The sequence below is a fragment of the Rhodococcus sp. BP-241 genome, from assembly GCF_019836145.1.
GTDB lineage: Bacteria > Actinomycetota > Actinomycetes > Mycobacteriales > Mycobacteriaceae > Rhodococcoides.
In genome coordinates this window covers 56,632-110,261 of sequence record NZ_JABUEI010000013.1, presented here as the reverse complement: position 1 = coordinate 110,261, position 53,630 = coordinate 56,632, and the positions used below count along the sequence as shown (strand labels likewise).

The following is a 53,630-nucleotide window of genomic DNA, read 5'->3' as shown; positions in this document are numbered from 1 at the left end:
TCGACGCGGAATCCTGGCCCTCGATCGTGTGCCCTGTGTGCCACCGGGGTGTGCTGGTTATCCCGAAGAAGGTCGATCGCCACGGTCGGCTTCGAGATGACGTGAGGTACGACCATCCGGAGGACTTCGACTATCCACATGTGAACCACGCCGAAATTGTTGGAACGTTTTCAGCTGTTCTGTCGTGCAACGTCTCTGGGTGCAGAGGAGTTGTCTACGCGGTCGGTGACATGGAGGTCGAGGTTCGGCCCCCCCGAGTTGTACGACCAGGGAAACGACTACGTGGACATTCTCGCGGTTCGCAACTTCTTTCCGCCGGTGGAGGTGTTCGATCATCACGAGGAGTTTCCCGCCTCGGTGGATCGTGAGCTGCGGCGCGTGGATGCGTTGCTGTGGTCGGATCGTGCCGCAGCGATGACGGCGTTGCGTAAGGGTGTCGAGGAGTTGATGAACGAACAGGAGATTCCGACACGTGGAGACACCGGTAAGAAGGGTCGACTCTCGCTCGATGCCCGGTTGACGAAGTTCGGGAAGACGCATCCGGAGTTGAGCGAATTGCTGCTGGCGACGAAGTGGATGGGAAACGTCGCGACGCACGAGGATGACGTGACGTTCCAAGAGATCATCGATGCGATCGAGCATGTCGAGTTGACGCTCACGGATCTTTACAGGCCGAGTAAGTCTGCTGCACTGGAGCGTGCGCGGTCCATCAACGCTGCGAAGGGTCGACCGAGCGTGTGATTCAGCGGTGCCCCGCCGTCGTCAGTTCTGCTCGTCAGCATGTGTTGACGGGTTGTCGGTGGTGGGTCTGAGGTAGCCGCGGGTGTGCCAGCGGTGGGCGGCTTGTTTGCTCATGCCGAGGAGTTCACCGATTCGGGTCCAGGACATGGGTGGGTCTTGTTCTCGGAGTCGGGTGACGATGTCGTGGCGTTGCCGAAGGAGTCCTTGTGAGATGTGGGCGTTGACGGCGAGTGCGTCCTCGTCGGTGATGGTGTTGCCGGACAACGCGTTTTGTGCGCTTTCGGTCATCATGGCGGCTCGGTCGTCGCCTCGTTCGGTCATGCGGCGAGCTGCGGCGGCGAGTTCGTGGGCGTCGCTGTAGCTGCTGTATTCCTGGAACAGTTCGCGTTGGTCGAGGTACCGGTCGAAGGCCATTCCGTCAGCGTATGTTGACGGTTGCTAGTCGTCAACAGATATTGACGCGCAACGGGGGCGTCTGTGTCGGCCGTGCGCCCGGAGGGCGGATGCCGCTGTGAGGCGCGGAGCGCCTGGGAACAGGCGGCGCGAGCGGAGCGAGCTCAATGCCCTTCGGTGTTCGCTGGGACGAGGCCGGCGCGGAGGATGCGGAAGGGGTAGGCGCCGGGTGCGTCTGCGTGGGTTTCGCTGGGGGTGATGGTGGCGTGGGTGTCGTCGAGTTCGGTGATCTCGAAGGTGGTGACGCCGTGGGCGTGGAGTTTGACGCGGTCGCCTGTTTGCACAGCCGGTGATCGTATCGGCGGGGACCGACAGGTCTTCGTCCACAAGTCCGTTCCCGGTGCGCGGTCAGGGCCGGCGGGTGTCGGGTCGGTGGCCGGGTCTGCTGCTGAGGTCGAAGTTCCCAGTGTGGGGGCTGGCTGCAGGCCGGGTGGCGAGCGCGGCGGCGACTTGCTTTTCGAGGCGGGGGTTGGGTCGGTCGGGGCAGTAGGTGGCGGCGTCGCAGGAGCTGGCGATGCGCATGACGGCGGGGTCGGGTTTGTGGGCTTCGCCGGTGTCTGCGGTGCGCCGCTCGGCGTCGGCGGCGGCGTGTTCACGCAGGCGGCGGGCGTTCTCTGCCCAGTCGACGCGGGTCATGGCGCTCCCCGGTGTTGTTCTGTGGTGGTGATGCGGGGCCGAGTGCTTCCCGGGTCGAACCGTTGGTTAGACCGCCACTCAGCCCCGCTTCGTCAGGTTATCAATGATCGAACAGGTGTTCTAGTCTGGGTCGGCCGCTTCAGGGAGCCTGGCCAGGTCGATGGATTGGTACCAGTCGCGGAGTCGCCCGGGGGCGACGGTGAGGTGGCGGTGCGCGCGTAGGACGTCGGTGACGTGGTCGTGCGCGGCGCGCAGATCGGGATCCTCGGGGTCGTGGCCGTCGCCGGCGATGACGAGGCCGGCGCGGTCGTCGTCACGGTTCATGACGGGTTGGACGCACCGGACGGCGCGGTGGTTCCGCCGGCACACCGCGCGCCGACACACCGGCCCGGTCGCGGTACCGGATGGTGTGGTTGTGGGACGGTGAGCAGGCATTTGTCGACCGTTTCACCGAGGAAAGACGGGTACACCGCACCGTGGCCAAGAATCTGATCGTCGAGCTGACCGATGACATCGACGGGAGCATCATCGCCGACGGCGCCGGGGAGTTGATCGAGTTCTCCGTCGACGGCGTCGATTACGCGATCGACCTGAAGGACAAGAACGCGAAAGAGTTCCGGAAGACGCTCGGCTACTACATCGAGCACGCGGCGAAGGTCGGCGGCCGTAAGCGCGGTGGGCACACCTCTGCTGTCCGCGCCGCCGCTGAGGCCGCCTCGAAGAAGTCTTCGAAGCGTGATCCGGAGCAGACGCGGGCGATTCGTGAGTGGGCCAACGGCAACGGGTACGAGGTCAGTGCCCGGGGCCGGATTCCGGCTGCGGTCGTAGAGGCGTTCGACGCCGTTCACTGACTGGCCTGCCCTCGCCGCGCGGCACCTGATCTCCTGGGCCGCGTGGCGGACTGGTGCACCGCCGGTGGCCGGCGCTTCTCGGGGGAGCGCGAGGGGGCGTCCCCCTCGCCCGGCCGGGGACCGTCAGGACCGGACATCACTGCGAAACCCGCTTATCCGCGAACCCACATTCCTAGGAGCTACTTCATGGCACGTAAGACTCGTCGCTCGTACACCCTCGTCAACTTCCTGGTCGACGTCATTCTTTTCTGCCTCACAGCTGGGCTCTGGCTCATCTGGATCTTTGTTCGCGAAATGCGCCGCTGACCCTCCTGAACACACCCACTGTGGGCGGTGCGGGTGCCCCGAGTTGTGGGGCACCCGCACCGGTCACCGGGTCATTCGCCGCTTGTGGCGGTGACTTCGGTGTAGGCGTCCTCGGCGGTGTTCTCGCCGGTGACGACCTTCTCGACCGGGCCGGTGGTGTAGCCGTGCTCGGTCAGGAACGCCAGGTACCGGGCGGCTCCCCTGGGGAGGCCGTCGCGGGTCCACCGGGTCTGCGGGCTGGCTCGCCACCACGACTTGTCGGAACCGGCCATGCGGGCTTCGAGTGCGGCCAGCACCAGCGCCAGCATGAGCACCTGGGCGCGGGCGTCGGTGGCCTTGTCGATCAGGTCGGCGATTCCGGTGAGCGGGTCGGCACCGGGCACCACCTCGCGCAGCACCTCCCCGGCCTTGCCTTCGGTGAGCAGATCGGGTGACCCGGCGAGGGTCGCGGCGACCCATCCGGCGCTGCCCTTCGGCGCGGTCTTGCGCGTCAGGAGCGCCTTGATGTGCTCGCGGCGCAGCGTGGTCTCGGCGAGACCTGCGGCGTTGAGCGCCTTCACCCTGCGACGCTCGGCCTTGTCGGCGTCGGCTGCTTCGGCGGCGCGGCGTGCCGCGTCGTCGGGGTTGACCCCGGCGGCGGCGCGTTCGTGGGCCACGGGGGTTGCCTGCGGCACCTGGTAGCCGTGCTGCTCGGCGTCGTCGGCGCTGATCCAGTACGACGTCTCCCATGCCCACCCTTCGGTGACGGTCTTCCGGTGGCGCTTGCCCTCTGCGGGTGTGTCGTCGGGGCCGTCGGCGTCCCAGTCGACGCTGTCCTCGTCGACCTGCTCGCCGGTCTCGGCGTCGATCCATGCCTCGACGTGGTCGGCCCACACCGACCACCGGTCGGGGTGCTCGGCCACCTCGACCGGCTCCCCGTCGGCGGTGCGGATCTCGGCGGCGTAGTGCCACACGTCCTCCCCTGCCTCGGGGTCGGTGGTGAGCACCGGGTGACCGGCCTCCCCGAACGGCACCAGCGTTTTGGCCCGGTCGCGTGCGTTCTTGCGGTCCTCGGTGAGCCTGCGTGCCAGGTGCGGGAAGTTGTACGGGCGGTTCTCGGCGGCGTCGAGGAGCTGCGCGACGGCGTCGTCGTCGCCCATCTTCTCGAACGCGGCGATGATCGACGCCTGCTCGAGGTCGAGTTGCCCGGTGTCCAGTGCCGCCCGCGCGGCGTCGGAGCCGCCGACCCGACCGGCGACCTTCGCAGCCTTCTGCGTGACCGAGAGGGCTTGGGCGACCTCTTTGACGGACACGCCGAGGTCGAGCAACTGGGCGACGCCTGCGGCGCGCTGGCCGTCGGTGAGGTCTGCGCGCTGGTCGTTGGAGACGATCTGCTCCACGATGCGGGTGGTGTCGGCGGCGACCTGGTCCCCGTCCTGGGTGCGGATGAGCACCGGGACGACGGGGGTGTCGGTGGCGATCGCGGCGAGGGTGCGCCGTTGCCCGTCTATGACGGCGAGGGTGCCGTCGCCCCGGCGCACGGTCAGGATCGGGTGCAGGACTCCGTGCTCGCGGATGGAGGCGACGAAGTCGGGGGTCCGGTCCAGGTCGACGGTGTCGCGGACGTTGTCGGCGACGTCGAGGGTGGTGGGGTCCACCTGGGCGAACACCGTTCCCAGCGCACCGGGATTGGTATGCTCGGTGGCGGGTTCGGTTGTCGCGGTGGTGGTGTCGATGGTTGCGGTCATGATGGTGTCTCTCCTTGATATGGTTTTCGGTGAGACACCGGGCAGTTAGGCGCTGTCCGGTGTTTTTCTGTTCTGGTGGTGCTGGTCGGGTGGTGTGGTCCCCGGCTCCGCGCGACGGCGGTGGTCATGCGGTGCCCTGCGCCGTTCCGGCTGCTTCGGCGTCGTCGATCTGAGCCTCGGTGGCTCCGGCTTCGCGTGCGGTGCACGCCCAGTAGGCGGCGCGTTCGCGGTGCGCGGCCTCGGTGGACGCTTCGGGGTTCGCCGCTGCCTTCTCCGCACGTGCGGTGTAGGCGGTGATCTGGGTGAGCGCGTGGGTGCGGATGGTCAGCACCGCCTCCCCCACTGCCCCCATGGTTGCGGTCTGAAAACTGGTGGTGACGCTCATCGGTGCGCTCCCTCGACTGCGGTGACCTGGCCTTCTGCCCTGCCACGTTCTTTCGCCGTCATCTGGCGTGGCGCAGAGGAGGCGGCGCACGGGAACGGCGTCCTGCAGCCGATACGAAAAGTTCTCAGCCGGAGGCGTTCTGAGAAGTTTTCGGACCCCGCAGGGGCCGGAGCGCAGCGGAGGTCGGGTGTTGGTGAGACGGGCACGGGTGACGCAGCATCGGAGTAGCCAGATGTGTCGAAAGAACGACGCTTTTCACTCCGACGGAGCGCAGCGGAGTTCCGATCAGGGCACGCCCGCAGCTACGCCCGGCCCGCTGGGCCGGCCATCGCACCCGTGACCGCCGGCCGCCGAACCGTGCGGGTAGCGACATCGGCATCCGCGTCGTCTGCGGACACGAAAGAGGCCCGCACCCTGGGGTGCGGGCCTCTTTGTTGCGTGTCTGTGCGCTGGTCAGGACTGTTCGGGCGGCACTGTGGTCGGCTTGCCTGCTGCGGCGTCACGGATCCACTGCGGCACTTCGCGCCCACTGCGTTCGCGCATCGCGATCGACGCGCGCGCGGCGGCGGCGGCGACGCGGGGTCGCGGTGTCTTGTCGACTGCGCGTGATTCGGTGGTGGTCATCGCGGGTCCTCCTGCTCGTTCTGGTTGTCAGTGTCCTCTGTGTCGGCGAGTTCCGCCACCGTCGACCGAATCGCTCGGTCTGCTACAGCGACCAGAACTGCCTCCTCTGTCTTGGTGATGAGAGGTGAATCGGTGACGGTCGCGTAGACGTCCCAGCCGAGTTCGGCCTCGTCGTCGTCCTTGCTGAGGGTGTGGTCCAGGCACCAGGTGATGCGGTCCCATGCTTGGGCGCGTTTGTCGGCGACGGTGCGTTGTCGGATGGTGAGGGCGACCCCGACGACGGCGAGGACGCCGACGATCAGGGTCACCCATGCTTGTGCTGGCACGTGGGTTCCTTCCGGTGGTGGGTGGTGCTGGTCAGGCGGCAGCGGTGTCGCCGCTGTCGGTGTCGCTGTCGACCTGCGGGTCGAGGGCGTCGGCGAGTTCGTGGACGGCGGCGAGGACGGCGCGGGCGGTGTCGGTGACGGTGTCGAGATTGCCGTCAGCCCATCCGGCGACGTAGCCGACGCTGTAGGCGGCGGTGTCGAGTCCGAGGATCCCCGCGAGAACGTACGCGACGGATTCGGCTTCGACCTCCATCCGGCCTCGGTGCAGGTCGCGCCGGTCTTCGGCGGCGACGGTGTCGGCGGTGTGCATGAGGGCGTGGGCTGCTTCGTGGATCATCGTCTTCGCTGCCTGCGCGGGTGCGAGGCGGGCGTCGACGACGATACGGCGGGTCCCGTCGACGGTGGTGTACCCGTTGGTCTCCCCGTCGATGAGGTCGCGGGTGACGGTCCAGCCGCGCGAGGTCATGAGGGCGTGGACACGGTCGTAGATGGCGGCGGGGTCGTCGCCGGTGAGGCGGTGGGCGATCTGCTCGGCCTGGGGGTGGCCGTCGATCGGGTCGGTCTGGTCGTGGGCGAAAACGGACAGGATCGGGAAGGTGGGGACCTTGCGGGTGGTCTCGTCGCCGGTGGCCTGGTCGGTCTCGGTGACGGTGCGGCTGCTGTAGCCGTAGATGCGGATCGCTTTCTCACCCTTGCGGACTTGCCGTCCCTGGGCCTGCCATGCCCGGAATCCGGCGACCTGCGTCGCGCTGGGGCGCTGGGGCGCTGGGGCGCTGAGCGAGGATCAGCATGACGTTGTTGAACAAGGGTGCGGAATCGCATCAGCTGCACGATCCGGTGGGTGCAGGAATCGAGTCCGAGTGAGACGGCACACCTTCCCACGGCTGACCGAGGGGCGTATGGTCAGATCTGAATACCCCCTGGGGGTATGTAACGGAAACCGGACACGGCGGGTAGCCGACAGCAGAGATGCGGTAGGGCCACGGCACTTCCGGGCACGCCGACCGGTACAAGGCATTGCACAGCAACACTTTCGAGATCGAGGAATTGACATGATCGAGTCATCACCGGCCACCGTTCGGACGGACACTTCGCACGATCAGGACCATCACGGCATGGCCGGCGGCCACGGCGGCCACGGCGATCATGCGGCCCAGTTCCGGAGATTGTTCTGGGTGATGGTCGTTCTGGCTGTTCCGGTGATCGCGGCGTCGGACATGTTCGCGATGATCCTCGGGTACTCGTTGCCGGAATACTCATGGATCGGGTGGGTGTCCCCAGTGTTGGGCACGGTCATGTTCGTGTGGGGCGGCTCCCCGTTCCTCACCGGCGCGCTCGGCGAGATCCGCAGCCGCGCACCGGGAATGATGCTTCTCATCGCGTTGGCCATCACCGTCGCCTTCGTCTCCTCCCTCGGCGCGAGCGTCGGTCTGCTCGATCACCAGCTGGACTTCTGGTGGGAGCTGGCACTGCTGATCGTCATCATGCTGCTGGGGCACTGGATCGAGATGCGCTCACTCGCGCAGACGACGTCGGCCCTGGACTCTCTGGCCGCACTGCTGCCCGACACGGCCGAGCGCGTCGACGCCGACGGTGAGGTCAACACGGTCGATCCCGGATCGTTGGCGGTCGGCGATGTAGTGATCGTGCGCCCCGGCGGTCGGATCCCTGCCGACGGTGTCGTCGTCTCCGGGGCCGCGAGCATGGACGAGTCGATGATCACCGGCGAATCCCGGACGGTCCGCCGCAGCGAGAGCGAGACCGTCGTCGCCGGCACCGTCGCCACCGACTCTGGCCTGCGCGTGCGTGTGTCCGCCATTGGCGAGGACACCACCCTCGCCGGGATCCGCCGACTGGTCAGCGACGCGCAGAACTCGACGTCGCGAGCACAGCGCATCGCAGACATCGCCGCGGCGTGGCTGTTCTGGTTCGCCCTCGGCGCCGCCGTTCTCACCGCGGCCGCCTGGACCCTCCTCGGCTCCCCCGACGACGCGGTCGTCCGCACGATCACCGTCCTGGTCATCGCCTGCCCCCACGCACTGGGCCTGGCAATCCCGCTGGTGGTGTCCATCGCGACCGAACGCGCCGCCCGCGGCGGCGTCCTGATCAAGGACCGCCTCGCACTCGAATCCATGCGCACCGTCGACACCGTGCTGTTCGACAAGACCGGCACCCTCACCCGCGGCGAACCCGCCGTCACCGACGTCGAGGCCGTGGACGGGCGCACCGCCGAGGAGGTTCTGGCGCTGGCCGCTGCCGCGGAAGCGGATTCCGAGCACCCGTTGGCCCGCGCGATCGTCGCCGCTGCCGAGGGCCGCCGGCTCGATATCCCGTCCGCACAGGACTTCCGATCCTCCCCTGCGGTCGGGGTGTCCGCGGTCGTCGACGGCGCCGCCGTACGGGTGGGTGGTCCGGCGATGCTCGAGCAGGAGAACCGCTCCGAGCTCGGTGTGGCCGATCGGTGGCGGCAGGACGGGGCGATCATCCTGCATGTCGTCGCCGACGGCGCCGTGATCGGAGCACTGAAACTGGCCGACGAGATCCGGCCCGAGTCCCGCGCCGCAGTGGCCGACCTGCACGCCCGTGGGATACAGGTGGTCATGATCACCGGCGACGCCGACGCGGTCGCCGCCTCGGTCGCCGGCGAGCTGGGTATCGACCGCTACTTCGCCGGGGTGCGCCCCGAGGACAAAGCGCAGCGGGTGGCGGACCTGCAGGACGAGGGCAGGAAGGTCGCGATGGTCGGTGACGGTGTCAACGACGCCCCCGCCCTCGCCCGCGCCGACATCGGCATCGCCATCGGAGCCGGCACGGATGTCGCGATCGCCTCGGCCGGAGTCATTCTCGCCAGTGACGACCCCCGCTCGGTGCTGTCGGTCGTCGACCTCTCCCGCGCCGCGTACCGGAAGATGAAGCAAAACCTCTGGTGGGCCGCCGGATACAACCTGCTCTCCGTGCCGCTGGCCGCCGGCGTGCTCGCTCCGATCGGGTTCGTGCTGCCGATGTCGGTGGGAGCGATTCTGATGTCTCTGTCGACGATCATCGTCGCCGCCAACGCCCAACTGCTGCGGCGCCTGGACCTCCTCCCCGGCGCGGGCACCCCCCAGTTCTGACCGGCGCCCTCTGACAGAGCTCCTCGCACCTGTTCCCGAAGGCGCTTCACTACCCACGTCGCTCCACGTGGCATCTGGAAGGCCCGGCAACCGCGGGGCGCTACCCTCGACTCATGTCGGTCACGACCAGCCTCGCGCGGCGGGCGCTCGTCGTCCTGGTCATCGTGGTCGCGGCCATCTGCGCACTGGGTCCGCAACATCCGTCGGCCATGTCGTCGGCCGCCTCGGCGGGTGTTTCCCCCGAGACGCCCTCGACCGCGGGCACACCGGCCGAGCTGACGGTCGTGGCCGTCGGAACACAAACGACCGTCAGCGCGGCCCACTGCGTCACCGCCTGCGGCGACACGACCTGTGGCAACGCCCATGCGTGCATGGAAGCGGTCACGCTCGCCGATAACGCCCCGGTTCCTCTGGCGCGAACGGGCGTCGAGCTCATCGCACAGACGGGCCGACACCCCACGCCCGGGCACCCCGTCCCAGCCGAGTCCAGTTCGCCGCCCTGGACGGTGCTGTCGTTGACCCAGCTCACGGTACGCAGGGTCTGACAGGCCGCTGGGGCCGCGATGTCGAGCCCCCTCCCTGACACACACCTCGCGCATGCCGGTTGCGGGCTCCCCCGCACCTGGCCCTGCGTCCTCACCGCACCACCACTCCCTCTCGCCCCACCGCTTTCGCACGCGCGGCGACAGGCCCCTCACGAAAGGCTCGACATGGACATGGACATGGGCTCGACCCTGCCCACATGGATGACTCCGCTGGCATGGGTGGTCCTCACCCTCGCCCTCATCTCGTCGGCCGTCATCGCCGACGATATCTACCGCCGCGGACACCGCCACCACACCGTTGCCACCGAACTGGTGTGGATCGCCTCCGGCCTCTACCTCGGGCCGTTCGCCCTGCTTGCCTACCGCCGTCACGGCCGCGATGGCGTCGTCTCGGACGCGAGGACCGCCGTGCAGGCGCCCCCTGGTGTATCCGCAGGACTGCCCGGCGGTGGCGCGTCCGCCGCCGCGCACCTCATCGGGGTGCCGCTGGTCATCGCCTCCGGGCTCACCATCGCCGGAATCGACCTCTGGGTGATGATCATCGTCATCGCGCTGCTGGCCACGGCCATGCTGTTCGCGTACGAACGCTCGGCCGTCACACCGACGGTCGGTGCCCGTGACACGCGTCGGCCGTCCGTCGCGGCTGCGCTCGGGGCCGCCGCGGTGACCGTGCTGGCGTTCGACCTCGGAATGGGTGGCTGGATGTTGTTGCTGCATTTCACCGAGACGATGCCACCGGCCACCGACGCTGCATTCTGGCTGCTCATGCAAGTGGGCATCGTCCTAGGTGTGATCACGGGCTACCCCGCCGTCCGACTACTCCGCGATCACCGCAACTCCCCCGCCTGAGACGGACAGCGGTCCGCATCCCTCGACACGGGACCACCGGTAGACACGCTGCCACCGGGGCAACAAGCCCCCGCTAGGGGACTACCGCGGCGCTCACCCGAATCCGCCGTCGGACCAGAGTGTCGGCCGCAGAATGCGGGACCGGCACCGACGACCGCGCGAGTGACGGTGCCTTCGACTCCCCCGACACGACGCAACCCCGCACCGAATCGGTGCGGGGTTGCGTCGTTCGCCCGAGCAGAACCCGCGGCAGCGGGTCCGGCCGGGTTCTCGGTCAGCCCAGGAGCTGCTGCATACGCGAGATCTCGGCGTTCTGCGTCTCGACGATGGTGCGGGCCATCGCGACCGCGTCCGCGTTGGAGCCGTCGGCGATCTCCTTCTCCGCCATCGCGACCGCGCCCTGGTGGTGGGCGATCATCATCGTCAGCCACTGCCGGTCGAAGTCAGCACCCGACGCGGCCATCAGCGAGTCCATGTCCTGTGCGGTCATCATCCCGCTGCCCGATCCGTGATCCATACCCTCCATCGAGCTCGCGTCCGACGACGGCGCCGGCTGACCCCACTGCGCCAACCACGACGTCAACTGCTCCATCTCGGGTTTCTGGGCGGCGGCGATCTCCCCTGCCAGGGCGACGATCTCCGGGTTCGTCGTCCGCCCGTCGACCATGGTCGCCATCTCGACGGCCTGCGCGTGATGGGGATACATCATCGACGCGAACATGACATCGGCGTCGGTGAAGTTCGCTGCGGGATCCGCGGACTGCGCCGACGAGGACCCCATCGAGGTGGACGAGCCCATCGAGTGGCCCTCCATCGACGTGCCCGATCCGTCGTCGCTACACCCCGCGAGGAGGGTGATGCCTACCGCCGCGGCGGCGAGGACAGTGGTTGTTCTTCTGTTGATGCGCATGGAAGTACTCCTGAGGTGTGTCGAACGAAAGACGAGGTGGATCTGCGTGCGATCCGCCGGAGCACCCGGGCCCCGGACTCCCCGTCACACCCGAAGAAATACCGACTTGTCCAGCGAGTACACCGCCCACGGGGGCGCACGGCCCGCTCGGGACGCGATCGCGACAACACGGCCGGACGCGTTGTCGAGTACTGGCATGAGTTCGGCAGTCCCGGTCGGCACCGGCATCGCAGGGAAGGACGTCACCGTCCCGATGCACGGATGCACCATGTCGTGACCGCTCGGACACGACACGTGCGCTGCCGACGTCTCGACGTCGACGGTGTGTGTGTCAGCAGAGTGGTGGACGACCACGCTGTTCGGCTGCCCTGGTGCGGGCATCGCGTCATGGGCCGCGGCGGTGGGGACGGGCAGGGTCGTGTGCATCAGCACCACACCGAGCGCGATCAACACCGTCCACAGCATCGAGAGCGCAGACGATCGCCGCCGAACACCCTCAGACATCTCGCCACCGTACCAAGAGATACCCCCTACGGGTATCACCGTGTGGTCCGACCGCAGATGCCGCAACGCGGCGCCACCACGTGATCGCACGCGGCCCGTTCCCGCGAGGGGCACAATCGTCCCCATGAAGGTGGAGATCCTGTACTTCGACGAGTGCCCGAACTGGCAGGACGCGGCAAACCGAGTTCACACGGCGGCGACCGCGATCGGACTCCCGGACATCGAGATCGAGTACCGGCTGATCACATCGGACGCCGAGGCCGCTGCTTCTGCGTTCGCGGGCTCGCCCACCATCCTCGTCGACGGCGTCGATGCCTTCGGCGATGCGGTCCAACTCACCGAACTCGCGTGCCGCATCTACCGCACCGGTGCCGGTACGGCTGGTCTTCCGACCGTCGATCAACTGGTCACGTCCCTTCGCAAGAGGGTTACGCAGCCGCCGGCCTGACCCAACGACTGTCGGCCCGTCACTCTGGCGGGCAGATCCGGGGGTGCGGTGTCAGCCCGTTCGTCGCGCAGGTCTTCGGCGTTAGAGTTGCTCATGGGCATGTCGAGAGTGGTCCCCGCGCTGCCGGTACGACACATCGAGTCCGCTGTCGCGTTCTATGCCCGCTCGTTCGGCTTCACGACCCGGTACTCGGATCCGAGTTTCGCCAAGCTCACCCGTGACGACGTCGAGATCCACCTCTGGGCCGCCGACGACGACAGCTGGACCACCCGCACCGACCCTGCGCCGTGGCCGGTGTGCAGTGGAGCCGAGACGTTCCTCGCGGGCACTGCCAGTTGCCGCATCGCCGTGGACGAGATCGACGACCTGTACACCGAGTTGTCCGGAGCGGGCGTTCTTCACCGCGCAGACGTGGGCCGCCCCGTCACGACGGACTGGGGATCGATGGAGTTCGCCACCGTCGACACCGACGGCAACCTGATCACCTTCCATACCGAGACCGACGCGAGGCACGAGCCCGGTGCCACCGGCGACAACGCCTCCTGACCCGGCAACACCGACGCTCCGACGCTCCGATCGGGGTCGTTCACGCGGTATTCTTTTGACGCCTGATTCGCCGACCATCAATATAGACGCATGTCGAAACACACCGCCCCCATCGTGGCGTCGGACAGCGAGTGCTGCTCCCCGCTGGTTCGCGAACCTCTGACCACCGACTGGGCCGGTGATCTGGCGCGGATGTTCAAGGCACTCGGCGATCCCGTCCGTCTGCGCCTGCTGAGCCTGGTGGCCAGTCACGAGAGCGGCGAGGCGTGCGTCTGCGACATCTCCGGGTCCTTCGACCTGTCGCAACCGACGATCTCCCACCACCTCAAAGTCCTGCGCGAAGCCGGCCTGCTCGACTGCGAGCGCCGCGGAACATGGGTCTACTACTGGGTCATTCCCGCTGCGTTGCAGCAGTTGTCGTCGGTTCTCGCCGCAACGGATCCGACCGCCGGAGACGCGAATCCCGTCGGTGTTGCGTTGGTGAGCGCATGAGCACCGCGGCGAACACCACCGACCACCCCGCCGTCGTCGGCAAGCTCTCCACCCTCGACCGCTTCCTCCCGGTGTGGATCGGCGTAGCGATGGTCGTCGGGCTGCTGCTTGGACGCATGATCCCCGGGATGAACGACGCGCTGTCGTCCATCTCCGTGGACGGCGTGTCCCTCCCCATCGCGATCGGCCTGCTGATCATGATGTACCCGGTGCTGGCGAAGGTCCGTTACGACCGGCTCGACACGGTCACCGGCGACAAGAAGCTGCTACTGGGTTCCCTTGCCCTGAACTGGATCCTGGGCCCCGCACTGATGTTCGCGCTCGCCTGGCTGTTCCTCCCCGACCTGCCCGAATACCGGACCGGGCTGATCATCGTCGGACTCGCCCGGTGCATCGCGATGGTCATCATCTGGAACGACCTCGCCTGCGGCGACCGCGAGGCCGCAGCCGTCCTCGTGGCCATCAACTCGGTGTTCCAGGTGATCATGTTCGCCGTCCTCGGCTGGTTCTACCTCTCCGTGCTTCCTGGCTGGCTCGGCCTCGACCAGACCACCATCGAGGCATCACCGTGGCAGATCGCGAAGTCGGTCCTGATCTTCCTGGGCATTCCGTTGATCGCCGGATTCGCCTCGCGGTACTTCGGGGAACGCGCCAAGGGACGCGAGTGGTACGAGACCTCGTTCATCCCGAAGATCGGGCCGTGGGCGCTCTACGGACTGCTGTTCACGATCGTCGTCCTGTTCGCCCTGCAGGGCGACCGCATCACCTCCCAGCCCCTCGACGTCGTCCGCATCGCGCTGCCGCTGCTGGTGTACTTCGCGGTGATGTGGGGCGGCGGATACGCCCTCGGCGCAGCGATGGGACTGGGCTACGAACGCACGACCACCCTGGCGTTCACCGCGGCGGGCAACAACTTCGAACTCGCCATCGCCGTCGCGATCGCCACCTACGGAGCCACCTCCGGCCAAGCCCTCGCCGGCGTCGTCGGACCGCTGATCGAGGTCCCCGTCCTGGTGGGCCTGGTCTACGTCTCGCTCGCTCTCCGCAAGCGCTTCACTTCCTCGCCGTCCGCGACCGCGCCGGTTCCCCAGAGCAAGGAATCGTGATGTCCGAGCACCGCGCACAACCGGAACTGCTCATGCCGCAGGCGGTCCTGACCCGCACCGCGCAGACACTGTCGGCGAAGTACGCCGGCATCTTCTCCCCGCAGACGGTGGAGCGGTACGTCTTCGAGTCCTACACCGCACTGCGCCGCACCTCGAAGATCCACACCCACTTGACCACCCTCGCAGGGCGGTTCGCCGCCGACCGGCTCACCGCACTCGCGCAGTCGACCGGCGACGCCCCGAAGGAAGTGCCGGAAGTGCTGTTCATCTGTGTGCACAACGCGGGCCGCTCGCAGATGGCGGCGGCACTGCTGACCCACCACGGCGCCGGGCGCGTCCATGTCCGCTCCGCCGGGTCCGCGCCCACCTACGCGATCAACCCGGTCGTGGCCGAGGCGATGGACGAGCTGGGCATCGACCTGGGCGATGCGTATCCGAAGCCGCTCACCGACGACGTCGTCGCCGCCGCGGACGTCGTGGTGTCGATGGGCTGCGGCGACGCCTGTGCCGTCTACCCCGGAAAGCGGTACCTGGACTGGGATCTCGACGACCCCGACGGCAAGAACATCGACGAGGTGCGCCGCATCCGCGACGACCTCGACACCCGCATCACCACGCTCCTCGCCGAGCTGAGCGCCCCCGCACACGCCTGACCATCCCCCGCCCTTGAACACCCGAAAGGTGCACTCTCCCATGTCCGACACACCCAGTGTGCTGTTCGTCTGCGTCCACAACGCGGGCCGGTCGCAGATGGCCGCCGGCTTCCTCACCCACCTCGGCGGCGGCGCCGTCGAGGTCCGCTCCGCCGGCAGTGCCCCCGCCGAGACCATCAACTCCGCCGCCGTCGAGGCGATGGCCGAGATCGGCATCGACATCTCCGACCAGTCCCCGAAGATCCTCACTCCCGACGCCGTGGAGACCTCCGACGTGGTGATCACCATGGGCTGCGGCGACGCCTGCCCGGTCTTCCCGGGCGTCAGCTATCGGGACTGGGCGCTGCCCGACCCCGCCGGCAAGGGCCTCGAGGCGGTGCGCCCGATCCGCGACCAGATCAAGGCCCGTGTGGAGGACCTCCTGGTCGAACTCGTGCCCGCAGAAGCGGACGCAGCGCGATGAGCGCCCCGAGTGTGCTGTTCGTGTGCGTGAAGAACGGCGGCAAGTCGCAGATGGCAGCAGGCCTGATGCGCAGGGCCGCCGGCGACGATGTCGAGGTGCACTCCGCCGGCACCGCCCCCGGCAGCTCCGTCAACGCCCTGTCGGCGCAGACGCTGCTCGAGGTCGGGGTGGACCTGTCCGGGGAACACCCCAAGCCGATCGATCCGGAGTTGCTGGCGCGGATGGACTACGTGATCACCCTCGGCAGCGAGGCGACCGTCGACCCGGTCGACGGACCGACCTACCTGAACTGGGACACCGACGAGCCCTCCGCGCGGGGCATCGAGGGCATCGAGCGGATGCGTCTGGTGGGCGACGACATCGCCGCTCGCGTCGACGAACTCGCTGCCCGCCTGCGGGACTGACGCCATCACCGCACTGCACACCGACGGCACGAACCCGATGACCACCACCGATGTTCGGGTGGTGGTCATCGGCGGCGGTCAGGCAGGCCTCGCCGCCGGGTACTACCTCCGCCGAGCGGGCCTCGAGTATGTAATTCTCGACGACCAGCCGGCCGCTGGTGGGTCCTGGCGGGAGTACTGGCCGTCATTGCACCTGTTCTCCCCCGCCGCGCACTCCCGGTTGCCCGGGTGGCCGATGCCCCCGTCTGCACAGGAGTTCCCGCCCGGATCACACGTCGTCGACTACCTCAGCGCGTACGAACAACGGTATGAGCTGCCGGTGCAGCGACCCGTCACCGTGACCGCGGTGCGCCGCAACGGTTTCAGGTACTCGGTCGAGACCACCGCGGGATCCTGGTCAGCGGAGGCGGTCATCAACGCGACCGGCACCTGGTCTCGGCCGTTCTGGCCCACCTACCCCGGCATGCGGACTTTCCTGGGCCGTCAGATCCACACCGCGCAGTACGACGGACCCGGCACCTTCACCGGGCAACGGGTCGCGGTGGTCGGGGGCGGCAACTCCGCCGCGCAGATCCTCTCCGAGATCTCCACCGTCGCCGACACCCTGTGGTTCACCACCAGGCCCCCGCGGTTCCTGCCCGACGACGTCGACGGTCGTGTGTTGTTCGACGTCGCCACCCGCCGCGCCCGCGCACTCGCCGCCGGCGACGATGACACCGGCGGTGTGGCCGGTCTCGGCGACGTCGTCATGGTGCCGTCGGTGCGGGACGCCCGCGATCGCGGCGCCCTACAGGCGCATCCGATGTTCGCCGCACTCACGGCCGAGGGTGTCGTCACCGACGACGGCGGCGCCGAACGGGTCGATGCGGTGGTGTGGTGCACCGGATTCCGGCCGGCGCTGCGGCATCTCCAGCCGTTGCACCTGCCCACCACTGACGGCGGCATCGCGATGGACGGTCTGCACGCCGCCGGCGAACCCACCATGGTCTTTCTCGGCTACGGCGACTGGACCGGGCCCGCGTCGGCAACGCTCATCGGTGTCGGCAGCACAGCACGCCACGCGGTGGAGCACCTCACCGCGACCCTGACGGGCTGATCGGACGACCACGGCGGGGTGGTTCCGTGCGATGGGGGTGAGCCGACGCGGGCGGGCGTCAGCAGCAGGATGTGGCCGTCGACGTCGAGCCGGAAGTGACGCTGGGTGCGGGCGCCGGGATCGGGTGCGATCCGAAGGTGTCGGAGTCCGCGAGAACGGTGTAGACCTCCCAGCGCTCCCCACCGGGACCGGTCACCCACACCTTGTCCTGGGTGGCGAAGCAGCAGGTCGTGCCGATCTCCTCGTCGGTGAACAGCCCTTCGCCGGTCAGGCGGGCGATCTCCTCGTGCACCCGGCTCGACGAGTCGACCTCGACGCCGAGGTGGTTGATGGTGCCGCCCTTGCCGGGGTTCTCGATCAGCACCAGCTTCAAGGGCGGTTCGGTGATGGCGAAGTTGGCGTAGCCGGGCTTGACCTTCGCCGGCGCCACGCCGAAGAGCTTGCTGTAGAACGTGATCGCGGTGTCGATGTCGTCGACGTTGAGGGCGAGCTGAGCGCGAGACATGGCAAACCTCCGAGGTTGCGATATATGTCGAATCAGAGACCACCACAGGGTGCGCCACGTATTCGACATATGTCAAGAACGTTGTAGAGTCGGGTGCGTGCCCAAGACGCTGCCGATCATCGATACCACCACCCCGGTGTGCTGCGCCCCCGTCTCCGCAGCACCGATGGACGAGCATGCCGCGCTCGAGGTGGCCGTGCGGCTCAAGGCGCTCGCGGACCCGATGCGAATCCGCTTGATGTCGTTGCTGCTCACCGATACTGCCGGCGCTGTGTGCACATGCGACCTCGCCGACGCGCTCGGTCTCGCCGAATCCACTGTCAGCCACCACCTCGGACAGCTCCGCAAGGCCGGCATGGTGGTCTCCCAGCGGCGGGGCATGAACGTGTACTACTCCGCGCGCCCGGAGGCACTCGACGCGCTCCGAGTAGTCCTCGACCCCGCGTGCTGCCGCTGACCCGTCGTGCCGTCGACTCGGCCGACTTGCCTTCGAGCTGACTCGAACCTTTAGTGTGCGGTCATGGCCGCTCTGCTGATCTCGCAACTATCCTCGGCGACGGGAGTGCCGGCGACGACGCTGCGCTTCTACGAGAGCGAGGGTCTGCTCCCGGCGGACCGGGCCCCGAACGGGTACCGAATCTACGACGAGCGAGCCCAGCAGCGGTTGGCGTTCATCACCGCCGCGAAGAGCCTGAATCTGACTCTGCCGCAGATCAAGACGATCCTGCGGGTGTGGGAGAACGACTCCTGCGCCGCGGTGAAGTCCGGGCTGCGGCCAGCCCTGCGTGAGCACATCGCCCGAGCGGAGGAGTCGATCGCGCAGCTGACGGTACTGCGGGACGCGCTGACCGGCGCGCTGGTCCGTCTCGACGACACTCCCGATGCGTCGACGCCGTGCAACCCACAGTGCAGCTGGTTGGCATCGACGATCACCACACCCGGGCACGTGTCATGACCGGATCGCGGCGGACCTCGGTGGTGCAGTGGTGGGACACCCACCAGATCGGCTTGTACCTCCTCGCTCTCGCCGTCGGTGCCGCAGTGGGCCTCGCTGTTCCCGCCTCGGCGCCGACGTTCGAGCACGCCATCAACCCGGTGCTGATCGTGCTGCTCTACGCCACGTTCCTCGCCGTGCCGTTCGCCGCGATCGGCCGCTCCCTGCGGGATGCCCGATTCACCACCGCGGTCATCGTCCTGAACTTCGTGGTCGTCCCGATCGTGGTGTTCGCTCTGACGCGCATCGTCGCCGCCAATGAGGCGGTCCTGGTCGGGGTTGTGCTGGTGCTGCTCGCCCCGTGCATCGACTACGTCATCGTCTTCAGCGGCCTGGCCGGCGCCGCATCGGAACGCCTGCTGGCCGGGGCGCCGTTGTTGATGCTGCTGCAGATCGCGCTGCTGCCGTTGTGGCTGTGGTTGTTCGTCGGGTCCGACACGGTGTCGATCATCGACATCGCACCCTTCGTCGAAGCGTTCGTCCTGCTCATCGTCATCTCGCTGGCGCTGGCGGCGGCGACGCAGTGGTGGGCGCGGCGCCGACCCGCGGGCGAGCGGCTGATGGAGGTGATGGCGGCGGCGATGGTGCCGGTGATGATGGTGACGCTCGCCGTCGTCGTCGCCTCCCAGATCGACGCCGTCCGCAGCCGCGTCGATCAACTCGCGGCGGCCGCCGCCATCTTCGTGGTGTTCCTGATCGTGATGGCGTTCATCGGTGTCGGCGCCGGGAGAGTGTTCGGGCAGGACGTGCCGGCGACGCGGGCGCTGGTGTTCTCCGGCGCCACCCGCAACTCGCTGGTCGTGCTGCCCCTCGCCCTGGCGCTGCCGCCGGCGTTGAGCCTGGCCGCGGTGGTGGTCGTGACGCAGACCCTGGTGGAGCTGATCGGCATGGTGCTCTACGTCCGCTACGTGCCGCGCCTGGTTCCGGACGCGGTCCCGGACGACAGCACCGCCGCACCGGGGCCCTCGGCGCCGTGACGTACGTGATCGCCGAACCGTGCATCGACGTCACCGACAAGGCATGCATCGAAGAATGCCCCGTCGACTGCATCTACGAAGGCCGACGGATGCTCTACATCCACCCGGACGAGTGCGTCGACTGCGGTGCGTGCGAACCGGTCTGCCCCGTCGAGGCCATCTTCTACGAAGACGACCTCCCCGCCGAGTGGGCCCACTACGTCACCGTCAACGCCGACTTCTTCGACGATCTCGGCTCGCCCGGTGGAGCCGCGAAACTCGGCCCGACGGGCCACGACCACCCCACTGTGGTGGCGTACTCGCGGTGAGAACGGCCATCGGGAGCGTCGGTGACCGTCCCGCACTTCGTCGAACAGCATGGTCGACCTGCAGCAGGGTCGCCGCGCTCATGCTCGTTTGTCGGTGTTCCGGCGGGGTGCTGGTGCGCTGCGGGGGGCTGATCGTGTGGCCGAACGTTCTCGATCCACCGCCTCGATGTCAGCGTTGATCGTTCGACGTAGTTGTCTCAGTGCGAACGCCGACAGCGGCAGACTCGTCGCCAGCGCGATGAGCAGGACGAGCACGACAGGGAGATCGAGACCTGTCAGGGCATCGACGACGACGATTACTCCCGCCGCGACGGCGACGAGAGCCAGACGTGCAGCGTTGTAGGCCAGCACGTGCCGGACGAGCCGGCCTTTCGCTGTCGCGGGTGTCCGGATGAGTGGCATCGTCGTCCTGTCGTCCTGTCGTCCTGTCGGTCATCGGTTGGCGCTTGTCGTCGGCCCGGCCGGCCGACGAGGCGACGTGGTCGCAGGCGTGAGCGGCACTGCGACGTGAGTCAGTCGTGGGGTGCCGCCGGCGGTACCTGCTTGGTTGCTGCGTCCGCGTCCGCGTCCGAGCGTGCCGCGAGTTCGGCGAGATAAGTGTTGTACTGCGCCATCTGGCGCGATTCCGTGTCGGTTCCGAGGGTGTCCGACGGCGCCAGTCTCACGCGCGGCGGGAGCACGTCTATCGGGATCTCCGTGACTGCCGACGCCGGGGGCGGCTCGGTGGTCGTCGTGCTGGTGGAGTCCTCGAGGTGCACGAAGCGGCGGTAGGCGAAGACGACGAACGCGGCGAACAGCGGCCACTGGAAGGTGTAGCCGAGGTTCTGTCCGGTGCCCCCGGTGGAGGTGAACCGGTCCCATTGCCAGTACCCGAGGATCAGGCACACCGTGAACGCCGCGGCGACGAGGACGACGAGGGCGGGGCGTCTCATCGTGGGTTGCGGTGCTCCGTCGTGGCCGGGCGCCGACGCGGCTGTCTCGTGTGGTGCGGAGTTCTGCGCGCGCCCCGGTTCGGCCGGATTCGTGTTCGGTGCGGTGGAGGGGCGGCGGCGGAAGGTGTCAGTGAGCATGATCTTCCGGACCGTTCTGTCGTGGGTGTGTGGTGGTCGTGGGCTCGGGGAGAATCCGGTCGGCGAGGGTGTCGAATTCCGGTCCCCACCCGGCGTGGTCGGTGCGGGCCAGTCCGGCCATCTGCACCTCGGCGTGCCCGGTGCCGGTGGGGCGGATGCGAACGAAGACTCGTCGGCGCCGGATGGTGAGGGAGACGACGAGTCCGAGCATCATGGTGGTGGCGAAGACGAGGACCCATTTCTGGGTGGGGTCGTATCCGACTTGGAGGTTGGCGAACTCTTTTGCGCCGTCGAATCGGACGGTGGTGCCGTCGTCGAGGGTGGCGAACTGGCCGGGGCGCAGGTTGACTCGGTCCTGTTTGACCAGGCGCCCCTGTTCGATCATCGAGGTGCCCAGCGCGAAGATGGACTGGGGGATCCCGGTGTCGAGTCCGGCGTCGCCGCGGTAGATGTCGATGGCCACTGCGGGGTCGGTCATCTCGGGGAATCGGGAGCTCAGGAGGGCGCCGTTGAATTCCGCGGTGGGTGCGAAGAGCCCTTCGATGGCGATCTGGTTGCGGCGCCGCTCGTCCGGGTCGGTGTAGGAGCCGCCGGGTGGGTCGATGCGTAGGGCGCCGCTGCTGAGGAATGTGGTGGCGTCGTCGGGCCGGAATTGTATTGTCTCGGTGCGGGTCTGGCCGTCGGGGAAGGTGACGGTGAAGGTGGGTGCGTAGCCGTGTCCGGTGAGGTACACCCGCTGGTTTCCCAGTCGCAGAGGTGAATTGACTTTCAGTTGGTAGTCGCTCCAGGTGCCGGTTGTCAGGTCGGAGCCGCTCTGGTAGGAGATGTCGGAGGTGAACATCTCGGCCTGCCCGTTCGGCAGGTAGTCGGCGGTGAAGTTCTTCACGCGCACGCAGAACGGGTCCAGGCCGGTTCCGTCGACGGCGCTGCCCGCGCGGAAGGAGTCGTAGACGGCGGGTGAGGTGTTGCAGAACCCGGGTCCGTTGTCGGCGACGACGATCACCGATCCTTCGTAGCCGACGATCTTGCCGATCGCGACGGCGGCGAGGACCCCGACCAGGGAGAAGTGGAAGATCAGGTTGCCGGCTTCGCGGGTGTAACCCTTCTCGGCCGAGACGGTGACGGCGCCGTCGGGCTCGGTCCTGGTCTCGGTCCGCCACCGCGGCAGGTGCGTGCGGATCTCGTCGGCGATCTCTCTGGGCCCGCCGCCGGCGCGGGCACCGCCGCGGTGCAGGGTCAGACGACCGAGGTTGCGCGGCACCGCGACCGGTCGGGCTCGCAGTGCGCGGGCATGGTCGACCACCCGCGGGAGCAGGCAGCCGATGAGGGAGACGAACAGCAGGGTGTAGATGGCGGTGAACCAGGCGCTCGAGAAGACGTCGAACACCCCGAGTGCGTCGAGGGCGGGGCCGATCGCCGGTCGGGACGCGATGTAGTCGGCCACCGCCTGACTGTTGAGGTCTCGCTGCGGGAACAGTGCCCCGGGGATCGCTGCGAGCGCGAGCAGGAACAGCAGGATCAGGGCGGTGCGCATCGACGTCAGGCGCCGCCAGGTGTTGCGGACGGTCGCGGCGGCGCTGCGTGCGGTGGTGGGCCGCGCATCCGGGCGGTTCTGTACGGGCGTCGTCATGTGCCGGCCACCTGCGCGGGTGCACCGGCGGGGTTCGGTGTTCCACGTCGGGTTCGCCGCGCCGCGATGGACGCGGCGATCAGCGCCAGGACGGCCGCTGCGGTGGCGGCGCCTTCGGGTGCGCTGCCCAGTCTGGTCGCGAGAGTCAGCTCGTCGCCGAGGGGCAGGGTCGCCACGAGGGCGGCGGGGGTGAACAGGTCGGTGCGTTGGGTGACCTCGCCGGTGGGGTCGATGATCGCGCTGACACCGCTGGTGGCCGAGACGACCACACTGCGTCCGTGTTCGACCGCGCGCACCCGCGACATCGCCAGTTGTTGGTAGGTCATCTCGGTGCGCCCGAAGGTGGCGTTGTTGGTCGGGACCGCGATGAGCTGGGCGCCGGTGCGGACGGCATCGGTGACGAGCGCATCGAACGCCACCTCGTAACAGGTGGCGACCGCGACACGCAGACCGGCGATCTCGACGACACCGTCACCGTTGCCGGGGACGAAGTTGCCGGCGCGGGCGGCCGACGGGACCAGGGCGGTGACGAGCGGGCGCAGCGGGAGGTACTCACCGAACGGCACGAGCTGGCGCTTGTCGTGGGTGTCCGCCGGTCCGGTCACCGGGTCCCACACCATCGAGGTGTTCGTGGTGGTGCCGTCGCCGCGCCGCAGGACGGCGCCGACCAGGATCGGGACACCCACCGCGCGGGCCGCGCCGGTGATGGCCGCGGCGGCGTCCGGGTTGCGCAGCGGGTCGATGTCCGAGGAATTCTCGGGCCAGATGACCAGGCTCGGGCGCAGCGCCCTGCCCGCGTCGATGTCCGCGGCGAGCTCCAGCGTCCGCGCCACGTGATTGTCGAGCACGGCGCGGCGCTGGGCGTTGAAGTCCAGTCCGGCCCGAGGGACGTTGCCCTGCACCAGCGCGAGAGTCACTTCGCGACGATCGGCGGGAGCCGACTGCGGTGTCGTGGCCGTTGCCGCGGCCGCGGTGAGGGCGAGCACGAGTGCCATCGCGCCGAGTGGGCCGATGAGCTGCGCGACGCGGCGCCGACCCATCACCTCGGCGGCGGCGGCGGTCGTCGCCGCGCCGACGAGGGCGACGACGAAGCCGATGCCCGGAGCGCCCACCCACGCCGCCAGCGGCAACAGGGGACCTTCCGCCTGTCCGAATGCGGTGCGGCCCCAGGGTAAACCGCCGAACGGGACGCGGGATCGGACCGCCTCGGCGCCGACCCAGGCGCACGCGATCCACAGTGGCGCCGCGGGTAGTCGCCACAGCGCGGCCGCTGCTGCACCGAAGAGCGCGACGAAGCCTGCCTGGATGACGGCGAGCGCCAACCACGGTGCGGCGCCGACGTATTCACCCACCCACGGCAGCAGCGGAACGAAGAAGGCTGCGCCGGCCACGGCGCCGTAGGCTGCGCCCGCTCGGACGCCGACTCCGCGCAGGACCGCGGTCAGGATCGCGAGGGCGATGACGGCGAGGAACCACCAGTCGCGCGGCGGGAACCCGGCCCACAGCAGTCCCCCGGACAGGGCTGCTCCGCCGCCGCGGACGAGCAGGGCGCGCAGTGCGCGTGCGCGCAGATCCCCGGGGCGGGCTCCGCTGCGGGCGGGGTCGCCCGCAGCGAGGGTCTCTGTCGTCATGCACTCCCCCGGTCACATCCGTGGACACAGGACGACACCCGCCCCTCAATTACTACGATACATAGTATTTTCGGGTCGGCGGCCTGCGCCTCACGGAACGGGACACACGGTCGACCACAGGCGCGTCGGTGCACCTGCTGCCCTGGTGTGAGAGCGGCGTGATGCGTCCCTGGTCACCAGGACAGTTCGGAGCACCGCCCTTGTCCCTGGACCGGCTCGACCTGGATGGTCGCGTGTTCGAGACCGTAGCGGTCGGCGAGGATCTCCCGCGCCCGGGCCAGCACCGCGGCCGGCTCGACCCCGTCGTGCACCGCCATGTGCGTCGAGGCCACCTCCATGCCCGAGGTGAGGGTCCACACGTGCAGGTCGTGGACGTCCTGGACTCCGTCCACTGCGGCCAGCGCCGCCGTCACCTCGTCGATGTCGAGCCGTGCGGGTGCGTGTTGCAGCAGGATCCGCAGGGCACTGCGCCCGAGGGAGTAGGCGCGGGGCAGCACGAACAGGCCGATGGCGACGCCGATGACCGGGTCGGCGTATCGCCAGCCGAACAGCACGGTGACCAGGCCGCTGATCAGGACTCCGACGGATCCGAGCATGTCGGCCATCACCTCGAGGTACGCGCCGCGCACGTTCAGGCTTTCTTTCGCGCCGCTGCGCAGCAGGAGGAAGGCGGCGATGTTCATCAGCAGTCCGAACGTCGCGACGGCCATCACCGGTACACCCGCCACCTCGGGGGGATCGGAGATGCGCTGGGCCGCTTCGTAGAGAATCCATCCCGCCACGGCGAAGAGCAGGATCGCGTTGAACAACGCCGCGAACACCTCGGCGCGGTAGAGCCCGAAGGTGCGGTCCGAACGCGCCGATCCTCGTCGGGCCAGGGAGATCGCGACCACGGCCATCAGGATGCCGAAGACGTCGGTGAACACGTGCGCCGAATCGGACAGCAACGCGAGCGACGAGGTGGACAGCCCGACCACCACCTGCGTGATCAGCGTGGCGCATCCCAGCCCGACCGCGATCCACAACCGCGTGAGGTGAGCGCCGGAGGCGCTCACCGGATCCTTGTCGCCTACACCGTGTCCGTGTCCGTGTCCCACAGCTCCTCCTTCGTCGACCCTGGTCGGCCGTCCGGACAACATATGCACGGATGCGCATGTATGCAAGGGCCTGCGGGCGGGAGGGCCGCACCTCCACAACAACTATGCTCCGTAGTAGAACAGGGTTCTCGTCGCGGTGTCTCGGTCCCGGGCGCCTGGGACGGGCCACCGAGAAGGGGTGCAGACCGATGCCGACCGACACCGCCCGCAGAGGCGCCGCGCAGGGGCGCCAACTGGTCGCCGCAGCACTGACCGCGGCCCCGGTGATAGCGGGCGTTCTGGCCGCTGCCCTGGCGAGTCGCTCCACGTCGCAGGCGTTGTCCTTGCTGGGGTTGCCCGACCCGGGACTGCTCACCACGCTCGGCATCCCGGCGCTGACCGCCGCCGGAGAGGTCTGCGCCGCCATCGCCGTCGGGTCGTTGCTGCTGTCCGCGTTCGTCCTCCCGCCGCAGCGAACAGGTGTCCTCGACCTCGACGGCTACCTCGCGGCGCGGACGGCGGCGGCGGCGATGTCGGCGTGGGCCGTGTGCGCCGCGCTGCTGGTGCCGCTGACGTTGTCCGATGCCTCGGGTCGACCGATCTCCGAGGTCGCGGCGCAACCTGCTCTGTTCGCCGCCGCGGTGGCGGACGTGGACACTGCCGCGGCGTGGGCGGCGACCGCGGTACTGGCCGCCGTCGTCGCCGTGATCTGCCGGTCCGCCCTCACCCACGCAGTGATGCCCGCACTGTTCGCGGGCGCGGTGCTCACGCTCATGCCCCGCGCGGTGTCCGGGCACTCCTCCACCGGCGGCGATCACGACATCGCCACCGATTCGCTGATCCTGCACATCGCGGCGGCGGCGGTGTGGATCGGCGGACTGCTCGCACTGCTCGCCCACGCCGGTCGCCGGGGCGACGACGTGGCGCGGGCGACGCAGCGGTACTCGCATTTCGCGACGGTCGCCTTCGCCGTCATCGCCGTCTCCGGTGTCGTCAATGCCGCGGTGCGCGTACCGGTGACGGCGTTGTGGGGATCGACCTACGGAATCCTGGTTCTCGGCAAGGCGGCGGCGCTGATCGCGCTCGGCGTCTTCGGGTGGCGCCAGCGACGCCACCTGATCGGCGCACTCTCGCGGCCGTCCGACACGGTCGACCGTCGCCGGGCGTTCCTGCGCCTGTCGGTCGTCGAGACGCTCGTCCTCCTGGCCACGGTGGCCCTGGCCGTCGCACTGGGCCGGACGCCGCCGCCGGCGCCGGAGGACGAGGGCCTGCCACAGGCCCACGAGGAAGTGCTGGGCTTCGCCCTCGACGGACCCCTCACGGTGGCCCGCGCGGTGTTCGACTGGCGCATCGACCTGCTGTTCGGCTCGGCCGCGGTCCTGGCCGTCGTGATCTACCTCCTCGCCGCCCGCCGCCGACGCCGCCTGGGCCTGCACTGGCGCCGACGGTGGACCGCCAGCTGGATCGCCGGCGCCGCAGTCATGCTGCTCGCCACGTCCTCCGGCGTCGGGCTCTACGCCCCCGCCGTGTTCAGCGCCCACATCGCGAGCATCGTCGCCACCACGATCCTGGCCCCGATGCTCCTGGTCCTGGGGCGCCCGATCACCCTCGTGGCCTCCGTGACACCGACCGCTGCGCCGCAGGACGGGGCACTGGGGTGGCGACACTTCCTGCTGTCGATGTTCCGCAGTCGGATCACCCGGTTCGCCTCCTCGCCGTGGGTGTCGGCCACCGTGCTGCTGGTGAGCCTGTTCGTGATCTACCGCGGCGGTCTCTTCGATGCGGCCGCGGACTCCCACGTCGCCGGCATCATCGTCCGCGCCTGGCTGCTGGTCTGGGGACTGGCGTTCTTCTGGTCGACGATCGGCCTCGATCCCGTCCCCCGCCGAGTCGGCGGCCCCACGCGTCTCCTTGCCACCTTCCTGCTCCTGGGCGGTTTCGCGTCCTTCGTCGTCGCCCTGATCGACACCGACACCGCCGTCGCCGCGGCGTACTACGAGAACCTCCGGCTGGAGTGGAACACCGACCTGCTCGCCGATCAGCGCCGGGCGGGCAATCTCGCCTGGGCACTGGGCGAGCTCCCGTTGCTGCTCGCCGCCGTCCTCGCCGCCGTGCGGTGGTCGGCGTCGGATCGGCGGACCGACGACGACGACGAGGATCGCGAACTCGCGGCGTACAACGAGATGCTCGGCGCCCTGCCGACGAACGGCGGTCACGGACGCGTCGAGACCGACGGGCGCAGTGGCGAACGCGTGGAGACCGTCGGGCGTGGTCGGCGGGGAACCGCGGCGGCGGGCGCTCCCGAGGACGACTGACCGGCGGCGCCCGACTCGGGAGCGATGGAAAAACTATGCTGAATAGTTGTACTGTGGCCTGACCGTCACCGTTTCGTTACCGAATCACGAGACCCGCACCCCTGAGGATCACGATCTTGGCTCGTCACCGTAAACCCGATCTGCTCGACGAGACGTGGCCCTCCGTACCGACCCGCGGCCCCGGCTGGGGAGCCCCGATCCCGCCCGTGCGAGGCCACGAACTCGTGCGGGACGCCCCGACGGCCTGCCCACCGACCCGAGGCCCGAGCTGGGACGCCCCGTCGACTTCCCGGACCGGACCGGCCGGGGGTGCCGGTCTCGCAGCGCCTCTCCCCCGGGTCCGAGCACCCCGGCGCAGGGACCCGGCGGTAGTGCCCACCACCGCGCCGCCCACCACCACACCGCCCACCACCGCGGCGATCCCGACCCGAGCAGCGGGAACTCCGCGGCGCCGCGGGGCGCATCGTCGACCCGCCCCGGCGGTGGGTGGCCGCACCATCGTCGTCTCGATCGCCGTCGGCGCCGTCCTGTCGGCGGCCGCCGGCTTCCCCGAGTCGAGCTCGGCGGCGCCCACCGAGACCGCGGCCGCCGAGTTCGGACCGGCGACCACCCCGAGCCCCGCTCCGTCACTGCCTGCTCCCCCGCAGATACTGGCGCTGCCCGATCTCGACCGGACAGCGCGTGAGCTGACCGATCAACTGGCGAAGGGAGGCCTGCGTCAGGCGGAGCAGGCGCTGCGCGAGGCCATCGCCCGCAGGCCGCTGACCGCGTCTCCGGTGTCGGGGACCGTGACCTCCGCCTACGGCCCTCGGTGGGGCAGCACCCACTACGGACTCGACATCGCCAACACCATCGGCACCCCCATCGTCTCGGTCACCGACGGGGTAGTCATCGAGGCCGGCCCGGCGGACGGGTTCGGACTGTGGGTGCGCATCCGCCAGGACGACGGGACCATCGGCGTCTACGGTCACATCGACGAGGCTCTCGTCAGCGCAGGACAACGAGTCGCCGCCGGAGATCTCATTGCTACGGTGGGCAATCGCGGTCAGTCCACCGGGCCGCACCTGCACTACGAGGTGTGGCAGGCGGACGGGGCGAAGTCTGATCCCACCACCTGGCTCGCAGCGCGGGGGGTCAGCGTGGGGCAGACGACGAACGGCGCGCAGTGACGGACGGCAGAGAGAACTGACAGTGATGAAGAGGCTCGGCGACCTCGAGGCAGCGGTGATGAACGTGCTGTGGGAGAGCGATGCCCCCAAGTCGGTGCACGAGCTGCGTGACTTGCTCAGTGACCGCGACCTGGCCTACACCACCGTCCTGACCGTGGTGACGCATCTGCACGAGAAGGGGTGGGTGCACCGCACCAAGCTCTCCCGCGCCTACATCTACTCCCCGGTGCAGACCCGCGCCGAAGCGACCTCGCAGGCGCTGCGGGACATCCTCGACACCAGCGGCGACTCCGCGGCGGTGCTGATGCACTTCGCGAAGACCGCCTCCGCACGCGAACTCGACGCCCTTCGCGCCCACCTCCCCGAGGCCGAGCGATGATCGCCGCAGCGGTCCTGGTGATCGCGGCGCTCACCCTGGCCACTGCGGGCCCGTACTGGCTCGACGCCCTCACCCGGAGTGTGGCCCCGTCCCTCGCTCTCACCGCGTGGATCAGCAGCGTCGCGGCGGTGTTCGTCCTGCTCGCCGCGGCGCTGGCAGTTCTTCTCTGGCCCGATCACGCCCCCGCCGAGGGGCTGGTGGAACTGGCTGTCTCGTGTGCGAGCAGCCTGCTGCACACCGCACGGCCGTGGGTCGGAGAAGCCGCAGCTGTGACCTCGGCCGCCCTGGCTGCCGGGGCGACGGCACGACTGGCGCGGTCGGCGCGCTCGCAGCGGCGAGCCCGCAGCCTCGTCCGGGAACGGCACCGCGACCTGCTCTCGGTCGTCGCGCGCGTCGGGACGGGTCCCGAGCGTGTGCTGTGGTTGGACCACCCGCTGCCCTTGGCCTACAGCGTGAGCGGGCGCCCGGGGTTCATCGTCGCCACCGAGGGTCTGCGCGAGCACCTCGACCACGACCAGCAGGACGCCGTGCTGGCGCATGAGCGTGCGCATCTGCGCGGGCGGCACCACGCCATCGTCGCCGCCGCCGAAACCCTCGCCGCCGCCTTTCCCCGCATTCCCCTGTTCGGCGCGGCGCCGGGCGCGATCCGGGTCCTGGTCGAGCATGCCGCCGACCGGAGTGCGGCCGGCGCGACCAGCGCCGCCGCGGTGAGCTCAGCCCTGGCCACCGTCTCCGGCGCGGAGTCGATCCGCCCGTCCTGGGCGTTGGGGCTGATGAACGAGACCACGCGCGACCGGATTCGACGACTCGACGGGTCGATCACGCACACCACCTCGACCGCCCATGCTGCCGTCGCCGTCCTGCCGGTGCTCGTCGTCGCCGCCGCGGCCCTGACATTGAGCACCTTCTCGGCGCTGCTCTGCCTGGTCCTGCAGTCCTGACCCGAAAACTACGCCGCATAGTATTTCCGATACGCTGGGTCCGCGGCGCCGCCGCCCGGTAAGAGGGACGCCCCCCCTTCCCGACCCCGAGACCCGCGACGCCCACCGTGTGGGGTGCGCGTCGGTCGCCGCGACAGATGAAGGACGTACCGGTGAAACGCAGTGTCATGGCCCTGATGTTGGCGGTCGGTCTCGCGCTGCTCGGAGCAGCGCCCGCCGCGGCGCACAGTGAACTGATCAGCTCCAACCCCGAAGCCGGTCAGGCACTGGACTACGCCCCCATCGGGGTCGAACTGGTCTTCAACCAGGACATCAACGAATCCTTTGCCACGGTCAGCGTCGTGGGACCGGGCAACGAGCAGTGGGCGCAGGGCGACACCGATGTCGACGGCCCCACCGTGACGGTGTCGGTACGCGAGGGCGCCCCCGTCGGCCGCTACACCGTCGGTTACCGCGTCACCTCAGCCGACGGTCACCCCATCACCGGCTCGTACGACTTCACGGTGACCTCCCTCGACCCGGTCGACGCCCCCTCGTCGCCCTCCCCCACCGACGCCCCTGCTGCCGCGGGCGCCGCCGCGACACCGACGACCACCGCCGCGCCGGCCTACGACCCGCGAGATCCCGCGGCCAGCGAAGGCGAACGCGAACCCAAGCAGGACACCGCGGTGCTGTTGACCACGCTGGGTATCGCCGTCCTCGGGTTGGGAGCGATCGCCGTCACGTTGGTGATCCGCAAGAAGAACAAGCCGTGACGCCGCGCAGATGACGTCGTCGATCGTCGACCTCCCACAGGCTCCCCCGGACCTCGGCGCGCTGCTGTCGTGGGACGTGCCGCCGCTACCGATCCTCCCTCTGGCCGCCGCCGTCATGGCGGGCCTGTACTGCTGGGGTGTGTACCGGGTGCGGCGGACCGGGCGGGCGTGGCCGCGGTGGCGTACGGCGAGCTTCCTCGCCGGGTGTGCGGCGTTGGCGGCGGTGACGGGTCTGCAGATCGAACGCTACGGCTACGAAGTGTTCAGCATCTTCATGTTCCAGCACCTGACGCTGTCGATGGCGGTCCCCCCGTTGCTGGTGGTCGGCTCGCCCGGCAGGTTGCTGCTGCGCAGCGCCGCGCATCACGGAGCGGGTCGGGCCGTGCTGGTCGCGGCGCTGTGGGGACTGCGCAGCCGAGCGGGACGTCTCGCGCTACATCCCGGAGTGACGATTCCGCTGTTCCTGTTCAGCTACTACGGGCTGTATCTGTCGTCGTTGTTCGACGCGCTCGCCTCGACCGTGCTCGGGCACACCTCCATCGAGGTCTTCTTCCTGCTCAGCGGGCTGGTGTTCATCGTCCCGGTGCTGGCGGTCGGGCCGCTGCCGATCCGGCAGAGCTACCTGGGTCGGCTGTTCGATCTGTTCGTCGAGATGCCGCTGCACGTGTTCTTCGGAGTCATCCTGATGATGTCGACGACCCCGATGCTCGCCACGTTCGCTTCCCCGCCGGAGGACTGGGACCTGGATCCGGTGGCCGATCAGAAACTCGCCGGAGCGTTGGCGTGGTCGTACGGTGAACCCGTCGCACTGCTGGTTGTGGTGATCTTCTGCATCGCGTGGCACAAGCACGAGACGTCGAGATCGGCGCCGTCGTCGACGCACTCGGACGACGATTCCGCACACCTGGCGTACAACGCGTATCTGCACTCCCTCGCCACCGGGGAACGCCGCGTCCGGTGACCGGCTCGAACTGCCCCCCGCCCGCGCCGGTACCGAGGGCCGACCGTGGTGAACGATCCCGGGAGTCACACCATCGACACAGTCGTCGAACGGCGACGGTGCGCGGTCCGGGCGGCGGGGTGCAGGTCAGATGGGCAGGATCACCGAGGTGACGAACTCGTCCCGGATCCAGCTGATGAACACACTCCACACTCCGGTGACGAGTGCGACCCCGACCGCGATCATGATCAGCCCGCCGACGGTCTTGATGGTCCGGGTGTTGCGGCGCAGCCACCCGATGCTGCGGACCGCCGAACTCGACCCGAACGCCAACGCCAGGAACGGAAATCCCAGCCCCACGCAGTAGGCGGTGATCAGCAGCACTCCCCGCGCCGCGGTGGCGCCCTCGGTGCCGGCGGCGACGGAGAGCACACCGGCGAGGGTGGGGCCCAGACACGGTGTCCATCCCAGCGCGAACACTCCGCCGAGCAGCGGGGCGCCGGCCAGCGAGGAGATCTGCCGCGGCGCGAATCGGGTGTCGCGTTGGAGCGCCGGAACGAATCCCAGGAAGGTCATCCCCATGACGATGGTGACCACACCCCCGATCCGTTGCAGCAGTTCCTGATTGAGCCGCAGGGTGCCGATGACACCGAACACCGACACCGTCGCCAGCACGAACACCACGGTGAATCCGGCCACGAACAGTGCCGCTGCCCCCACCACCCGCCACCGGGACGCCAGGGTGGGCGCCGCGCCGCCGGCGGCGATCCCACCGACCGCGCTGTTCGCGGTCGGCTGGTCTGCGCCGGAGATGCTGGCCAGGTACGACACGTATCCGGGAACGAGCGGGACCACGCACGGGGAGGCGAAGGAGACCAATCCGGCGAGGACGCACGCCGCCGCGGCCAACAGAAGCGGCCCTGTCGCGGCGAGGTCCTGGAATCGTGTTCCGATGTCCTGCGCCACAAGCTCGTTCACTCGGCCGCCACACGTTGGACGACGGGCAGCAGGTCCTCGGCCAGCAGCGCCCGCATGAACACCGCGGCCACGCGGTGGTCCCGGTCGAGCACCAGCGTCGACGGGATCACGCTGGCGGGGTAACTGCCGCCCAGTGCGGTCAGCGTGCGCATCGCGGGGTCGTAGATCGAGGGGTACGAGACGTTGTTGTCGATCACGAAGTCCTGCGCCTTGTCCTGCTGGAGGTCGCGGACGTTGATGCCGAGGAAGTTCACACCCAGGTCGCGGGTGCGCTCGTAGACCTGTTCGAGGTCGTCGGCTTCGCCGCGGCACGGCCCGCACCACTGGCCCCACAGGTTGATCACCACGACGTTGCCGGCGAAGTCCGACACCGAGGTGACGGCGGCGGTGTCCATCAGGTCCGGTCCGCTCATGGGTCCGATCGCGCCGCGGGTGCCAGGTGGGTCGTAGAAGATGTCGGTCTGTCCGCCGGGGGCGACGAAGTCGAACGTTCCTCCGGAGGCGACCGCGTCCGAGCCGCCGGCGCAGCCCGAGAGCGCCAGCACCACCGTCATCGCCGCGGCCGCGGCGCCAACGATCCGCCGGGGCGCCCGGCGTTCTGCAGCCGATGCGTGGGCGTTCATGCGAGCGTGCTCCAGTACGACCAGAACCGCACCGCGATCAGCCCGGCGAGCGTGAGGAACCACAGGGTCAGCGGGACAGAATGCGTGCGCACGAGCGCTCTCGCCCACCCGGGTCCGCCGTGGGCGGTGGTGAGGCGGTCCAGGTTGGTCAGGGTGACATACCAGAACGCCGGCACCGTCACCGCCCACACCGCCATGCAGTACGGGCACAGCGCCCCGATCTCGTACAGGCTCTGACCGATCAGCCAGTGCACGAACACCACGGCCGCGGTCATCGCCACCTGCACCACTGCCCAGAACCACCAGGACAACACCGCTCCCGCGAGCAGTACGGCGCCGACGGCGCCCAGTGCGGCGAATCCCCCGACGCCGATCAGGGAGTTGGGGAATCCGAACACCGACGCCTGCTCGGTGCTCATCACGGACCCGCAGTTCAGGACCGGGTTGATGCTGCACGTCGGGACGTAGGACGGGTTCGATGCGAGTGTGAACTTCTCGACCGTCAGCGCGAAGGCGGAGGCGAACCCGAGCGTTCCCGCGGCCAGCAGCAGCCACGGCAGCAGCCGCGTGAACGGCCGCGTCGGTGTCGTCGCGGGCGCAGCGGCGCGGTCAGCGCAGAGCGGCGTCGAGGGCATCGGTGAGATCGCTGATGTCGGTCGCCTCGACGCGGACGCCGTCGACGAAGAAGGTCGGGGTTCCCTGCACTCCGAGCGCTTGCCCGTCGGCCACGTCCGCGCGGATCCGCTCGAGGGTCGCCGGGTCGTCGTAGGCGGCGTCGTACGCGGTCATGTCCAGGCCCAGGCCGGCGCCGAACTCGCGGAACAGGTTGTCCATGGGCGCCTGCTGCTCACCCCACTGCGCCTGCGTCTCGTACATCCGCTGATACATCGCCTCGAACCGGCCCTGCTGAGCGGCGGCCTCCACGGCACGCGCGGCGCGCTCGGCGTTGGCGTGCGACGGAATCGGGAAGTAGCGGACGACGAAGGTGACCGTGTCGCCGTAGGTCTCGCGCAGCTGCTCCACCGCCGGGTACGCCGCCCGGCACGCCTCGCACTCGAAGTCCAGGAACTCCACGAACGTCGCCCGACTCTCCGGCGGGTCGCTCAGGCGGTGACTGTTCTCCCGCACCGCCACCGCCGCCGGGTCATCGGCGGCATCCTCGGCCGCCGCCGATGCTCCGGAATTCGACGAACTCCAGAACACGAACGACGCGAGCGCGACAGCGAACACCGCGATCAGAACCATCGAGACCTTGACGGACCGAGTCACGCTTACTCCTCTGCACTGACGACGCACCGGCGACCCGCTGCGCATCCAAATACTACGACTCATAGTAATTCATGGAGGTCGGCCGGCCGCGTCGGACCCACGAAGGCGCTGGATCGCTATACACCGATCACACCGGATCGCGCTGCTATCATCGCCGAATGACGATCAATTCTGATGCGTGCCTGCTCGGCGGCACCGCGTCGGCACTCGATCCCGCGGTGTCGCTGTTCCACAGCCTCTCCGATGCCACCCGTCTGGCCATCGTGCGCCGACTCGCCGATGGTGAGGTGCGTGTGGCGGACCTGGTCAGCGAACTGGGGCTGGCCCAGTCGACGGTGTCGGCGCACATGGCCTGCCTGCGGGACTGCGGCCTGGTCACCGGTCGCCCCCAGGGTCGACAGGTGTTCTACTCCCTCGACCGGCCGGAACTGCTGGACCTGCTCGCCTCGGCCGAGAACCTCCTCGCCGCCACCGGCAACGCGGTGGCGCTGTGCCCGAACTACGGCACCGAGTCCGCCGGGCCGGCGGTGATCGCATGAGTGACGCGTGCGGCTGCGGCCACGACGAACCACGCCCGGACGGCGACGAGGAGCACGAACCCGACACGCTGTGGCAGATCACCGAGATCCGCGCCGCCGCGCTGGCCGGTGTCCTGCTGGCGGCAGGGCTGATCATCGGGTGGACCGGCGGACCCGATCGCGTCACCCTGGTGCTCGAATCGCTCGCGCTGATCGTCGCCGGCTACACCTTCGTCCCGTCGACACTCCGGCGCCTGGCCCGCGGCAAGATCGGCGTCGGCACCCTGATGACCATCGCGGCGGTCGGCGCCGTGATCCTCGGTGAGGTCGGCGAGGCAGCAATGCTCGCGTTCCTCTTCGCCATCAGCGAAGGCCTCGAGGAGTACGCGGTCGCCCGCACCCGGCGAGGCCTGCGAGCACTGCTGTCCCTGGTCCCCGACACCGCCACGGTCCGCCGAGACGGCCGCGAGCAGTCGGTGTCGCCGACCGAGTTGATGCTCGGGGAGATGATGATCGTCAAGCCCGGCGAACGCATCGCCACCGACGGCACCATCCGCCGCGGCACCACCGCACTCGACACCTCGGCGATCACCGGCGAATCGGTGCCCGTCGAGGCCGGGCCCGGCGACGACGTGTACGCCGGGGCCATCAACGGAACCGGAGTGCTCGAGGTGGAGATCTCCGCACGCGCCGAGGACAATTCGCTGGCCAAGATCGTCCGGATCGTCGAGGCCGAGCAGTCCCGCAAGGGTGAGGCGCAGCGGCTGGCCGACACGATCGCCAAGCCCCTGGTACCGGCGATCATGGTCGCCGCCGCCCTCATCGCCGCCGTGGGCAGCCTGTTCGGCGAACCACGGGTCTGGATCGAACGCGCACTGGTCGTCCTCGTCGCCGCCTCACCGTGCGCACTGGCCATCGCCGTCCCGGTCACCGTCGTCGCGGCGATCGGCGCCGCCAGCAAACTCGGCGTCCTGGTCAAGGGAGGCGCAGCCCTCGAAACGCTGGGCCGCATCCGCGCGATCGCGCTCGACAAGACCGGCACCCTGACCCGCAACAAGCCGGTCGTCATCGACGTCGCCACCGCCAACGGTGCGACCCGCGAACAGGTCCTCGCCGTGGCCGCGGCGCTGGAAGTGCGCAGCGAACACCCCCTCGCCGCGGCGATCCTCGCCGCCGTCGACGACCACACTCCCGCCGAGGACGTCGTCGCCGTCACCGGCGCCGGACTCACCGGGCGCCTCCGCGGTACCGACATCCGACTCGGGCGGCCCGGGTGGATCGAGCCCGGCCCGCTGGCCGCGGACGTGGAACGGATGCAGCACGCCGGAGCCACCGCCGTCCTCATCGAACAGGACGGCCGCACCCTCGGCGCGATCGCGGTCCGCGACGAACTGCGACCCGAAGCCGCAGAAGTCGTCGCCGGTCTCCGCCGCGACGGCTACCACGTCGCGATGCTCACCGGGGACAACGAACGCACCGCCCGCGCGCTGGCCGCCGACGTCGGTATCGAGGAGGTCCACGCAGATCTGCGACCGGAGGACAAAGCACGCATCATCGGCGACCTGAAGGGCCGCCGGTCGACCGCGATGGTCGGCGACGGCGTCAACGACGCCCCCGCACTCGCCACCGCCGACCTCGGAATCGCCATGGGCGCCATGGGCACAGACGTGGCCATCGAGACCGCGGACGTCGCCCTGATGGGTGAGGATCTGCGGCACCTGCCGCACGCCTTGGCTCACGCGCGCAGATCCCGGCGCATCATGTTGCAGAACGTCGGACTCTCGCTGGCGATCATCATCGTGCTGATGCCGCTCGCCCTGTTCGGAATCCTGGGTCTGGCGGCAGTGGTGCTGGTGCACGAACTCGCCGAGATCGTGGTCATCGCCAACGGCGTCCGCGCCGGCCGCACCCACCCCCTGCCCGCCGCAGCGGTGCCCGCACCGGCCCCGGCAGCAGCCCAGGCCCGCATATGAGCCCAAACCCCACCTCGGGCCCGATGCCGGGTGTCTCGACCGGTGGCCGCTCGGCGACTCGATCCCGGCGAATCCTGACGATCGTCGTCGCAGTCCTCGTCGCGGCCGCACTCGCAGCCGACCCCGTCGCCCGCCGCGCACTCTCCGACGGCCGCGCCATCGACCTGGGGTTACTCCAACTGAAGCTCGCCTACAACAGCGGCGTCGCCTTCAGCGTCGGCAACGGGTTGCCGCCCTGGGTCATCATCGCCGTCACCGCCACCATCACCGCCGCCATCGGCGTGTACGCATGGCGCACCGTCCCCGCCGGGTCACCGACGGGGACCGTGGGACTGGCGGCGATCGTCGCCGGCGCCGCCGCCAACGTGATCGACCGCGCCGCCGACGGCCGCGTCACGGACTACTTCCACACCGGCTGGTGGCCCACCTTCAACCTCGCCGACACCTACCTCACCTGCGGAGTCGTGCTGGTCATCATCGCGACCCTCCGAGAGAGCACGACGCACTCCGATCCCCCACCTCCATCGGACACATCCGCGTGAGCGCGTCGCGACGTCGACGACGGGCCGCCGCAGCCACGCGCGAACACGCCGCCCGGGCATCCTGTCGTCAAGCGGTGCGGCAGTGATCACCACCATCGCCGCGGCCGTCGCCATGTTCGCCGGCACCAACATCGACGACATCGTCGTGCTGACCGTGCTGTTCGTCGCCTCCGCCAGCCAGGGTCGGCCACGGGCCTGGCAGATCGTCGCCGGCCAGTATCTCGGCCTGATCACCCTCGTCGCGATCAGTGTCGTCGCCGCACTCGGACTGGTCATCGTGCCGCAGGACTGGGTCGGGCTGCTCGGTGTGCTGCCCCTGTCGCTCGGCCTGTGGACACTGATCCGCGGCCTGCGTAGCGACGACGAGGACGACCCCCCGGTCGCGGCGACCGGAATGGCCGGTGTCGCCGCCATCACCATCGCCAACGGCGCCGACAACATCGCCGTCTACACCCCCGTCTTCCGGACACTCGGTGCGCCACAGACCGCGCTCACCATCGCCGTGTTCCTGATCTGCGTCGGAATTTGGTGCTACGCCGGCAGTGTCTTGGGAACACGCAGGAAGGTCGTCGACACTCTCGAACGGGTCGAACACTGGCTCGTACCCGCGGTGTTCATCGGCTTGGGTATCTTCATCCTCCTCGAATCCGGAGTACTCGGCCGACTTGTCGCCGCCGCGTCCTGACCCGCATCCGCTCACCCGTCGGCTTTGGGCGCCGTTCCATGAACTGCTGGGCCCCGGTTCGCGGGATCATCGCGCCCCGGCACGGTTCGGATTCCGCGGGCCGCTACCCCGGCGGCGCCACGTCGATGCTGTCGATCTTGCGCAGGAGCTCCTCGATGCGATTCTCGACCTCGTCGAGTCGTGCACCCACATCCGACAGTCGCTGGTGAGCGCGCCGACGCGCCAGGGTTCCGTGCGCGTAGTAGTTCTCATCGAGGACGAAGTCGTCCTCGAACCACGGGTCGGCAGTGTCGGGGACTTCGCCCGGCCCCGTGATGCGTCCGCGATGAGTCGGCGACTGCCCTGTCAGGTGTGCTCTCGCAAGGATCGACGCTGACCTTCCGGTCAGCGGGTCCGGCGCCCACGGGGTGTGGCCCCAGCGGTCGATGCGCACCAAAAGCGGGTCGTTCGCGCGCGCCGCCGGGATCAGTTCTCTCGCGTCGCCGGTCCTCGGGGCCCCTGCACGAGCCGGGTCGAGAGCGTCGGCCATCATCCGATTCGTCACAGCACCGTCGAGAATCGACTGAACCTGCGCCCACCGCCGATAGATCGCGACCGGACCGTGACCGCTGCGGTCACCGAACAGATCTTCCGTGATGCGATGGTTCCCACGGACGACGAGGTCCGCGCCGTCGATGGTGATGTCGCCGCGCCGCAACACAGTGATCTCGGTGGAGGTCATTCCGGATGCGACCAGCGTCAGGATCATCGCGTCGCGGCGGCCGAACAACGCGTGAGGCCAGCCGTGCGTCGGGATCGTCTCGATCATCGACGTCGCCGCCGCGCGGAAGTGAGCGGTGAGTTCGCGGCGGCGCCCGTTCACCGCCAGCCGGATCGTCACCGCGTGTCCGGGCTCGGGCAGTCCACTGCGCCGGTGCACGGCGTCGATGTCGGCGACGCGGCGTCGCTGCGTGGACGCCGCCGCCGGATGAGCGGTGAGGAACTGCGCGAGCGTGGACGGGTCCGCCGGCAGAGCCGGTCGCTCGGTGGCGGCGCACCAGTCGCGGAACAGTGCCCACGTCGACGAACCGGATCGGTCGAGGCCCGCCGGGCCGAGCGCGCCCCCCAGCTCCTGACGGTCCGCGTTCACAGGCCCAGCCTGGTGACGGCGTTGCCGATCAGGGGTGCGTTCTCGCGGGCGTAGATCTCGACCATGCCGGGGGTGGTGTGGCCGGTCTGTCGCATGATGGCGTGGGCGTCGGCCCCGTTGCGGAAGGCCTGGGTGACGAATCCTGCGCGCAGTGAGTGCCCACCCAACTGGGCGACCGTGTGTTCGTCGTAGCCGGCGTCGGCGGCGCGGCGCCGGATCGCCGCGTGCACCGCAGCGCCCGACAGTGCCGTCGTCGAGAGATTGCCGTTCTTGCGGATGGACCGGAACAGTGGCGCTCGCCCGCTTGCGGTGGACAGCGGACCTCGGCACACGTGCACCTCGAACGGGACTGCGCGGCCGAGCAACCGGATGACGGCCACCCGCCCACCCGCATCGAACGAGGCCACCACTTGCAGCCACCGTATCCACGCGCACACCGGGCAGGTGCGGTGGTGGTCGGTGAACGGCAGCGCCTTCACTGACCCGACGCCGTCCTGGTCGGTTTTCGAGCGGCGGATTCGCACGTGGGCTCCGTCGAGGCGGTCGCGGCGGACGTCGCGGCATTCGAGGTCGACGAGTTCGCTGCGCCGGAACGCCCCGGTGTAGCCCATCACCAGCAGCGCCGAGTCGCGGCGCTCCAACACCTCCGAGGCCCACCCGGTCGCGCTGCGGCGGGCGTGATCGACGATGACGGTGATGTCCGCGGTCACCAGCGGTGCACGCGGGTTCCGGGGCCGATCCCCTGCCGCGGCGTAGTCACGGCGGATGCCGGCGAGGGTGGCCCGCACCATCTCGTGGCCGCATGGGCTCTCGCATCCGCTGCTTCGGTGGCGGTCGGCGATCGCGGCGACCCATTTCCCCAGCGTCGCCGGCGCGTACGCCCGGGTCCCGTCGGCGGTGACCGTGTCGGCGGCGTCGACGAGGTACGCCGCGACGGTGGCCGGGTGCGCCGGCAGGGGACGGTGCCCGGCGCGCCCACACCAGCTCTCGAAGCGTCGCCACGACGAGGAGTAGGCGCGGCGGGTTCCCACAGACCGCGCCGAGGCCATCGACCGTTCGATCCGCGCGGCGACGTCGGTTGTCAGGTCCGGGAACGTCGCCGCAGCGCCTGCAGGAACGACCGGAACGGGCCTCGAGGTGTCGCCGGGCTGCTGATGTGCCATGTCCGGCACTGTATGCCGGGCCTCCGACACGTCTTCGCGACCAAAAGTACGCTGAGCTGGCTCTTCGGCGGCGACGCTGCGGGAAAGGAAATTCTCGTTGGTCACCGCACATATTTGGTGGGTGACAACGTGCGATCGCCGCCGCGTGACGCTTCGGAGACTGCTCACACCTATGTCTGTGCTTGATCGTTGCCGCGCCGACACACCCCCTTCGGTCACGGTGAAAGATGAATGCCCAGTTCAGCGAACACATCCGGGAGTCGGGCCGTGTCGTTCGGGGTGTGGCACCCAATGTGCGGGAACGCGAACAACGAGGCGGCTGCGGTGATGTCGCCTCGCGCGAGGTCGATGGCGCCCTACATACCGTCCCACGCACTGCTGAACTGGCAGTTCACACAGCACGTTGCGCTAAGTGAACTTAACGTCATTCAAATCAACGCAAATGTATGCGACTACAGCAGGTTTCATCGGTTGCAGCTGAGCGCCGACCGATCGAGCTGCACGCAATAACTCTGCGGTGACCAACTACCGCGTGCGCTGCAAGATACCTCCAGCTCAAGCGGTGTCTGTGGCGATTCCCGCGTCCTTGAGCGGGCGGCCCCGACGAGTCGTGACCGTACGCAGATACATGCGTCCGACGGACGCGGGCGGGCAGCACGGCTTGCCGCGGCGTCTGCTTCAATGCAGTTGTGAGCCGCGATTTGGGAGATGACACCACGGTCACCCCGTCCTTGGGTGCTGAGATCACAATGACCGACCACACTTCCGGGATCACCGAGCGCGGTCGAATAATCGATGACTACGGCAACGGCGTGCTTTCGGCCGAGTCGTCCGGGCGTGCCTGAGCGCCGGCTCGCCGGTGGGCGATTGCGCTGGACTCGGGGCGGCTGGTCTTCGCAGACAGCGCCGATTTCGCGGCGCCCGCAGCGCCGAGCAGCTGCGGCGGCGACGAAACCGGTCATGCTGCGGGGACCTCTCCCCTATCCGCGCCCACGCAGCGCTTTCGCGGGTAGTTACCCATCGGGGTCGTTGCCCCAAGGATGCGCCCGCGCAGCAACGACCACCACCGCAGCGCTTCAGCCAGATCGAGCTCGTCCACAACGCTGATAACCGACTCGGCGTGGCCGGTCGAACGCGGAGTGCTCGCAACCAGTACCGCGGATACCCGCTCGACGGTTCACCATCTCGCAGGAACCGAGAAGCGTTGAGCATTGTCGCGCCGGGGGGGATCGGAGACTGTGGTGGTTGAGGCGTCGGGGGCGGTAATTACGTACCACCCAAACCAAATTGTTTCGTCTCGCCTCTTCGAAGGTACAAAGTCCCTCTCATGTTGCGCAGGTGGGTGCGGCGCAGACACCGCTCGCGGGCGCACGAAGTCAGCCGCGTCAGTACGCGATTGGCCTACAGCACTGTCGTCATCAGCGCGCACCTCCGCCGCCGCTCAATACACCGAGCAAACCAGGGCACCCCACGGTCCCATTTCGTCACAGTGACACATGGGTAACACTTGCTCGATCGAGCTGGGCAATCTAGTCGGCCTGGGCGACGTGGTCAGGCGTTGGCCACCCAAGCCAAGTTTGGATCCCGGTAAGGCCATACGTACAGCCATATGCAGCGCCATACGATGGGCACGACATGCGGCTCAAGAGGTCGCCAGTAATCAGGGAGCGGCGCTACCAGCGGTTCGCGATGCCGACTTTGCTCCAGCGTGCAACGAAGCAGTTTGCTCGAGCCCCTACTAAGGTTCTGACACTTGCCTCTTGTGGACGGTGGTCAGAGCTCATACATCGAACGCAGGCTTGCTGCGAACTCCCCCAGTTGAGCTCAGGGGGGAACACCACTCGCCCGCCGGGTCCGCGATTGGCTGAACTACGAAAGTTGAGTCGGTAGGCATTTGCAGACTTGCGATCGTGCACTACCGCGATCGGCTATGGAAAGTGTTCTCGGTTGCGACAACGGGGCACCTAGAAATCCGACAGCCCGACTCTACATCGCAGGCGCGCCCTGTCCCGCCGTTCGCGCCAACCCGCCACACGCGATGTAATATTTAAGTCACAATCTGGGTCTGAACTGCGCAAACACCAGCGGCCGCACCTAAGACCATACATACAGCCATACATCAAGCCATATTTAGCGCTTTATTGATTGTTTTACATGCGATCGGTACAATTGCTTTCCGCACGCACGTATGCAAAGCTTACATAGCGCTCGGGTTTGTGCACATGCTCAAGGCTGCGTCAACAGCTGCACTATCGGCAAAGCAACAGGCTTGAGTACGCTCCAGTCATCGAGCCCTGATGTCGGACGTTGGCATTGCTGTATTTGTAACCTTGTTGCCAGCCTGACTACACGCTTGTCTTAAAGCTATGCAGGCAACCGCCGACACAGGCTTCCGTACCGCTGTGTACAAGCGGTCTTGTCAGGCTCTATGTCACGCCAGCCGCACAACCGCACACATAGCTGGTCGCTATGTCCGCCCAAGGACCGTGTCGCACGCCTGATTTCGGGCGTCAGTGCAGTACCTTCGGCTCGTGACGACATCTGGAAACTCGCGGACGCTGCTGGTAGCGAATCAGAAGGGCGGAGTTGGCAAAAGTTCGATCGTCTCTGCAGTTGCCGGCATGGTTGCAGCCGCGGGCCGACGAGTACTGGTTATCGATGCTGATCAGCAGGCCAACGTCAGTTCGTCCGATCTCGGGGTCGAAGGCGACGGGGGACGAGGCCTGAGCATGGCGTTGCAGTTCGCGCACGCGTTAGAGCCAGTTCGCGAGGTCCGACCGAACCTTGACGTCGTTCCCGGTGGACCGGCTCTTGCGGTAGTCGCATCCGTGGCTGCAACCGCTGGTCAAACGGGTATCGACCTGCGGGCGAATCTTGACTCGACATTGGACGCGTTGTGTGAGGTCGAGCAGTACGAGTTGGTGCTCATTGACTCGGGTCCCGGTGACGCTCCTCTTCTCGATGCTCTGCTCGGCACGGCTCGGTACCTTCTGGTCCCAACCAAGGACGACGACGCGAGCTTGTCTGGCGTGGAGCTTCTTGCGCTGCGGTACATGCGAGCTCGTCAGGCCGGATCGGCAATCCAACTGCTGGGCGTTGTCTTGTTCGACACGAACCCGCGAGCCACAGCCCGTAATCGCGAGGTATTCGAACAGGTTGGTGACCTTCTGGAGGGCAGTGGCGCCGACCCGTTCGAAGCCTTCATCCGTTCGGACCGTGCTGCCGCGGTGGATCTTCGTACGCGGCACCTCACACCTCTCGAACTCGTTCACGCGGCGGACATGGATCAGAAGAACCGTTTGCAACGTCTCCGTCAGAAGAGCAAACCAGGGGAGCGGTTGTGGTCTCGCGATCCGTCAGGACTGGCAAGTGACTACCAGTCGCTCACCAAGGAGATCTTGAGTCGTGTCGCGAGGGCTGAGCGTGACTACGTTCCTGGCGGTGCGGCATGAGCGGCCGGAAGCGCCGTGCAGCGTTCGATCCAAACCTTCTTGGCGATCTAGGTGACGTTTTGCCACCGATCGACGTACCCAGGTCGATAGCGCAATCTGGATCCACCGGCTCTAGCAACGATGCGAGCGAACATCTCTCGGCACGTGTATCGGTGGGAACCGACATTGCAGACCGTGACCGCCAGAACAACGTGTACTCGGATCGACCAAAATTGGACGACTCTTCAACAGCCTCGGGTGCGCCGGCGCAGTCGTTGCCAGGCAACAGTGCATCGCCACCCTCGACGGCTGCTGACGAGGAGGTCAGAACTGTTGACGACGGGGCGAGTTCACGCCGTCGTGTTGACGCGCGGCGCAAGGGCAGCCGGCGCGATGCGTCGCCGAGCTCGAGCCGGGTTGCTCCTCCGGAGGTGGCGTTACCGCAGGATGTGTACATCTCGCTGCGGTCCCTGACGCTCAACGAACGCAGTTCCGATCCGTCGACTGCACGCTCGTATGGCCAGGTAGTTCTGGATGCTGTTGAACGTCATGCTACCGAGCTGAAGGCTCATTGGGTCGGCGGGGCAAGTAGTCCGACCACCGGTTTGTTCCGAAGATCGGAACCTGGGCGGCCGACTCGTCGTCGACACAGTGAGCCACGTGCACGTGTACCGCTTGCCGGCGTGATCAACGCTGACGCGGTTGTCCTCGACCAACTGGCAAGTGACTGGGGTGCTGGAAGTAGAAGCGCATTGGTCGAGCAGGCACTGCGCCTCTATCTGCAGGTACCAGCTACCGACTGATCTGACCCGACGTCCGAACAACGCGCCGCTGTTGGTGATGGTTCTTATGCGGCGACTCAGCTACCTGCGTCCACCCCTAACATGTGAAGTGCATTCGATTGAACGGTTGATCATGCGCCCCACACTGTGGCTGTCGTGCTCCATGTCGAGGGGTTTTGTTGCCGCCTCATGCTCGCGGACTCGACCTCATCCAGGAAGCCGGTCAGTGATGCATACGGGTCGTCTTCGGGCCTGTACCGCGGCTCATCCGCCATGACCGAGTCCCAAAGTCCCTCGTCGGGTGGTGCCATGCCGTCGTCGACGACGACGACCGTTGCGTGCGACGACGGGGGAGCGGGAATACGTTGGGCCTCGCGTTCGGCCAGCCATTCGCGCCAGATAATCCGTTCGGCCCGGTGGCGGACGGTGCGGGCGCGAACCGCAGCGGCCAGGCCGTGCCGGTGAGCGATGTCGTCGAGCTTCACGTCTCCGAGCTGCACGTGCCCGCCCACAACAGTGAGAAGGCCGGCGGTGCGTAGGTCGAGGATCGTCTCGTAGCCACTCGATCGCCCGATCCGCACTGCCTGTGCCAACGTCTCGACGGTCATGGGGCCATCGGCGGCCGCGACTGCCTCGTAGAGGACGCGGTGGCGCTGGCCGATGACGCTCCACGCCGGGTGGATCGTGTCGATGACAGCCGGCCGAATTTCCCGCCCTGAGTTGCCCTCTGGCGGCTTGTCTCCGCTCGGTGGTACCAGCGCATACCGATCAGCGTTCTGACCGACTCCACGAGAGATGAGCAAGACCGGGGATCCAGGGGTGTCCCTGAGTCGCTCCAATACCGACCACACCGTTGTCTCAGGGAGCAGTCCCGCGGCAATGGAGAGCGAACGTCCGCCCAACGCCACCACCGGAACACCCTCGACCAGTTCCCCTCCTGATGCCGCACCCCACGCGAGAGCGTGCAGGACAGCGTGGGTGGACCAGCGATCGCGTCGGGAAGCGTATTCACGGGTGGCCCAAGACTGAGCCGTCGTGAGCCACGCCGAGAAAGCCGGGTCTGCTGTGCCCCCTGTGTGCTTTAACTTGTGCCCGGTATCCCGGACTAGCTCAGGAAGTGTCGATGCGGCCCATTCGAGGGCTCGCGCTGCATCCCTCCGGACCGCGCCGAGGGCGTTGCCGTAGTGGGCGTACGCGTCGCGGACACCTGCCCAGTCGTCCGCCCTGAGCCGGTCGGTGATGTCGTCGGCGGTCGCGCCGGCCAGGACCGCGTGGGTGATGACCGACTGGCGAGCTTCGGAGCGCGATGCCCACCGTGTGCGATCGAGTCGGCCGGTGGCCGCGAAGGTCGTGACCGATGCCGGTGGGGGAGTGGCACGGCAGAAGCGGCCGTGCAGTCGGGCAGTACGGCCGGTTCCGATGATCCGCTCAGCGACCGTGGCGGTGCGGATCTCGGTATCGACGGTGCGCATTGCCCCGGCCACGCGGGCGCGGGTGTGGGGGAGTCCGCCGAGCAGCGCAGTAAGGCGCGTGAGCAGTGCGGGTTCGGACCCGATGGTCAGGGTGTCCATCGCGGCCGTGAGATCGCCGGCCAGTACCCGGTGGCCACCCTCGCGGCACGCGGAGCCGGGGACGGTGATGCACCCGGTCGCAGCGTTGGTCATCGGAACGATGTCCAACGTCGGCAGACGAGCGGCCAACAGATCCAGCAGTGGTCGCAGCTCGGCGACGCCGGCGGTGACGCCCGGGGCCAGGGGGACCAGGACATGGCGGCCGCCGCTGGTGGAGACGTCGACGATCGCGCGACCGCCGGCTTCCGCCAGCCAACCCAGGGCCCGGTCCACATCCGCCTGGACAGCAGCACCGCCGTAGGTCTTAGCGTCGAAGTCCAACGCGATGACGCGTGCCCGGCCGTGAGCGAACAGCGGCACGGCGGCAGGTACGAGCGGGCGTTTCGTCGTCAACGAGCGCGACGAGGCGAAGCCACGCGCCGACGCGTCGTACAGACGCATGGATCGGCGCGCCGCGAGCATGGGCGCAAGACGGCGCCACAAGGCGTCGGGTGTCGACGCCGACGACGCGACACGATGATTGATGCTTGAAACTGAGTCAGGGCAGCATGTACCCTGAGACCTGTCCGTCAAGACAGTCCCTTTCTTGGGGCATCGAGTCCAGCGAGTTGGCGCTCACTGGCTCAGACTTCAACGGTCCCCCTGGTTGCCCCCAGGGGGACCGTTTCTTTTATGCGGTGAGCGGTAGCTCCACACCTCCCTCACCACGAACGTCGGGGCCGAGCCTCAAGTCCATTCGTCCGGCCAGGTCGCAGAACACATCACGTCCGAAACGCGCCACGGACGAATATCCATGGCGACGAGCGAGCTGCTTGGCGTCGATCTGGGCGGGCACTCGAACGGAGTGAGCGCGGGGCTTGTTCGATACTCGGAAGCGGCCGGTGACAGGAAGCGGGAACGCGTTTAGGGGCAGCGAAATCTCCGGTCCTAGTTTCAGATCCGGACGACCCGCCAAATCGCAGAACACGTCTGCGCCGAAGCGCGAGACTGCGCTGTAGCCCTTCTCATGGGCTAACTGCTCCACGCACAACTCATCGGGAAGACGAAGCAAGTACCCCGTGCGTTCGCCCAAATGTGGCTGAGCCATGAGCATCCCTCCTGTCGCCGGTCTTGAGGATCGTGCCACAGGAACGAATCTGATACAGGTGCGACACGCCGGGGGTGGGCAGCGCTCTTGCTCGTCTGCCGGTAGTCCGATCCCGGGTGCCCTCTAGGTAACGTCCTGCGCATGGATGTCTCGAGCGTAGGAACGACTGCCGTACTGACAGCACAAATGCGAGCATTGGAGTCGTCTCGGCCCGATCGACTGTTTCAGGACGACTTGGCCGGCCAGCTCGTCCGCGCGACCAACACGGGTATCAACCAGATCACTCTTGAGCAGGTCACGGGGCAACGTGTTTACGAATCGCTGGCCGTACGGACGCGCTGGTTGGATGAGCGGTTCGAGCAACACGTTGGCATCGACAACCCCCTCGTGCAGCAGATCGTCCTCCTGGGCGCCGGCCTCGACACACGTGCTCTACGTCTGGGATGGCTCGGTCGCGGCGTCGAGGTGTACGAGGTCGATCGCGGCGACGTGGTCGACCTGAAGAGCCGAGAGTTGCGGCGGGAGCACACCGAGCATTGGCACGGGGTCACGGCCGACCTGACCGACCGGGGTTGGGTGAATGACCTGCTCGGGAGCGGCTTCGATGCAACTGTCGCAACGCTGTGGTTGGCGGAGGGCCTGTTCATGTACCTCAGCGAGGTCGACAATCAGAGCTTGTTGCGAGACGTCGAGCACCTGAGTGCGCCGGGTTCGCATCTGCTAGCGGTCCACTTCGGTCGTGGCGCCCTCATTGATGCAGAAACACAGGCGATGTCGGCGGCGGTGGCCTCGAACGGCTACGGCTTCGAGTCTGCGATCGAGACGAGCCCTCAGCAGTGGTTGGGGTCTCGTTGGGGCGTTGATACGGCCCTTTCGATTGCGCAGTACGCGCCCGCCCTCGGACGAAAGCTGCCATATGACGAGGTGGCGCTCGGTGCTGAGCTCACGTGGATGGTCGATGCCGAGTATCGACCTCGGTGAGTTCGAATCGCATCCGGTAAGCGGTGACTGGACTGGCCGCCGCTGACCAGCACTCGGCCGCAGTGCGAGGGACCTCCACCTCGTCGAACGCGTTGCGATGTGGAGTCTCCCGCGACCGTCTCCAAGCGTTCTTGCGCTCGTACAGCAGACGAAACCTGCTGACTCGCCCGCGCAGTTTCACAATCTGGGGTACGAGCAGCGCAGCGACGAGCTGCACAGTCACGAGCGTGGTCAGGGCAACCGCGATCTGCGATGCGTTTTGTACGTATGCACTCGAGAACAAGTCAGGAAAGGCGTTGACCAGGAACACCCGAACGACAATGTGGATAGCGAATAATATCGCCGTCACGGAAGCGGAGGCGATGATGAGCAGCATTATGCGGATCGCGCCATCAAACTCAGTCGCAGCCCGAGCTATTAGACGCAGAGCGATCGTGGCAACAAGGGATATCGTGAGCGCGACATAAGACCACAAAACAATCTGCGGCCAGGTCCAGGCGAACTCATCCGGAAAATACTGAATAGGCTTACGCCACAAGTCGCTTATTGCGAATGATCCAATTATGACGACCGATGTGAAAAAAGCCAGAACGTGCGGAGCCCAGACCCTGAACGGGGCGCCCGCGATCCAAGCAGTGGCAGGCACACAGAAACCGAGAGCGAGAGTCGTCGACAATATGGTCAAGATGTAGGGGAGATTGTAAAGGTGCTCACCGTCCGCGCTGATCGGGAAGTTGTCGATGTAGTCCTCGACAGCCGGCAGGTGCAGTGAGCGCGCCGCCACGAACAGCAGGATTGCGATGGCCGTCCAGTGCGCGCCACTCTTCGGAGCGCGAAAGGAGCCTGATCGCGCCAGAAGATACAGGCCGATGGCGAGGAGGCCGAACGCGCCTATCGTTGTCACCGCGTCGAGTAGCCACACCGCAGGCATGGTACCCGTCATGAACACTGTTCAATAGAAACCAAACGGTTCAGTAGTAACCGAACGTACGAGCAAGCCGATCGATCATTGTTGATCCTCTAAGTTGCCCATGGCGTGACGTTATCCGCCGTCGTTGCTCGTCGATGCGCGCCAGCAAGATAGTTGCGAACCATTCAGCTTCTTGCTCTGCCCGACTCAACGTACTCATACTCTCCGGAGTGGCAGAATACGGAATTCCGACTTTGCAAGCGAACGACCGAAGTCGAAACTCGACAAGGTCGCGAGGGAGTGCATCGAAAAGCGAGGCGACTTCGTCCAGGGAGACCCGGCGGTCATGATGGAGAAGCACGTGACCCATTTCGTGCACGACTACGAACTGCTCTTCCTCCAAGGACAGGTGCGGCGCAACGACTATCTCGTCGCGATCTGCGTAGGGCCAGAGCTCTCCCGTGATGTCGCCGCTCACGTGTATGCCCGACGGCTTCTCCACCACTTGGATCGGTCGATCGCGGCGCAGTGACTCGGTGGCTACGAACGACTCGATCGACCACGTAGGTCCGGGATCGAGTTCCTTGACGAGTGCTTCTGCGACCTCGCGAGGTGTGGCCGCCTCGGGCGAACAGGGCGGCCGGCGTCTGGCCATAGTTAAGCCTCGACGCGCCAGAGCCGCCCAGACGCGCGGAGCTGTGCCCACTGAGCGCGCAGATCGTCCACCGACGCATTGGTGGGCAAGCCCATCGGACCATCGGCACCCCGAAAGTGGGGAACGCCGATGACACGAGTGCAAAGCATGATCTCGCTCTGCATCAACGGCCTGAGGTACACCGCAGGATCGTCGTCGAGAAGCGAGGTGTCATCATGCCACTGACACGCCTGCGCATAGGCGCGCCGAGCGATCGGTCCGGGTATAGAGGTGCCCGCCAGGTGCTCGCGCACCTCACGACTCGAATAGGGGAGATCAGCACCGTCGAGCTTCAAGATGAGCTGGTCGACGACGCTGTCATGGTCACCTGGGGCCGCTGCGAGTTTGACCATCAGGCTCAATCGGTACGACAGGGACTCGTCCTTGGCCGTCAGGGACGTGCTGGGCGGGGCATACACGTCGGTCATCTGGGAGATTTTAGATGGCGGCGGTCTGTAGCGCACGCTGCTTGCGGTGCCATCGCTCGTGATAGCGGCCACCTTCGTCAGCTGAAAGACCCGCTAACCAGCGTCGATACCGTTGGTCATCATCCAGCGAAGGAGAAGACTCCTCAAACGGCGCGGCGTCCCCGAGATACGGGGCGAACGTCGTTTGCAGGAAACCTGGCACCGTGCGGCTTGGCCCACCGAAGCGTTCGAGTACCTCTGTGGCATGAGCCGCGCTCAGCTTCTGAGCGAACTGGATCAAACCGCGGAGCGCGGTCGATCCACCCGGGAGGTCCGTGGGTGCGAGGTTCTGCTGGATGAGTGTCAGACCTTCTCGCAACACTTCCACCGGCACTGCGACGTAGCTGAAGTCCAGTGGATCACCCGGCACAGGAATGTTCGGCGCCGATGTGCCGCCAGAGGCACCAGTAGAGGCGACGGTGTCCTCGAGCGAGACCGGGTCGCGCATGTCGAGACATCGGGCCGCTGAACCGCTTTGCCACTTCAGTGCCTTGTCGAGCCGATCTAAAGTCGTCGGCCGAGGAAAGGCCGTGGACGGGGTAGGGCTCTCGATACGAGCAAGGGTGGATGGTGCCGGCCCACCCGTTTCGTGCAGACCGTCGCGCGTGAGCCCCAAAGCGCGTCGCCGCAGCGTTACTGCATCGGCGAGGAACGCCAAAGGCGGCGGGATCTGATCAAGCACACGGTAGAGCGTATCGCCCGTGAGCACGTTTAACGCCTTTACACCCCGCCAGGCCGCTGAATCAATCATCTAACGCTCACAATAAGTTCGTTTGCAGCGCACAGTCTCAATTTATCGTGCGTGGGGCCTCCACTCGAGCCGAGTTAACCGCTCATAACGTGTTAATGTACTTCGTACGAGCGGATACGGGCGAGAAGCTGGCCCGGAAGCTCATCGACAGCGGGTTGTGAGAGGCATATGAGATGTTAACGCGCATTTCAGCCCATCGGCGCGGGATGGCAACATCCCGCGCCGATGGGCACCTGCGCTCTGTCGACGCTCCGGTGTGCAACTCGCTTCACCAGCAAGACGGGCTCAACAACCTCCTCTTCTGTACGCGGCCGATGCACACTGCGCACACGGACCACCAGTCAACCTGCGATGACGGATCCGTCCTGGCCACGTGGACGTCAAAGTCTCAGCCGGTCGTGATTTCCGCGGCACGGTCATGTGCCTCATGACTTCGGTTGCACGCGATCACGCGCGTATCCGAAAGCCGTTCGGCAGCAGCAATTTCGATTGGTGTCACGCCGTCGGGCAGCACGTAAACGATGCCGGTGTAGCGCGAAGAACCGAGGCGCTCCCCCTAATCAGGGCGCCTCAATTACCGCACCCACCAGCATCTCGACATCTCCCGGTCGCACTCACAGGAAGGACGTCCTCACATGCTCTGGATCTTCCAGCAGCCGTGGCTATGGCTCAGCTTCTTCGCCGGTAAGTGACCTCGCGCCACTCATCCCGACAAGGACTCATTACCTGACACGACCTGTGCGGGAACCGGCAGCCGCACCTGCCGGTTCCCCACGGCGAAACCGATCAACTCGTACAGCTCCCATGAAAGGGCAGAATGTTAAACAGTGACAACAAGTCTGGACGTCATCGACGCCAGACCGCGACCCGGTCCACCGTGGTTGCTGCATCTGCGGTCGCGGTGGCGGTCGCTTTCGCAGGTCCCGCCGCCGCCGACGAGGTCCAGCCCGGCCTGACGACCACGCTCCCGCAGCAGCCGGGTCTGTCCACCACCGCACCCGCACCTACCCAGCAGCGCGAGTTCCTGCCCGGCTACACCCCGTCCCCGCAGGTACAGCAGTCGCAGTGGCGCAGTTACGACGACTACCAGTCCGGCCGCCAGCAGTCTTCCACCGTCCCGGCCGTCTACTACTCGGCGCCTCCCGCGCAGCCGGCCCCACAGGTCGGGCCGCCCGCACCGCTCGCGCCGCCTCCAGTGCCCACCGTCGAACGTAAGGTCATCGCACCCATCGACATTCCCGAGGGCTACATCGGCGTCGGCGGCGAGATCGTGCCCTACGACCCGAATGTCGTGGACCCGAACCTGGTGGAACAGTTCAACAACACCAGTCAGGCCTTGCAGGCAGACGGCGGAAACTTCCTCGTCGACGCCGGATTCGCCGACGCACCCCGAGCCGACCGCATCTCCGCGGGAGTCGCCACCGGCATCGTCGCCGGCGGCACCGCAGGGTTCCTGACCTCGCTCGTCCCCGCGACCGTCATCACCGCCACCGGAGCAGGACTCGGCGGAGCGCTCGGCGTCGCCGCAACCACCGGTAGCGGGGCGATCGTGTGGGGCGGACCCGTCGGGTGGGTGTTCATCCCCGGTGCAGCCGCACTGGCCGGTGGGGCTGCGGGAGCTGCACTGTCCGCGCCGATCGTCCTCGGTCTGACCGTCACCGGCGCCGCACTCGGCGGCCTGCTCGGCGCCACGGTCACCGGTGGAGAGCAGCAGATCATCACCGAGCCCGCCCCTGTCCCCGCACCAGCACCCGAGGCACCCGCTCGCGCCGCGGCCGCGCCGGTGTGGACACCGCCGCAGGACGTCCAGCAGGTGCTCGACACGGCCCCCGCCTACGTCGAGCAGGCCCGCCAGGCCGTCACCGACGTGACCGGCGGCGCCGACGTCCTGGGCGCGGTCGACACCGTGATTGCCGACAACGCCCCCGCGCTCGAGCAGGGCGCAGCAGCCCTGAACAGCGCTCTCGCATCATTCGTGCCCGCCTGATCGCCGGGTGCGGCCGGACCTCCTCACCGGGATCCGGCCGTATCCGAAGGTTCGGCCGACCACCTCGCCAGAGACACACCACGCCCACTCACCGACACCGAGGAAGGAGACGCGGAGATGCCCACCTCGAACCGAGCAGACGACGAGTGGTTCCCCCCGTTGTCCGCCCACCCCACCGCCGAATCCGATGTCGCAGCAATGGATCCGGTGGTCGACCACTC

General features: G+C 67.8%; 60 protein-coding genes and 1 pseudogene (1 of these 61 running past the window's edge). 32 read left to right on the top strand and 29 right to left on the bottom strand.

Translation table 11 applies throughout. The features are described from left to right. Positions 1 to 282: 282 nt before the first annotated feature. A complete protein-coding gene (locus HQ308_RS20540; protein WP_222647694.1) occupies positions 283 to 741 on the top strand; it encodes a DUF4145 domain-containing protein in 459 nt (152 codons plus the stop codon). 21 nt (positions 742 to 762) lie between these two features. Here HQ308_RS20540 and HQ308_RS20535 read toward each other — a convergent pair whose 3' ends face one another. The 4 genes from HQ308_RS20535 to HQ308_RS20520 form a co-directional block, all read right to left on the bottom strand. Beyond that, complete coding sequence (locus tag HQ308_RS20535; protein WP_222647693.1) at positions 763 to 1,155, bottom strand: hypothetical protein; 393 nt, start codon at positions 1,153 to 1,155, stop codon at positions 763 to 765. 143 nt (positions 1,156 to 1,298) lie between these two features. Further along, positions 1,299 to 1,478 (bottom strand): hypothetical protein, encoded by a 180-nt coding sequence (locus HQ308_RS20530; protein WP_222647692.1) that lies wholly within the window; start codon positions 1,476 to 1,478, stop codon positions 1,299 to 1,301. A gap of 64 nt (positions 1,479 to 1,542) precedes the next feature. Continuing rightward, positions 1,543 to 1,830 (bottom strand): hypothetical protein, encoded by a 288-nt coding sequence (locus HQ308_RS20525; RefSeq protein ID WP_222647691.1) that lies wholly within the window; start codon positions 1,828 to 1,830, stop codon positions 1,543 to 1,545. 120 nt (positions 1,831 to 1,950) lie between these two features. Further along, positions 1,951 to 2,154 carry a hypothetical protein gene (locus HQ308_RS20520; protein WP_222647690.1) on the bottom strand — a complete coding sequence of 68 codons (204 nt, stop codon included), beginning with the start codon at positions 2,152 to 2,154 and terminating at the stop codon, positions 1,951 to 1,953. Between the two features lie 152 nt (positions 2,155 to 2,306). Here HQ308_RS20520 and HQ308_RS20515 point away from each other — a divergent pair, with 152 nt between their 5' ends. Continuing rightward, a complete protein-coding gene (locus HQ308_RS20515; RefSeq protein WP_222647689.1) occupies positions 2,307 to 2,681 on the top strand; it encodes an Lsr2 family protein in 375 nt (124 codons plus the stop codon). Between the two features lie 377 nt (positions 2,682 to 3,058). Here HQ308_RS20515 and HQ308_RS20510 read toward each other — a convergent pair whose 3' ends face one another. The 6 genes and pseudogenes from HQ308_RS20510 to HQ308_RS23040 all read right to left on the bottom strand — a co-directional run. Then, a complete protein-coding gene (locus HQ308_RS20510) occupies positions 3,059 to 4,714 on the bottom strand; it encodes a ParB N-terminal domain-containing protein (RefSeq protein WP_222647688.1) in 1,656 nt (551 codons plus the stop codon). 124 nt (positions 4,715 to 4,838) lie between these two features. After that, complete coding sequence (locus tag HQ308_RS20505; RefSeq protein WP_222647687.1) at positions 4,839 to 5,099, bottom strand: hypothetical protein; 261 nt, start codon at positions 5,097 to 5,099, stop codon at positions 4,839 to 4,841. Between the two features lie 453 nt (positions 5,100 to 5,552). Further along, on the bottom strand, positions 5,553 to 5,723 hold the full coding sequence (locus HQ308_RS20500) for a hypothetical protein (protein WP_222633471.1): 171 nt from the start codon (positions 5,721 to 5,723) through the stop codon (positions 5,553 to 5,555). Then, positions 5,720 to 6,049, bottom strand: a complete 330-nt coding sequence (locus HQ308_RS20495; RefSeq protein WP_222633472.1) for a hypothetical protein — start codon at positions 6,047 to 6,049, stop codon at positions 5,720 to 5,722. Before HQ308_RS20495 ends, HQ308_RS20500 begins: the two co-directional genes overlap by 4 nt. Before the next feature lie 31 nt (positions 6,050 to 6,080). Further along, entirely contained in the window at positions 6,081 to 6,515 is a 435-nt protein-coding gene (locus HQ308_RS23045; RefSeq protein WP_308115843.1) for an ImmA/IrrE family metallo-endopeptidase, read from the bottom strand. A 168-nt stretch (positions 6,516 to 6,683) separates the two neighbouring features. Continuing rightward, positions 6,684 to 6,737 (bottom strand): annotated as a pseudogene (locus HQ308_RS23040) (hypothetical protein); the annotation flags it as partial. A 427-nt stretch (positions 6,738 to 7,164) separates the two neighbouring features. On the opposite strand from HQ308_RS23040, the gene HQ308_RS20485 reads away from it, so the two are divergent. The 3 genes from HQ308_RS20485 (at position 7,165) to HQ308_RS20475 (ending at position 10,556) form a co-directional block, all read left to right on the top strand. Beyond that, positions 7,165 to 9,162, top strand: a complete 1,998-nt coding sequence (locus HQ308_RS20485; protein WP_374198551.1) for a heavy metal translocating P-type ATPase — start codon at positions 7,165 to 7,167, stop codon at positions 9,160 to 9,162. A 113-nt stretch (positions 9,163 to 9,275) separates the two neighbouring features. Then, on the top strand, positions 9,276 to 9,707 hold the full coding sequence (locus HQ308_RS20480; protein WP_222647685.1) for a hypothetical protein: 432 nt from the start codon (positions 9,276 to 9,278) through the stop codon (positions 9,705 to 9,707). 165 nt (positions 9,708 to 9,872) lie between these two features. Further along, the gene (locus HQ308_RS20475) at positions 9,873 to 10,556 is read left to right on the top strand and encodes a DUF4396 domain-containing protein (protein ID WP_222647684.1); all 684 of its coding nucleotides are present in this window, start codon (positions 9,873 to 9,875) and stop codon (positions 10,554 to 10,556) included. A 274-nt stretch (positions 10,557 to 10,830) separates the two neighbouring features. Here the strand turns inward: HQ308_RS20475 and HQ308_RS20470 are convergent, their stop codons facing one another. Further along, entirely contained in the window at positions 10,831 to 11,466 is a 636-nt protein-coding gene (locus tag HQ308_RS20470) for a DUF305 domain-containing protein (RefSeq protein ID WP_222647683.1), read from the bottom strand. An 84-nt stretch (positions 11,467 to 11,550) separates the two neighbouring features. Next, positions 11,551 to 11,970 (bottom strand): hypothetical protein, encoded by a 420-nt coding sequence (locus HQ308_RS20465; RefSeq protein WP_222647682.1) that lies wholly within the window; start codon positions 11,968 to 11,970, stop codon positions 11,551 to 11,553. 124 nt (positions 11,971 to 12,094) lie between these two features. On the opposite strand from HQ308_RS20465, the gene HQ308_RS20460 reads away from it, so the two are divergent. From HQ308_RS20460 to HQ308_RS20425, 8 genes are all read left to right on the top strand, one after another. Continuing rightward, on the top strand, positions 12,095 to 12,418 hold the full coding sequence (locus HQ308_RS20460; protein WP_222647681.1) for an alkylmercury lyase: 324 nt from the start codon (positions 12,095 to 12,097) through the stop codon (positions 12,416 to 12,418). A gap of 93 nt (positions 12,419 to 12,511) precedes the next feature. Beyond that, entirely contained in the window at positions 12,512 to 12,964 is a 453-nt protein-coding gene (locus HQ308_RS20455) for a VOC family protein (RefSeq protein WP_222647680.1), read from the top strand. Positions 12,965 to 13,054: 90 nt separating this feature from the next. Further along, positions 13,055 to 13,456, top strand: coding sequence for a helix-turn-helix transcriptional regulator (locus tag HQ308_RS20450; protein WP_222647679.1), 402 nt, complete (start codon positions 13,055 to 13,057; stop codon positions 13,454 to 13,456). Beyond that, on the top strand, positions 13,453 to 14,562 hold the full coding sequence (gene arsB, locus HQ308_RS20445; protein ID WP_222647678.1) for an ACR3 family arsenite efflux transporter: 1,110 nt from the start codon (positions 13,453 to 13,455) through the stop codon (positions 14,560 to 14,562). Before HQ308_RS20450 ends, arsB begins: the two co-directional genes overlap by 4 nt. Then, positions 14,562 to 15,215: an arsenate reductase ArsC gene (locus tag HQ308_RS20440; protein ID WP_222647677.1), complete on the top strand. Its 654-nt coding sequence runs from the start codon at positions 14,562 to 14,564 to the stop codon at positions 15,213 to 15,215. The genes arsB and HQ308_RS20440 overlap by 1 nt, the downstream gene beginning before the upstream one ends. 40 nt (positions 15,216 to 15,255) lie before the next feature. Next, positions 15,256 to 15,678, top strand: a complete 423-nt coding sequence (locus HQ308_RS20435; protein WP_222647676.1) for an arsenate reductase ArsC — start codon at positions 15,256 to 15,258, stop codon at positions 15,676 to 15,678. Next, complete coding sequence (locus HQ308_RS20430) at positions 15,675 to 16,082, top strand: low molecular weight phosphatase family protein (protein ID WP_222647675.1); 408 nt, start codon at positions 15,675 to 15,677, stop codon at positions 16,080 to 16,082. The genes HQ308_RS20435 and HQ308_RS20430 overlap by 4 nt, the downstream gene beginning before the upstream one ends. Before the next feature lie 37 nt (positions 16,083 to 16,119). Then, a complete protein-coding gene (locus HQ308_RS20425) occupies positions 16,120 to 17,178 on the top strand; it encodes an ArsO family NAD(P)H-dependent flavin-containing monooxygenase (protein ID WP_222647674.1) in 1,059 nt (352 codons plus the stop codon). Positions 17,179 to 17,236: 58 nt separating this feature from the next. On the opposite strand, the gene HQ308_RS20420 is transcribed toward HQ308_RS20425, so the two are convergent. Then, entirely contained in the window at positions 17,237 to 17,683 is a 447-nt protein-coding gene (locus HQ308_RS20420) for an ArsI/CadI family heavy metal resistance metalloenzyme (RefSeq protein ID WP_222647673.1), read from the bottom strand. 97 nt (positions 17,684 to 17,780) lie between these two features. Between HQ308_RS20420 and HQ308_RS20415 the strand changes: the two genes are divergently transcribed. From HQ308_RS20415 to fdxA, 4 genes are all read left to right on the top strand, one after another. Then, positions 17,781 to 18,140 (top strand): Rv2640c family ArsR-like transcriptional regulator, encoded by a 360-nt coding sequence (locus tag HQ308_RS20415; protein WP_222647672.1) that lies wholly within the window; start codon positions 17,781 to 17,783, stop codon positions 18,138 to 18,140. Between the two features lie 63 nt (positions 18,141 to 18,203). After that, on the top strand, positions 18,204 to 18,638 hold the full coding sequence (locus HQ308_RS20410) for a MerR family transcriptional regulator (protein WP_222647671.1): 435 nt from the start codon (positions 18,204 to 18,206) through the stop codon (positions 18,636 to 18,638). Then, complete coding sequence (locus HQ308_RS20405) at positions 18,635 to 19,654, top strand: arsenic resistance protein (protein ID WP_261776384.1); 1,020 nt, start codon at positions 18,635 to 18,637, stop codon at positions 19,652 to 19,654. Before HQ308_RS20410 ends, HQ308_RS20405 begins: the two co-directional genes overlap by 4 nt. Further along, positions 19,651 to 19,962: a ferredoxin gene (fdxA, locus tag HQ308_RS20400; RefSeq protein ID WP_222647670.1), complete on the top strand. Its 312-nt coding sequence runs from the start codon at positions 19,651 to 19,653 to the stop codon at positions 19,960 to 19,962. Before HQ308_RS20405 ends, fdxA begins: the two co-directional genes overlap by 4 nt. 78 nt (positions 19,963 to 20,040) lie before the next feature. On the opposite strand, the gene HQ308_RS20395 is transcribed toward fdxA, so the two are convergent. The 5 genes from HQ308_RS20395 to HQ308_RS20375 form a co-directional block, all read right to left on the bottom strand. Continuing rightward, the gene (locus HQ308_RS20395; RefSeq protein ID WP_222647669.1) at positions 20,041 to 20,364 is read right to left on the bottom strand and encodes a DUF4229 domain-containing protein; all 324 of its coding nucleotides are present in this window, start codon (positions 20,362 to 20,364) and stop codon (positions 20,041 to 20,043) included. A gap of 110 nt (positions 20,365 to 20,474) precedes the next feature. Continuing rightward, entirely contained in the window at positions 20,475 to 21,032 is a 558-nt protein-coding gene (locus HQ308_RS20390; RefSeq protein ID WP_374198549.1) for a hypothetical protein, read from the bottom strand. Continuing rightward, complete coding sequence (locus HQ308_RS20385) at positions 21,022 to 22,662, bottom strand: cytochrome c biogenesis protein ResB (RefSeq protein WP_222647668.1); 1,641 nt, start codon at positions 22,660 to 22,662, stop codon at positions 21,022 to 21,024. Before HQ308_RS20385 ends, HQ308_RS20390 begins: the two co-directional genes overlap by 11 nt. After that, positions 22,659 to 24,293: an apolipoprotein N-acyltransferase gene (gene lnt / locus HQ308_RS20380; protein ID WP_222647667.1), complete on the bottom strand. Its 1,635-nt coding sequence runs from the start codon at positions 24,291 to 24,293 to the stop codon at positions 22,659 to 22,661. The genes HQ308_RS20385 and lnt overlap by 4 nt, the downstream gene beginning before the upstream one ends. Before the next feature lie 173 nt (positions 24,294 to 24,466). After that, complete coding sequence (locus tag HQ308_RS20375) at positions 24,467 to 25,390, bottom strand: cation diffusion facilitator family transporter (protein WP_222647666.1); 924 nt, start codon at positions 25,388 to 25,390, stop codon at positions 24,467 to 24,469. A gap of 188 nt (positions 25,391 to 25,578) precedes the next feature. Between HQ308_RS20375 and HQ308_RS20370 the strand changes: the two genes are divergently transcribed. From HQ308_RS20370 to HQ308_RS20345, 6 genes are all read left to right on the top strand, one after another. Further along, entirely contained in the window at positions 25,579 to 27,684 is a 2,106-nt protein-coding gene (locus tag HQ308_RS20370) for a bifunctional copper resistance protein CopD/cytochrome c oxidase assembly protein (protein WP_222647665.1), read from the top strand. Positions 27,685 to 28,055: 371 nt separating this feature from the next. Further along, a complete protein-coding gene (locus HQ308_RS20365) occupies positions 28,056 to 28,853 on the top strand; it encodes a M23 family metallopeptidase (protein WP_308115842.1) in 798 nt (265 codons plus the stop codon). A 25-nt stretch (positions 28,854 to 28,878) separates the two neighbouring features. After that, positions 28,879 to 29,232 (top strand): BlaI/MecI/CopY family transcriptional regulator, encoded by a 354-nt coding sequence (locus HQ308_RS20360; RefSeq protein ID WP_222647716.1) that lies wholly within the window; start codon positions 28,879 to 28,881, stop codon positions 29,230 to 29,232. Continuing rightward, positions 29,229 to 30,173, top strand: a complete 945-nt coding sequence (locus HQ308_RS20355) for a M56 family metallopeptidase (RefSeq protein WP_222647664.1) — start codon at positions 29,229 to 29,231, stop codon at positions 30,171 to 30,173. Before HQ308_RS20360 ends, HQ308_RS20355 begins: the two co-directional genes overlap by 4 nt. Before the next feature lie 152 nt (positions 30,174 to 30,325). Next, complete coding sequence (locus tag HQ308_RS20350; RefSeq protein ID WP_308115841.1) at positions 30,326 to 30,928, top strand: copper resistance protein CopC; 603 nt, start codon at positions 30,326 to 30,328, stop codon at positions 30,926 to 30,928. A gap of 10 nt (positions 30,929 to 30,938) precedes the next feature. Continuing rightward, the gene (locus tag HQ308_RS20345) at positions 30,939 to 31,889 is read left to right on the top strand and encodes a cytochrome c oxidase assembly protein (RefSeq protein WP_222647663.1); all 951 of its coding nucleotides are present in this window, start codon (positions 30,939 to 30,941) and stop codon (positions 31,887 to 31,889) included. 126 nt (positions 31,890 to 32,015) lie between these two features. On the opposite strand, the gene HQ308_RS20340 is transcribed toward HQ308_RS20345, so the two are convergent. The 4 genes from HQ308_RS20340 to HQ308_RS20325 all read right to left on the bottom strand — a co-directional run bounded on the left by HQ308_RS20340 (position 32,016) and on the right by HQ308_RS20325 (position 34,738). After that, positions 32,016 to 32,846 carry a cytochrome c biogenesis CcdA family protein gene (locus tag HQ308_RS20340; RefSeq protein ID WP_222647662.1) on the bottom strand — a complete coding sequence of 277 codons (831 nt, stop codon included), beginning with the start codon at positions 32,844 to 32,846 and terminating at the stop codon, positions 32,016 to 32,018. Then, positions 32,843 to 33,400, bottom strand: a complete 558-nt coding sequence (locus HQ308_RS20335; RefSeq protein ID WP_261776392.1) for a TlpA disulfide reductase family protein — start codon at positions 33,398 to 33,400, stop codon at positions 32,843 to 32,845. The genes HQ308_RS20340 and HQ308_RS20335 overlap by 4 nt, the downstream gene beginning before the upstream one ends. Positions 33,401 to 33,465: 65 nt before the next feature. Further along, positions 33,466 to 34,104 carry a vitamin K epoxide reductase family protein gene (locus HQ308_RS20330; protein ID WP_222647660.1) on the bottom strand — a complete coding sequence of 213 codons (639 nt, stop codon included), beginning with the start codon at positions 34,102 to 34,104 and terminating at the stop codon, positions 33,466 to 33,468. Next, entirely contained in the window at positions 34,079 to 34,738 is a 660-nt protein-coding gene (locus HQ308_RS20325) for a thioredoxin domain-containing protein (protein ID WP_328811748.1), read from the bottom strand. The genes HQ308_RS20330 and HQ308_RS20325 overlap by 26 nt, the downstream gene beginning before the upstream one ends. A 158-nt stretch (positions 34,739 to 34,896) precedes the next feature. Between HQ308_RS20325 and HQ308_RS20320 the strand changes: the two genes are divergently transcribed. The 4 genes from HQ308_RS20320 (at position 34,897) to HQ308_RS20305 (ending at position 38,456) form a co-directional block, all read left to right on the top strand. Beyond that, on the top strand, positions 34,897 to 35,277 hold the full coding sequence (locus HQ308_RS20320; protein ID WP_222647659.1) for a helix-turn-helix transcriptional regulator: 381 nt from the start codon (positions 34,897 to 34,899) through the stop codon (positions 35,275 to 35,277). Further along, the gene (locus HQ308_RS20315) at positions 35,274 to 37,229 is read left to right on the top strand and encodes a cation-translocating P-type ATPase (protein ID WP_222647658.1); all 1,956 of its coding nucleotides are present in this window, start codon (positions 35,274 to 35,276) and stop codon (positions 37,227 to 37,229) included. The genes HQ308_RS20320 and HQ308_RS20315 overlap by 4 nt, the downstream gene beginning before the upstream one ends. Beyond that, a complete protein-coding gene (locus HQ308_RS20310; protein ID WP_222647657.1) occupies positions 37,226 to 37,771 on the top strand; it encodes a signal peptidase II in 546 nt (181 codons plus the stop codon). Before HQ308_RS20315 ends, HQ308_RS20310 begins: the two co-directional genes overlap by 4 nt. Before the next feature lie 82 nt (positions 37,772 to 37,853). Beyond that, entirely contained in the window at positions 37,854 to 38,456 is a 603-nt protein-coding gene (locus HQ308_RS20305; protein WP_222647656.1) for a cadmium resistance transporter, read from the top strand. A gap of 103 nt (positions 38,457 to 38,559) precedes the next feature. On the opposite strand, the gene HQ308_RS20300 is transcribed toward HQ308_RS20305, so the two are convergent. After that, complete coding sequence (locus HQ308_RS20300) at positions 38,560 to 39,585, bottom strand: recombinase (RefSeq protein ID WP_222647655.1); 1,026 nt, start codon at positions 39,583 to 39,585, stop codon at positions 38,560 to 38,562. After that, the gene (locus HQ308_RS20295) at positions 39,582 to 40,748 is read right to left on the bottom strand and encodes a site-specific integrase (protein WP_222647654.1); all 1,167 of its coding nucleotides are present in this window, start codon (positions 40,746 to 40,748) and stop codon (positions 39,582 to 39,584) included. Before HQ308_RS20295 ends, HQ308_RS20300 begins: the two co-directional genes overlap by 4 nt. A gap of 2,531 nt (positions 40,749 to 43,279) precedes the next feature. Between HQ308_RS20295 and HQ308_RS20290 the strand changes: the two genes are divergently transcribed. Beyond that, positions 43,280 to 44,200: a ParA family protein gene (locus HQ308_RS20290; protein ID WP_308115840.1), complete on the top strand. Its 921-nt coding sequence runs from the start codon at positions 43,280 to 43,282 to the stop codon at positions 44,198 to 44,200. A gap of 892 nt (positions 44,201 to 45,092) precedes the next feature. Here HQ308_RS20290 and HQ308_RS20285 read toward each other — a convergent pair. Continuing rightward, positions 45,093 to 46,994, bottom strand: coding sequence for a hypothetical protein (locus HQ308_RS20285; protein ID WP_222647653.1), 1,902 nt, complete (start codon positions 46,992 to 46,994; stop codon positions 45,093 to 45,095). Positions 46,995 to 47,760: 766 nt separating this feature from the next. On the opposite strand from HQ308_RS20285, the gene HQ308_RS20280 reads away from it, so the two are divergent. Beyond that, positions 47,761 to 48,600 carry an SAM-dependent methyltransferase gene (locus HQ308_RS20280; protein ID WP_222647652.1) on the top strand — a complete coding sequence of 280 codons (840 nt, stop codon included), beginning with the start codon at positions 47,761 to 47,763 and terminating at the stop codon, positions 48,598 to 48,600. Here HQ308_RS20280 and HQ308_RS20275 read toward each other — a convergent pair. Beyond that, positions 48,563 to 49,543, bottom strand: a complete 981-nt coding sequence (locus tag HQ308_RS20275) for a hypothetical protein (protein WP_222647651.1) — start codon at positions 49,541 to 49,543, stop codon at positions 48,563 to 48,565. The two genes, HQ308_RS20280 and HQ308_RS20275, sit on opposite strands and share 38 nt — an antisense overlap. A 28-nt stretch (positions 49,544 to 49,571) precedes the next feature. Continuing rightward, on the bottom strand, positions 49,572 to 49,919 hold the full coding sequence (locus tag HQ308_RS23110; protein WP_374198550.1) for an ImmA/IrrE family metallo-endopeptidase: 348 nt from the start codon (positions 49,917 to 49,919) through the stop codon (positions 49,572 to 49,574). Here HQ308_RS23110 and HQ308_RS22795 point away from each other — a divergent pair. After that, positions 49,857 to 50,042, top strand: a complete 186-nt coding sequence (locus HQ308_RS22795) for a hypothetical protein (protein WP_261776383.1) — start codon at positions 49,857 to 49,859, stop codon at positions 50,040 to 50,042. The genes HQ308_RS23110 and HQ308_RS22795 overlap by 63 nt on opposite strands. A 125-nt stretch (positions 50,043 to 50,167) precedes the next feature. Here the strand turns inward: HQ308_RS22795 and HQ308_RS20265 are convergent, their stop codons facing one another. Together HQ308_RS20265 and HQ308_RS20260 are read right to left on the bottom strand one after the other, a co-directional pair. Continuing rightward, positions 50,168 to 50,632, bottom strand: a complete 465-nt coding sequence (locus HQ308_RS20265; RefSeq protein ID WP_222647649.1) for a hypothetical protein — start codon at positions 50,630 to 50,632, stop codon at positions 50,168 to 50,170. Between the two features lie 10 nt (positions 50,633 to 50,642). Continuing rightward, positions 50,643 to 51,353: a hypothetical protein gene (locus HQ308_RS20260; RefSeq protein ID WP_222647648.1), complete on the bottom strand. Its 711-nt coding sequence runs from the start codon at positions 51,351 to 51,353 to the stop codon at positions 50,643 to 50,645. Between the two features lie 970 nt (positions 51,354 to 52,323). On the opposite strand from HQ308_RS20260, the gene HQ308_RS20255 reads away from it, so the two are divergent. Continuing rightward, complete coding sequence (locus HQ308_RS20255) at positions 52,324 to 53,409, top strand: hypothetical protein (protein ID WP_222647647.1); 1,086 nt, start codon at positions 52,324 to 52,326, stop codon at positions 53,407 to 53,409. Between the two features lie 117 nt (positions 53,410 to 53,526). Continuing rightward, positions 53,527 to 53,630, top strand: the 5' end (the start) of a protein-coding gene (locus tag HQ308_RS20250; protein WP_222647646.1) for a hypothetical protein. The gene runs 727 nt beyond the window's last position; 104 of the gene's 831 nt are visible here — the first part of the coding sequence; its start codon is at positions 53,527 to 53,529; the stop codon falls past the right edge of the window.

What these genes read in the sequence shown, in the direction of transcription:
- HQ308_RS20535 (WP_222647693.1), bottom strand. Translation starts at nt 1,155, where the DNA reads ATGGCCTTCGACCGGTACCTCGACCAACGCGAACTGTTCCAGGAATAC.
- HQ308_RS20525 (WP_222647691.1), bottom strand. Translation starts at nt 1,830, where the DNA reads ATGACCCGCGTCGACTGGGCAGAGAACGCCCGCCGCCTGCGTGAACAC.
- HQ308_RS20520 (WP_222647690.1), bottom strand. Translation starts at nt 2,154, where the DNA reads ATGAACCGTGACGACGACCGCGCCGGCCTCGTCATCGCCGGCGACGGC.
- HQ308_RS20510 (WP_222647688.1), bottom strand. Translation starts at nt 4,714, where the DNA reads ATGACCGCAACCATCGACACCACCACCGCGACAACCGAACCCGCCACC.
- HQ308_RS20505 (WP_222647687.1), bottom strand. Translation starts at nt 5,099, where the DNA reads ATGAGCGTCACCACCAGTTTTCAGACCGCAACCATGGGGGCAGTGGGG.
- HQ308_RS20500 (WP_222633471.1), bottom strand. Translation starts at nt 5,723, where the DNA reads ATGACCACCACCGAATCACGCGCAGTCGACAAGACACCGCGACCCCGC.
- HQ308_RS23045 (WP_308115843.1), bottom strand. Translation starts at nt 6,515, where the DNA reads ATGACCTCGCGCGGCTGGACCGTCACCCGCGACCTCATCGACGGGGAG.
- HQ308_RS20485 (WP_374198551.1), top strand. Translation starts at nt 7,165, where the DNA reads ATGGCCGGCGGCCACGGCGGCCACGGCGATCATGCGGCCCAGTTCCGG.
- HQ308_RS20480 (WP_222647685.1), top strand. Translation starts at nt 9,276, where the DNA reads ATGTCGGTCACGACCAGCCTCGCGCGGCGGGCGCTCGTCGTCCTGGTC.
- HQ308_RS20475 (WP_222647684.1), top strand. Translation starts at nt 9,873, where the DNA reads ATGGACATGGACATGGGCTCGACCCTGCCCACATGGATGACTCCGCTG.
- HQ308_RS20470 (WP_222647683.1), bottom strand. Translation starts at nt 11,466, where the DNA reads ATGCGCATCAACAGAAGAACAACCACTGTCCTCGCCGCCGCGGCGGTA.
- HQ308_RS20465 (WP_222647682.1), bottom strand. Translation starts at nt 11,970, where the DNA reads ATGTCTGAGGGTGTTCGGCGGCGATCGTCTGCGCTCTCGATGCTGTGG.
- HQ308_RS20460 (WP_222647681.1), top strand. Translation starts at nt 12,095, where the DNA reads ATGAAGGTGGAGATCCTGTACTTCGACGAGTGCCCGAACTGGCAGGAC.
- HQ308_RS20455 (WP_222647680.1), top strand. Translation starts at nt 12,512, where the DNA reads ATGGGCATGTCGAGAGTGGTCCCCGCGCTGCCGGTACGACACATCGAG.
- HQ308_RS20450 (WP_222647679.1), top strand. Translation starts at nt 13,055, where the DNA reads ATGTCGAAACACACCGCCCCCATCGTGGCGTCGGACAGCGAGTGCTGC.
- arsB (WP_222647678.1), top strand. Translation starts at nt 13,453, where the DNA reads ATGAGCACCGCGGCGAACACCACCGACCACCCCGCCGTCGTCGGCAAG.
- HQ308_RS20440 (WP_222647677.1), top strand. Translation starts at nt 14,562, where the DNA reads ATGTCCGAGCACCGCGCACAACCGGAACTGCTCATGCCGCAGGCGGTC.
- HQ308_RS20435 (WP_222647676.1), top strand. Translation starts at nt 15,256, where the DNA reads ATGTCCGACACACCCAGTGTGCTGTTCGTCTGCGTCCACAACGCGGGC.
- HQ308_RS20430 (WP_222647675.1), top strand. Translation starts at nt 15,675, where the DNA reads ATGAGCGCCCCGAGTGTGCTGTTCGTGTGCGTGAAGAACGGCGGCAAG.
- HQ308_RS20425 (WP_222647674.1), top strand. Translation starts at nt 16,120, where the DNA reads ATGACCACCACCGATGTTCGGGTGGTGGTCATCGGCGGCGGTCAGGCA.
- HQ308_RS20420 (WP_222647673.1), bottom strand. Translation starts at nt 17,683, where the DNA reads ATGTCTCGCGCTCAGCTCGCCCTCAACGTCGACGACATCGACACCGCG.
- HQ308_RS20410 (WP_222647671.1), top strand. Translation starts at nt 18,204, where the DNA reads ATGGCCGCTCTGCTGATCTCGCAACTATCCTCGGCGACGGGAGTGCCG.
- HQ308_RS20405 (WP_261776384.1), top strand. Translation starts at nt 18,635, where the DNA reads ATGACCGGATCGCGGCGGACCTCGGTGGTGCAGTGGTGGGACACCCAC.
- HQ308_RS20395 (WP_222647669.1), bottom strand. Translation starts at nt 20,364, where the DNA reads ATGCCACTCATCCGGACACCCGCGACAGCGAAAGGCCGGCTCGTCCGG.
- HQ308_RS20390 (WP_374198549.1), bottom strand. Translation starts at nt 21,032, where the DNA reads ATGCTCACTGACACCTTCCGCCGCCGCCCCTCCACCGCACCGAACACG.
- HQ308_RS20385 (WP_222647668.1), bottom strand. Translation starts at nt 22,662, where the DNA reads ATGACGACGCCCGTACAGAACCGCCCGGATGCGCGGCCCACCACCGCA.
- lnt (WP_222647667.1), bottom strand. Translation starts at nt 24,293, where the DNA reads ATGACGACAGAGACCCTCGCTGCGGGCGACCCCGCCCGCAGCGGAGCC.
- HQ308_RS20370 (WP_222647665.1), top strand. Translation starts at nt 25,579, where the DNA reads ATGCCGACCGACACCGCCCGCAGAGGCGCCGCGCAGGGGCGCCAACTG.
- HQ308_RS20360 (WP_222647716.1), top strand. Translation starts at nt 28,879, where the DNA reads ATGAAGAGGCTCGGCGACCTCGAGGCAGCGGTGATGAACGTGCTGTGG.
- HQ308_RS20355 (WP_222647664.1), top strand. Translation starts at nt 29,229, where the DNA reads ATGATCGCCGCAGCGGTCCTGGTGATCGCGGCGCTCACCCTGGCCACT.
- HQ308_RS20345 (WP_222647663.1), top strand. Translation starts at nt 30,939, where the DNA reads ATGACGTCGTCGATCGTCGACCTCCCACAGGCTCCCCCGGACCTCGGC.
- HQ308_RS20335 (WP_261776392.1), bottom strand. Translation starts at nt 33,400, where the DNA reads ATGACGGTGGTGCTGGCGCTCTCGGGCTGCGCCGGCGGCTCGGACGCG.
- HQ308_RS20330 (WP_222647660.1), bottom strand. Translation starts at nt 34,104, where the DNA reads ATGCCCTCGACGCCGCTCTGCGCTGACCGCGCCGCTGCGCCCGCGACG.
- HQ308_RS20320 (WP_222647659.1), top strand. Translation starts at nt 34,897, where the DNA reads ATGACGATCAATTCTGATGCGTGCCTGCTCGGCGGCACCGCGTCGGCA.
- HQ308_RS20315 (WP_222647658.1), top strand. Translation starts at nt 35,274, where the DNA reads ATGAGTGACGCGTGCGGCTGCGGCCACGACGAACCACGCCCGGACGGC.
- HQ308_RS20310 (WP_222647657.1), top strand. Translation starts at nt 37,226, where the DNA reads ATGAGCCCAAACCCCACCTCGGGCCCGATGCCGGGTGTCTCGACCGGT.
- HQ308_RS20295 (WP_222647654.1), bottom strand. Translation starts at nt 40,748, where the DNA reads ATGGCACATCAGCAGCCCGGCGACACCTCGAGGCCCGTTCCGGTCGTT.
- HQ308_RS20285 (WP_222647653.1), bottom strand. Translation starts at nt 46,994, where the DNA reads ATGCTCGCGGCGCGCCGATCCATGCGTCTGTACGACGCGTCGGCGCGT.
- HQ308_RS20280 (WP_222647652.1), top strand. Translation starts at nt 47,761, where the DNA reads ATGGATGTCTCGAGCGTAGGAACGACTGCCGTACTGACAGCACAAATG.
- HQ308_RS20275 (WP_222647651.1), bottom strand. Translation starts at nt 49,543, where the DNA reads ATGACGGGTACCATGCCTGCGGTGTGGCTACTCGACGCGGTGACAACG.
- HQ308_RS22795 (WP_261776383.1), top strand. Translation starts at nt 49,857, where the DNA reads ATGATGGAGAAGCACGTGACCCATTTCGTGCACGACTACGAACTGCTC.
- HQ308_RS20265 (WP_222647649.1), bottom strand. Translation starts at nt 50,632, where the DNA reads ATGACCGACGTGTATGCCCCGCCCAGCACGTCCCTGACGGCCAAGGAC.